Raw genomic sequence first — 55,071 nt, forward strand, 5'->3', positions numbered from 1 at the left:
TTTTTCTCTGGGGTTTTCACCACGTTCGGGCGCTCCTCAGTGATGCTCTCGGCGGGTTTGTCATCGCGCAGGCCATGGAACACCGCATGGCGCACAGAGCCGTCCTTGGTCATCTCGGCGAAGGCCACTTCCGCCAATAGCGTGGGTTTGAGCCAGTGCACACCCTTGGCCTCGAAACCGGTCGGCGGATTGACCACCGACGGCTTCTTCGCCAGCAACGGTTTCAGCTGCGCGTAGATGCGCTTGAGGGTCGTCTCGTTGAACCCGGTGCCGACCTTGCCGGCGTAACGCAACTTGCCGCTGTCACGGTCATGCAAGCCGAGCAGCAACGCGCCAAACGCATTGCGCGAACCTTTCGGATCGGTGTAGCCGACCACCACGAATTCCTGTCGGTGTTTGCACTTGAGCTTGATCCAGTCGCTGCTGCGCCGGGACACATAAGGCGAACCCAGTCGCTTGCCGATCAGCCCTTCCATCTGCATCTGGCAAGCACTGGTGAGCAAGGCGTCCGGCGCTTCGCCAAACGAATCCGAGAAGCGCAGCAACGGGTCATGATTGGCATTGAGCACGGTCGCCAGTGCGACCCTGCGCTCTTCGACTGGCACCTCGCGCAAGTCCACGCCGTTGAGGTAAGGCAGGTCGAACAGGTAGTAAAGGATGTTGGCGCTGGCACCGGCGTCGAAGGCATTTTGCAGCGCCTGAAAGTCCGGCACGCCCTGCTCGTTGGCTACCACCATTTCACCGTCGAGCCAGGCCGATTCGAGCCCCAGCGCCGCCAAGGCTTCGGCTTGCCGGGGCAATTTGTGGGTCCAGTCGTGGCCGTTGCGGGTGAACAGTCTGACTTCGTCGTGATCGATCCGGGCCATGATCCGGTAGCCGTCGAATTTGATCTCATAACTCCACTGCCCGTCCGGCGCCTTCTCCACCAGCGTTGCCAATTCGGGTTTGAGCTGGTCTGGCAGTGGGGCTTTATGGGCGCCGGTGAGTGGCGTGGCTTTTTCTTTGGGCACGGCCTTGCGCGCGGGCTGCTTGACGGGTTTGGGTTTGGCCGTCGACTTCGGTTTTTTGGCGACGATGGTCCGGTCACTCAACACACTGTCGGGCTCAGCCGCGACCACGTCGTAATCGCTCTCGGGTTTGGCCGCGCTGTCCTGGTGCTTGATCAGAAACCATTGCTCCTGCTTGCCTGGCATGTGCGTGCGCACCAGGTTCCACAGGCCGCCCAGCTTCTCGCCTTGCAGCTCGAACTTGAGCTTGCCCTTGGCGTAGGCCTTGGCCGGATCCTCTTGTGGAATCCACACGCCACGGTCCCAGACAATCACGTCGCCGGCGCCGTAATGCCCTTCGGGAATGCTGCCCTCGAACGTGGCGTAGTCCAGCGGATGGTCCTCGACGTGGACCGCCAGGCGCTTGACCTTGGGGTCGAGCGACGGGCCTTTGGGCACCGCCCAGCTTTTCAGGGCGCCATCGAGTTCCAGGCGAAAGTCGTAATGCAGGTGTGAGGCATCGTGCTTCTGAATGCAGAACTGCAGCGCGTGGTCTTTCCCGGCTTTTTTACCTTGGCGCTTGTTTGCAGCGGGTTCAGAGGTCGCCGAAAAATCGCGCATGCGGTTGTAGTCGTCGAGATTCCTGTTCATGGCGCACCCGCTGCTGACTCAACAATCCCTCCGATACCGGGGCCGGCTCGTGTAACGGTGAGCGCAACCACCGCAATCCTTTCCACCCGTTGATAGCCAGGGGTCAGCAACTCTTCGCCAAAGACGTCGGGATCGAGTTCGCGGTAGGTCCAGCTGAACATCGGCGACTCAAGGTGCGGCTTCAGCGCTTGCAGGAACGGATCGTGGCCATCGATCATCGCCACCCCGGTGTACAGCACCAGCGAACCACCGGGTGCCAGTCGATTCAAGGCTTGCTCGACGATACGCAGCGACAGTTGCTCACCGAACGCCCCGCCACCATGTCGGTATGCCCGCTCGGCCGGGTCGGCCATGTAGGGCGGGTTGGCGACGATCAGGTCGAACTGTCCGTCAACGTCCTGCAGCACGTCGCTGGTCTCAACGCTGACATTGGCCACTTCCGCGAGCGCAGCATTGATCGTGGTCAGGCGCAGCGCCGCCGGGTTGATGTCCACGGCCAGCACTTCGGCCTCACGGCGCGCGCGGGCAATCACAATCGCGCCGACCCCGGCACCACAACCAATGTCGACGGCGCGCCGGATCGGGGCGAAATTCTGTTGCAGATGGGCATGGATCAATTGCGCAAAGCGGTAGGTGTCCGGCCCGAAGAACACCGCGTCCGCCGCATCGGTGGGAAACGCGGAATGCACAAACAGCAGGTCATCCAGGCTCGACCAGCGCACCCGGCTTTTCAGGTGGCCATTGCCTTCCTCGAGCACGCCAGCCCGTTGCAATTGCAGCTGCTCATCCGCCGACAACAGCCCGGGCTCGAACGGCCGCGACCAACCGAACACGTCGCGCAGGGTCTGGGCCTGTCGCCCGAAGGCGCGGTCGAGGACGCGCTGGTGCGTCAGCGGTGTCGGCGTGATGAATCGATAACCGTCGGCCTGCAAGCGGCGCCCCAGTTGCAGTAACGCCAGGTCGGCAGCGCTCAGGTGTTCTTCCTGATTCATGTAAGGCTCCTTAGCGAAGGCTGGACTTGAGCTCGATGAAGCGACGTGTGGCCAGCAGGCCGGCGGGATCGGCATGCCGCCGTGCCGACAGCCACGGGATCAGCACCTGCATTTGTTCGCCGGCGGGAAGTCCCTCTAGCGCGGATTGCAGGCTCTGGACATCCGGATCGCTGGCCGGCAACTCAGGTTCGATGTCGTCGTGTTGGCTGCGGCGATAGGCCGGCGGCGGGCACTCGGGTGTCCAGTCGCCGGCAATCCAGTCGTGCAACAGCTGTTTTTCATAGGGGCTGAACACCCCGAACATGGCCGCGCCGTCACCCTCGATCAACTGCCAGAAACGGCTGGCTTGCGGGTCCTGGTGACGCTTGATCCAGCCTTTGTTTTCCAGGGCAGTGAGGAAACCGGGCAACTGCTCGGGTGCCGATAACCATTGGTTGACGGTCTTGCCTTCAAACCGGCAGTAGTCGGAATGCATGTGCTGGCCGAACGGTCGTTTGCGCTCCAGCATGCTCAGCACTTCGCGGTAGAGGTCGAACGACTCGATGATCGCCCGACTGCCCTGCCCCAGATCATTCAGCCGGTAGCCCAGCGCAACCCGCCGCAGAAACTCCTCGCGATCAGCTTCCAGCGGCATCAGTTGCGATACTGCCTGCACGGCTTTGTGTGCGTGGCCGGTGCTGGCGTTGTCGATGGTCACGTGCAGCGTGAAGTAATACGGATCGATACCCAGTTCGGTCAGTTCATAGGCGCTGATCAACAGATGCAGCGGCAATTGTTCATAGCCCAGGTTATAGCCGATTACCTCGGGCAGGCATTCGTCAGCGCACTCACCTAACGCCAGCTGAATCGCGCCTTGCAGATAATGCTCGTCGGCGATGACGCCGCTGTCCTGCAAGCCCAATTCGGCCAACAGCCGGCGATAAATCACCACATGATTCTGCGCCGGGTTGCCGTCGCCCAGTTCTTCCAGATACGTACAGATCAGCCCGTCGAAACGCGGATCGCGCCAGTGTTGCAGCAAGCCGGAGAGCCAGGCGCCGTCGACCAGTTTGGTCGGGGCAACCGCTTGCAGGAAAAACAGGGCGTGGGCCTTGTTGCTGAAGAACTGCCGCCCGCCGCCTGCCTTGCGGGCCTTGAGGTAGTCGGCGTACTGGCGAGCCACTTCGGCAAAGTGCTGTTCGACGAAGTCTTGCAGGGCCGCGAGGTCTTGGGGCATCGCCTGCGGCAGGTTCTGCGCCTGCTGGAGTTGTGCGTGCAGAAATGTCTGCGCAAGCGGCTGCGCATCTTCGCTCAGCAGCAACTGCTCGTAAGTTTGTTTCAGGCTGCCAGCGGCAGTCATTGCCTGCTCATGGGCAGGCCGGGAGTGGAGTCGTGTCAGGGCAGTCATGGGCGCATCTCTCGGTCTATGGCCAGTGGCAGGACGTTCAAGCAACACGTCTCTACATCAGCAGAGCGACGACGCTGGAGAAAAATTCAATCGGCGTTGAAATTGCCCGGACAGACGGGCCTGTGGCGCAGCTCCGATGGTTTTTTGCGGCGGTGGATCGGTTACGGGTGCCGGAGGACTTGCCGCGGATATTGGAGATTGCCGAAGCGTATGGCGTCAGGTTTTTGGTTGAGTCAGATTCGCGAGCAGGCTCGCTCCCACATTGGATCTTGGGTACACCGAAGATCAACTGTGGGAGCGAGCCTGCTCGCGAAAGCAATCTAATGAACAACACAGCTTTTGTGTCAGGCAGCACCACCCTTGGCCTGCTGCTCCAGATGCACCTGCAACTCAGGATCTATCTTCAACGCCCCAGCCAATTCATCCAGATAGTTACGCTCAGCCTCCCCCTGATCATTCACCAGCATCACACTCGCCAGATACATCTCCGCCGCAATCGCTGGATCGGTTGCCGACACTGCCACATCGTAGGCATCCAGCGGCCGGGCCACCTCTTCGTCCAACCATTGCTGTAGGTCCGGGTCATCAGTGTGTTTGCCGATTTCCGCGCTGATCATCCCCTTCTCGGCCTCGTCAATCCGGCCATCGGCCTTCGCCGCCGCAATCAATGCGCGCAGCACCGCATGGCTGTGATCCTCGACTTCCGGGCCGGACAACAGATCGACCGTGCGCGGCGCCTGTTGCGGGGCCGAGGCCTGACTGCGCTGCCAGGCCTGATACGCCTGAAAAGCCATCATCCCCAGCGACGCCAGGGCAGCATAGTTGGTGCCGCCACCGGAGCGCGTCTGGGTCGAGCCACCCATCGGTGAACCGCCGCCGAGCAAACCACCGAGCAATCCGCCCAACCCGCCACCGCCACTGCTGGAACCCGCGCCGCCCCCCATCAGACCGCCCAGCAGTCCACCCAGTCCGCCGAGCGGGTCTTGCGACGACGCACCACCGCCGCCCTGTTGCGTCATCGAGCCCTGGCCGGCCCGCAGTAACTGTTCGAGCAAATCGCTGGTGTTCATGACGACGTCCTCATCAAACGAAAGTGACCCAGTCAGGCAACGATAGTCCTCGCCCGCAAATGCGCCACCACCGTTGGGCTGACGTCAAACCTGCTCGCCCCATTGAAAACCACGGTTTTTTCCGGGGTATTGGCTAAGATTTACTGATGGTGAACCTTATGCCCGAATTTCCGGTCGATACCTGCACCCGACCCGGTTTGCCGACACCCCCACTTGAAGGGGTGATAACAGGCTTGCTTCACTTTTTGGAGAACGCCCCCGTGATTTCGACCTTACACATTGCCAGGCTCAAAGCATGGGGCGCCCATGGTTTTACCGCCACTGGTGTGGTGACCGCCTTCCTCGCCACCCTGGCACTGCTGGAAAACCAGCCGACCCACTGCCTGCTGTGGCTGGGCGTCGCGCTGATCGTCGACGGGCTGGATGGCGCACTGGCGCGAAAGGTCAATGTGCAGTCGGTGCTGCCCAGTTTCGATGGCTCGATCCTGGACCTGGTGATCGACTACCTGACCTATGTGTTTATCCCGGCGCTGTTCATCTATCGCTACATCCCGCTGCCGGACTACACGCTTCTGCTGACCGTGTCGCTGATCTTGGTGTCGTCGCTGTTTTGCTTCTGCAACGTCAACATGAAAAGCAAAGACAATTACTTCCAGGGCTTCCCGGCCGCGTGGAACGTAGTTGCGCTGTGCCTGTACATCATCGCCCCATCACCCTGGATCACCTTGCTCACCGTCATCGGCCTGGCCTTGTTGACCGTGACCCGGATGAAGTTCCTGCACCCGTTTCGCGTGCGCAAGTTCATGCCGATCAACATCGCGGTGACCGCCATCTGGCTGCTGTGCAGTTTGTCGCTGGTGATCAATCATCCGGTCATCAACCCGATGGTGATGGGGCTGTGGTTGCTGATGTCGGCGTATTTTTTGGGGATTTGCATCTGGCGCACGGCACTGGAGTGGTTTGACGGCTCGCGTCACTCGTAACCCGCCATGGCCATTCATATCGTTCGCCTCGGCTCACCGCGCACGCCCGATGAAGGCCTGCGCCTGGGCACGGTCCGCCGCCCGCCCCGTGGCGTACCGAAGGCCGAGTTTGCCAGTTGTGATTTTTATGATGTGTGGCAGCCCGAGGTGCCAGCCTCGTGTAGACCCGACAAACACCCAAATCCCCTGTGGGAGCGAGCCTGCTCGCGAAAGCGGTGTATCAGACACCATCATGGTTGACTGACACGCCCTCTTCGCGAGCAGGCTCGCTCCCACATTTGGATCTGCGCCATATCAGCGCCTTGTGATGACTACTTCGAGGTATTCACTCGGCACCACCAGCGACTTCTCTCCCGCCCGGTTCATCCGGTTCAGCAGTTCGGTCAGGTCCTGTTCGAACGCTTTGGCACCCTCGGGCGGCAGCGCGGCGAAGGCTTTGTGGACCGGCCCGTACCAGTTGCGGAAGATGTCGATGAAGTGCGCCGCCGAGCGATAGCGGAAGTTAAAGGTGCGGCGCGTCACCTGGACCTGGAAGTTGCGTTCGTCGAAGTGTGAATGCAACCAGGCTTCCGTGCCCCAATTGGACGGCGGCTGTGCCCCCGCCGGTGGTGGCATGTACCGGCCCAGGGTCTTGAATACCTGCCCGACAAAGCCTTCCGGCGTCCAGTTGGCCAGGCCGATCCGCCCACCGGGGCGGCAGACTCGCGCCAGTTCGGCGGCCGCTTTGGGCTGGTCGGGCGTGAACATCACGCCGAAGGTCGACAGCACGGCATCGAAGCTGGCGTCCTCGAACGGCAACGCCTCAGCGTCGGCCACCTGGAAGGTCACTTCCAGTCGTTCTGCCCTGGCCCGGTCTTCGCCACGTTCCAGCAAGGCGGCCACGTAGTCAGTCGAGGTCACGTTACAACCCCGGCGTGCGGCGGCGAGTGTCGCGTTGCCGTTGCCGGCGGCCACGTCCAGCACCCGCTCGTCACAGAGCAGGTCGCAGGCTTCGGCAAGCTGCTCGCCGACAATCTGCAACGTGGTGCCGATAATGGCGTAGTCGCCGCTGGCCCAAGAGGCCATCTGGCGGTTTTTCAGGGCAGTGAGATCAATCGGTGTACTCATGAAGTCTGCTCCGTACGGATAGCAACCGACCGCGGCCTATTCCGCCGTGGTGGGATCGATAATGCTCGCCACTTGGGAAATACGACTGGCCGGGAAACCACTACGGGTCGCGTGTTCTTTGATGAGCGCTTCGCTGGGTGAAATGTACACGCAGTAAAGTTTGTCACCGGTGACGTAACTCTGAAGCCACTGCACCTCTGGCAATTCGCGCAATACGTTGCAAGACTTCAGGGCGGCGGCTTTCAAATCCCGTTCTGACAGTGTTCCAGCGCCGGGGATCTCGCGTTCTATGACGAACTTAGGCATGGCAACCTCTCATTCTTGTTATTGATGACAGGGTCGGTGGTGGCCCTGTGAGCCAACTATCACCCCGGCGCACGCCGGCGTCCTGCCCGATCGTCGGCCAACCTTGTCCGATCGTCCGGAGGTTGGCCGCCCGGCGACGACAGGCTCACAATCAATGCGATCCCTACACCGGAAAACCTCCATGGACGCCCTGTCCCAAACCTTGCGGGTCGTACGCCTGGTCGGCGCGATTTTCATCAACGCGCGGTTTACCGCGCCCTGGTGCTACCAGTCGCCCAGCGCCGACACGGCGGCGCCGTTTCTGGAACCCGGCGCTGAACGCGTGGTGATTTTCCATCTGATCACCGAGGGCGAGTGTTACGTCGAACTCGGGGATGATCCTCCGCTGCTGCTGACGGCGGGCGATGTGGTGGTGTTTCCGCAAGGTGATGCCCATCGCATGACTTCCAGACCGGGACTCCCGCCCGCCAAAGGTGCGCGGCTGGACGTGGTGCTGGCGCGGCGTCCCCGGCAATTGAGCTATGGCGGAGGCGGTGCGGTCACGCGGTTGGTGTGCGGTTATCTGGCGTGCGATACGCGGTTGGCCGGCATGTTGCTGACCGGGCTGTCGGCCGTGGTCCGTGTCAATGTGCGCGGCTCGAACGCTGGCATGTGGCTGGAGTCTTCGGTGCGTTATGCCCTGGCGGAAGCCCGCTCACCGAGGCCCGGTGGCGAAGGCGTGCTGGCGAAACTGGCCGAGGTGTTGTTCATCGAAGTGCTGCGCCTGCACATGAACGAACAGGGCGAAGGGCGGACCGGCTGGCTGGCCGGGGTCGGCGACCGGATTGTCGGTGCTGCGTTGAACGCACTGCACAACCAACCCTGTCACGCCTGGACCCTGGATGAGCTGGCACGTACGGCCGGTGCCTCACGATCGGTGTTGGCCGAACGCTTTCAACAATTGGTGGGAAGTTCGCCGATGCAGTACCTGACGCAATGGCGGATGTTGTTGGCGGCCAACCTGTTGCGCAGCAGTAACAGCTCATTGATGCGCATCGCCGAAGAGGTGGGTTACCAGACTGATACCGCATTCAGTCGAGCCTTCCGTCGCGAGTTCGGTGCACCGCCGGCCGCGTGGCGGCGCAGTCAGGTGAAAAAGCCAATGGCCCACGGCGCGGAGCCTGTGGGCCATTGATTTGATCGCTTACGCTGCCGGGGCTTTCGCCTCTTCCAGCAGTTGCTGGATCATCTTCTCCTGCGTCTCGTAGCTGCCTTCGCCGAAGTGGGTGTAACGCACTTGGCCCTTGGCGTCGATCAGGTAGTGAGCGGGCCAGTACTGGTTATCGAAGTTGCGCCAGATCGTATAGTTGTTGTCGATGGCCACCGGGTAGGTGATGCCGAGCTTTTTCACCTGATCCTTGACGTTGTCGATGATGCGTTCGAAACCGTATTCCGGGGTGTGCACACCGATCACTACCAGACCGTCCTTCTCGTACTTCTTCGCCCAGTCCTTCACATACGGCAGCGTGTGTTGGCAGTTGATGCAGTCAAAGGTCCAGAAATCCACCAGCACCACTTTGCCTTTCAGCGACTCGTTGGTCAGGGCCGGCGAGTTGATCCATTCGACGGCGCCGTTCAGCGACGGCATGACGCCCTGGGCGTTGTCCATCGTATCGGCCTTCACCTTGCTGACGAAGTAATCGACGACTTTCGGCACGTTTTCCAGCACGCCTTTCTCGAGGCTGCTGACACCTTCAGACGAGGTACCGGCCAGCAGGGTTTTGTCAGCACCGGTGGAAATCACCGCCGCAGCCGCCAGCACCGCAACACCTGCACCCTTGCGCAGCCAACCGGTGACCGGAATCGACGCTTTCAAGCGATTGACCAAGCCGCGACCGGCGAAGATCAAAGTCCCCAGGGACAGCGCGCTGCCCAGGCCGTACGCCAGCAGCAACAGGCTGGTCTGCGCATTGGCGCCTTGCAGCATGGCGCCGGTGAGAATCACACCGAGGATCGGCCCGGCGCACGGCGCCCAGAGCAGACCGGTGGCGACACCGATCATCACCGAACTCAACGGGCCGGACATTTTGCGGGTGTCCGGATCAAGGCGATTGCCCAGTGCCACGAACGGACGGGCCATCCAGTCACCGACCCGGGCCGAAATCAGCGACAGGGCAAACAGCACCATCACGAACAGCGCGACATGGCGACCGGTGTTGTTGGCTTGCACCACCCACTCACTGCTGACCACGGCCAGGCTGGAGATCAGGGCGAACGTCAGGACCATGCCGCCGAGGGTCAGCAGGATGGAGGAACGGGTACGTTTGACCCCGGCGAACAGGAACGGAACGACCGGCAGGATGCAGGGACTGAGGACGGTCAATATGCCGCCCAGGAAAGCGATGAGAAACATGGGATCACCTTGAAATAAATGAAGGGCGACAAATCACACAATCCCTGTAGGAGTGAGCCTGCTCGCGATTAGGCCGGTACATTCAACATTGATGTCGACTGACACTCAGCTATCGCGAGCAGGCTCACTCCTACAAGGGGGCGGTGGGGTTATCAGGCAGTCTGGTTATCCAGTTGCTGCCCCTGGGGAGTCCGGCTTCCGCCGTTCTCTGCAACCATCTGCCCCTGCGGCGTACGGCTATAACCATCCTCGGCCAGCAATGCGTTGGAATCCTTGTGCGCCACCGGCGTCAGCTGAAAGCAGGTGGCACTGCCACAACTGTTCTGTTCAACAGCGGCATTGGCATGGGCGGCGGCGCCGGCGACGGAGAAGGCAATGGCGGTCAGGTAGCGGCTTACGTTGTTCATGAGGGTCTTCCTGTTTCAAAGGGGTGGGCAATGGGTGAGCGCAGCAATCAGTTGTCCGAATTGCAGTTGTCAGCCACTTTGCGGTAGTCCAGGACCTGGGTTTTGTTCTGCGAATCCAGGTAAGTCAGTTGCGCATCGACCACGCCGCAGACCGGGGTTGCGTCCTGTTTCAGCGACACGACCTTCTTGATGTCCAGATGGGTGCCGTAGGTGTAGGTTTTCGGTGTAACGTCTGCTTCGGCACGGGCCGACAAGGTGCAGATGTTCAGGGCAGCAAACAGGCAAGCGGCGTAGATGGCTTTGGTGTTCATGGCGGTTTCCTCAAGGCTTCAATGGGTAGGTCGTTCAATTGAGCCGAGGCGGTCTGGTTTGCCTCGATGGAACCTATTAGAAGCCCGCGAGGTATCTGGTCTGTGTCGAGAACAGACGCGTATAAATCGGTACGTATCAAAGCCGCCCCCTGATACACAGCGATACAAAACCCCTGAAAAACCGTGTTTTTGCGTCTGCGTGTATCCGCCGCCAAGCCAGATACACTGCAATACAAAGGGCGGCGGGCAAGCGGGCCAAGGCTCGATAGACTGCGTGGCATCCCCCACTTACAGAGGCAAGGCCCCCATGGAACACGTCGATCACATTCTCATCGTCGACGATGACCGCGAGATCCGGGAACTGGTAGGCAATTACCTGAAGAAGAACGGCCTGCGCACCACCGTCGTCGCCGACGGCCGCCAAATGCGCGCCTTCCTTGAAACCACGCCGGTGGACCTGATCGTGCTCGACATCATGATGCCCGGCGACGACGGCCTGATGCTCTGCCGCGAATTGCGCGCCGGTAAACATAAGGCCACGCCGGTGTTGATGCTCACCGCACGCAACGACGAAACCGACCGCATCATTGGCCTGGAAATGGGCGCCGATGATTACCTGGTCAAACCGTTCGCCGCCCGCGAGCTGCTCGCCCGCATCAACGCCGTGCTGCGCCGCACGCGCATGTTGCCGCCGAACCTGGTGGTGACCGAAAGCGGCCGGCTGCTGGCCTTCGGTCGCTGGCGCCTGGACACTTCGGCCCGGCACCTGCTGGACGAGGACGGCACCATGGTGGCGCTCAGCGGCGCCGAATATCGTTTGCTGCGGGTCTTCCTCGATCACCCGCAGCGGGTGCTCAATCGCGATCAATTGCTGAACCTGACCCAGGGCCGCGACGCCGACCTGTTCGACCGTTCCATCGACTTGCTGGTCAGCCGCTTGCGTCAGCGTTTGCTCGACGACGCCCGCGAACCGGCTTACATCAAAACCGTGCGCAGTGAAGGCTATGTGTTTTCCCTGGCAGTGGAAGTTATCGGTGCGCCCTCATGAACCTTGCGATTCGCTGGCCCCGCACCCTCGCCTCGCGGCTGTCACTGATCTTCCTTGTCGGCTTGATCCTGGCCCAGGCGCTGTCCTTCGGCGCGCAGTATTACGAGCGTTACGAAACCGCGAAAAACACCATGCTCGGCAACCTCGAGACCGACGTCTCGACCTCCATCGCCATCCTCGACCGCTTGCCGGCCACGGAACGGGCGAGCTGGCTGCAGCAACTGGAACGGCGCAACTACCGCTACTTGCTGGATGAAGGTTCGCCGGGCACGGCCATGCGCGACACGCCGATTGCCGTGACGTCGATCAAGGACGCTATCGGCAAGGACTACCCGATGACCGTGACCGACATTCCCGGCCCGATCAAACACTTCCAGGTCCACCTGAAACTGGCGGATGGCAGCCCGGTGACCATCGACGTGCGTCCATCGATGGTGCCGTTGTCGCCATGGCTGCCGTTCGTGTTGCTCGGTCAATTGGCGTTGCTGATCGCCTGCACCTGGCTGGCCGTGCGCATCGCCATCCGCCCGCTGACACGCCTTGCCCAAGCCGTGGAAACCCTCGACCCGAATGCCCACGCGGTGCACCTGGACGAAAAAGGCCCGACCGAAGTCGCCCACGCGGCCAAGGCGTTCAATGCCATGCAGGCGCGCATTGCCGCGTACCTCAAGGAACGCATGCAACTGTTGGCGGCGATTTCCCACGACCTGCAAACCCCGATCACCCGCATGAAACTGCGCGCCGAATTCATGGACGACTCGGTCGAAAAAGACAAACTGTGGAACGACCTAGGCGAGATGGAACACCTGGTACGCGAAGGCGTGGCGTACGCGCGCAGCATTCACGGCTCCACCGAAGAAAGCCGGCGCACCGACATGGACTCATTCCTCGACAGTCTGGTGTTCGACTATCAGGACATGGGCAAAGACGTGCAACTGGGCGGCAAAAGTGAAGCCGTCATCAACACTCGACCCCATGCGTTGCGGCGGGTGTTGGTGAACCTGACCGACAATGCCTTAAAGTTCGCGGGCGCAGCCGAACTCAAGGTGGAAAGCAAAAACGGCAGCCTGTCGGTGAAAGTCATGGACCGGGGGCCGGGCATTGCCGAGGAAGAGCTGGCACAGGTAATGGAGCCGTTCTACCGGGTGGAAAACTCGCGCAACCGCAGTACCGGCGGCACCGGACTTGGGCTGGCGATTGCCCAGCAACTGGCGTTGGCCATCGGCGGGTCGTTGGTCTTGAGTAATCGTGAAGGCGGTGGTTTGTGTGCTGAGTTGAAGTTGCCGATTCGACCTGCCAGTCAGTAAACAGACGCAGGGGCGCAGGAAAGCCTCTATATTGTGGGGCGCTGCCGGGCGATTTGCCCTTGCGGCGCATCATCATGAATAGGGATATCGGTAAATGGATGACAACAGAAGGCCCATCAAGACACGGTCGGCGGGCTGGGCAAAACGCATCACCGACCGCTTGGTGAAACGCGACATTTCCCCCAACCAGATCTCCGTCGCCAGCATCGCTTTCGCGCTCGCCGGGGCGGCGGCCCTGAATATCGATAACGGCCTCGTCGGCTCGATCCTCTGCGCCATCGGCATTCAGCTGCGCCTGCTGTGCAACCTGTTCGACGGCATGGTGGCCATTGAGGGCGGCAAGAAGTCCGACATCGGCAGCCTCTACAACGAATTCCCCGACCGCATTGCCGACAGCCTGCTGATCATCGGGCTCGGCTATGCCATCGGGCACATCGACCTCGGCTGGTTTGCCGCATTGGCCGCGGCGCTGACGGCGTATGTTCGCGTGTTTGGCGGTTCGCTGGGCCTCAAGCAGACCTTCATCGGCCCCATGGCCAAGCAGCACCGAATGGCGGTGATGACCGCCGGGCTGCTGCTGAATGCGTTCGAAGCCACGATGTATGGCACGCACTACGCACTGTTGATCGCGCTGGTGATCATCGCCGCCGGGGCCGCTGCGACCTGTGTCACGCGAACCCTGGCCATCTCGCGTCAGCTCAAGGGGAATCTCCATGTGGATCAGTAATGCGCTGATTTCAGTGCTGCGTTTCCTGATCGGTGTCACCGCCCGCTGGGAAAGCCCGCCGGACCTGACCCGCCAGCGCATCTACTTTGCCAATCACACCAGCCACATGGACACGCTGGCAATCATCGCCGCCCTGCCCCCCGAAGCCCGGGTCAACGTGAAACCGGTGGCCGCCGCCGACTACTGGGGAAAGAACCGCTTTCTGCGCTACATCTCGCAGAAAGGCCTGAATGCCGTGCTGATCGACCGCAACCCGACGCCGGGTGCCAATGTGCTTGAGCCGATTTTCGATGTGGTGCGCGCCGGCCATTCGATCATCATCTTTCCGGAAGGCACGCGCTCCAGCCAGGCCTTGCCCGGGGAATTCAAATCCGGCCTGTACCGATTGGCCGAGGCGTTCCCCGAGGTTGATCTGGTGCCCATCTACCTGGAAAACCTGCACCGCTCCATGCCCAAGGGCAAACACGTGCCGCTGCCCATCATCTGCACCATCCGTATCGGCAACCCGATGCCACGGATTGCCGATGAGGAAAAACAGGTGTTTCTGCAACGGGCGCGTGACGCCATCGTGAGGTTGTCGGCATGACGCTCGAACAAAAGTTTTTGTGGTTCTTTGGCGCCATCGCCTGCTTGCTGGCGGTGGCTTCGATCATTGGCCGCGTGCTGGCCAAACGGGCGACAACCGAGGGCTCGATCTCGACCATCGAAAACCTCAATCAGCGCGTGAATGCCTGGTGGGGGATGGTGATCATCTTCTTCGTCTCCTACCTGCTGGGCGGGAATGCGACGGTCATTCTGTTCGGCTTCATTTCGCTGTTCGCCCTCCGGGAATTCATCACCCTGACGCCCACCCGCCCCGGCGACCATAACGCGCTATTCTCGGCATTTTTCATCCTGATCCCGCTGCAATACGTGCTGATCGGCACGCACTGGTATTCGCTGTTCACCCTGTTGATTCCGGTGTACGCCTTCCTGCTGCTGCCGGCGATAGCGGTGCTGAGCCAGGACACCGACAGCTTTCTGGAGCGCGCGGCCAAGATTCAATGGGGGGTGATGATTTGCATCTATTGCATCAGCCACGCCCCGGCCCTGTTGTTGCTGGACCTGCAAGGGTTCACCGGGCAGAACGCGTTGTTGCTGTTCTATCTGGTGTTTGTCGTTCAGTTGAGTGACGTGTTGCAGTACGTGTTCGGCAAGCTCTTTGGCAAACACAAAGTCGCGCCGCTGGTGAGCCCGTCGAAAACCGTTGAAGGTTTGGTGGGTGGCGGCTTGTCGGCCACGCTGATTGGCGGGTGCATGTTCTGGATGACGCCGTTCAATTTCTGGCAGTCGCTGCTGATGTCGCTGGTGATTGTGGTGATGGGGTTTCTCGGTGGGCTGGTCATGTCAGCGATCAAGCGCAGCCTGAGCGCCAAGGATTGGGGCACCATGATCAAAGGGCATGGCGGCATGCTCGACCGGATGGATTCAATCTGCTTTGCGGCACCGATTTTCTTTCACCTGACGCGGTATTTTTTCTCCGCTTGAACCACGCAGCTGATCTGGAGTGGACAAACTACTGTGGGAGCGAGCCTGCTCGCGAAGGCGCAGTATCAGTCGATAATTATGTTGGCTGACGCACCACCTTCGCGAGCAAGCTCGCTCCCACAGGGTTAATGCGGTGCTTGGGTAATGGTGGTCAGCCCACCACCCCTTCCCCGTGCATCTGGCGCAACAACGCCGCGCCGCTCTGCATGAACTCCGCAGAACCGCTCGCCCCCGCCTCGACCGCCAAACCTTCCAGCTGCGCCTGTCCATCCAGCTCGGGAAACGCCTCGATCCGCTGCAACAACCGCCACGCCAACGGGCTCAGTTCGGAAAACTTCACACTCCAGTCTTCCGCCCGGCGCACCAATAACAACGTCGGCTGAGCCGGTGCTGCCTTGGGTTGGAAATCCGGCCCGACCAACTGCACCGGCCAGCCATACGCCAACGGCCATGCCAGTGGCGAAACCTGCAACGGCCGCTGCAGGATCAACGCCGCATCGCTGCGCGTCAACGGCTCGGCATCGGACTGCTGCAGCGCCATCTCGACCCATTCGTAATGCGCCAGCTCCACCATGAACGGCGGCCATGTGCCCTCGCTCAACGCCTGCGGTTCAGCTGCGAGAAACTCGATATATTCCTTGGCGATCTCGCCGAATTTCGGCGTCTGCGCGCGGTAATCCCGCAGGAAAATCCGCACCAGCGTGCGCCACTGCTCATCACCGAGAATCTTGATCAGCACCGGGAACGTCCCGCTGAGCAACGTCGACAGGTTGGCGAAAATCAGGTCGCGATACACCTGGGCTCGCGCCGCATTCATTTCACCGGGGGGCGCGCAGTGATCGGGATCGCGCAGGTAGCGACCCAAGGTGGTTTGCTGTTCAAACAGGCTCGGCTTATCCACGGTTCATTCCCTCGGTTTGCAAGCGGCGAATGGTCTGCAATTCGGCCACCAGTTCAGAAAACGCCGGGAAGTTGAAATCCCGCTCCAGCAGCGTCGGTTGCGCGCCGAATCGGGCATACGCCTGCGCCAGCAACGACCAGACCACCGGTTTCACCGAGGCGCCGTGGGTGTCGATTTTCAAGGTATCGGACTCATCGAAGTGCCCGGCCACGTGCATGCCCACCACCCGGCCGGAATCGACATTGGCCAAAAAGGTCAGCGGATCGAAACCGTGGTTGATCGAATTGACGTACACGTTGTTGACGTCGAGCAGCAGGTCGCAATCGGCCTCGCGCAACACCGCGTTGGTGAAGGTCACCTCGTCCATGTCCTGCTGTGGCGCGGCGTAATAGGACACGTTTTCCACCGCCAGACGCCGCCCGAGAATGTCCTGGGCCTGACGGATACGCGCCGCCACGTGGTGCACCGCTTCTTCGGTGAACGGCAGCGGCAACAGGTCGTAGAGATGGCCGTCATCGCTGCAATAGCTCAAATGCTCGCTGTACAACGGCACCTGGTGCTGGTCGAGGAACACCCGCACTTCTTGCAAAAATCCCACGTCCAGTGGCGCCGGTCCGCCGAGGGACAACGACAAGCCGTGACAGGACAAAGGGAATCGTTCGGCCAGGGTGCGCAATGCGTGGCCATGGGCACCGCCGATGCCGATCCAGTTTTCCGGCGCGACTTCCAGAAAGTCGAAATCGCCGGTACGGGCGGCCAGAAGGTCTTTCATTAAACCGCGACGCAGGCCGAGCCCGACGCTGGCCTTGGTGGGTGTGGAAGAGGTCTGCATGGTGTCGATCTCAATGATTGCCATAACGGAATCACAGTTAATCGAAGCGCTGTATCGGGGCTGTGTTCGGTTGTGGCAGAAAATCCGGGTGGATGTATCAGCAGCGGGTCTGTACACACTTCGGTACAGACCCGTGGGTGGGCGTTACGCCAGGTCGTATTTCTCGCGCACCAGATGGCCGATGCCTATGCGGTCCAGCACGGTCATCGGGCACAGGAAGGTCACGCGCACGGTGCCGGGCAAGCGGCTGATGTCGATGGAGCCGGTGATGGTCGCGCGGTTGAGCACCTCGTCATACGGCAGGCCGGTGACCGAGGCCGCGCGCTTCAGGCCGTTTTCCACGGCGACGTTGAGGTTTTCGCCGCTGCCTATAAAGGTGATCGGGCCGCTCTGCTCGATGTCATGCTGACCCCAGCGTTCGCCCAATTCGCGGACTTTCTGCCGTTGTTCGGCCGTCATCGGACGGGCCATGGGCGGCAGGTCGTCCAGGTTTTGCAGGAGGATCGGGCCTTCCAGCGTCAGGTGCTTGATCACTTGGACCTGCACTTCGGTTTCCCCGGAGCAATCGGTGGCGTGCCCGGCGATTTCGCCGTTGCCCTGCTGGGCATGCATGTCGCCCATGTACACCCCGGCGCCGGGCACTTTCACCGGACAGATCAGCACACAGCCTTCGCGGATCGAGTTGGTGTCCATGTGGCCGTCGGTTTTCGCCGCGTGCAGTTCTTCGCGGGTCATGCCGAAACGGTGCGGTGCGTTGATCAGGTATTGGCCGAAATCGGCGCAGTTGTGCGAGTCCGGCAAGTCACGGGACGGCGTGGTGCCGATGTTGCCGAGGAACGGGCGCATGTGCGCGGCCACACCGGGGATGTCGGCGCGGGCCAGCGACAGGATCGAATGCTGGGCGGCAAAATCCGGCAGTGCCGACATCTCGGAGGCGTTGCCGGCCAGTCGGTTGGCGACATCCTGATTGACGGTCAGGCTGACCTGATTTTGCGCATCAAACACGATCACGTAACCGTGGCTGAAACGAAACGCGCTGACTTCGGCGCCGCAGTTGTTGCAACGAATCGAGTCTTCACCGATGCCTTCGACGTGGCTGGCCGGGTGATCAGTGCCGCACTTGGAGCAGAATTTGGAGACGAACGGGTCGCCGTTGTAGCGCCCCTCGACAAAACTCATGACCCCGGACGACGTCGCCAGCGAGGTCACGCGCATGCTTTTGATTTTGATCGCCACCGCATCACCGACTTCGGCGCCGGCAATGGCCACCGGTTGCGTGACTTCGTGGCCACCTTCGAACGCCGGCGTGATCATCGGCCCCCAGCAGCCCGGCGGCGTGCCGGTGATCAGCGTGCCACCGTCGGCCAGCGGCCCGAGCATGGGCTGGCTTGGGCCGATGATGCCTTGGGTGTAATGGTCGACGCGCAGGCGATTGACGGGGTTGGTTTCAGACACAAGCTTAGTCATCAGGGGGTTCCCTTCACGGAGTGAGAATGCCTGCGCGGAACCGGTGTTCGGGCGCTGGATGGCTTGTACAGTTCATCGCAGGTTTGTATCCGGGCTGTGTTCGGCAATGGCCGGCGGTGGCTGAAACTGTATCGGGTGCGGGTTTAGATACAGTGCGATACACACCGCCATTCCCCCGAGAAAACAAAAATCCCCTTGTGGGAGCGAGCCTGCTCGCGAAGGCGGCGTCTCAATCGACATTTATGCTGACTGACACACAGCCTTCGCGAGCAGGCTCGCTCCCACAGGGGATTTGTGTTCCCACAGGACGGGCTATGTCAGGCCGGGAAAAGGGCTTTCGTCGCGCCAGGCCGCAGCGTGCGGGCCACGAACTAAACTTAGTGCACCCAGGACGTGCATGGCCGTCCTGTTCATTCCCACGACCACCGCCCAGAGCCGAACGCCTCGAAAACAAGCCCTCTGGACCGTGATCCTGCCAAAGGAGCACACGTGATGGACGAGGCCAGACTCAATGATTTCATGGGCAAACTGGTAAACGACATGGGCGGCGCGGCGATGCTCGCCAATGTCATCCTCGGCGAGGAGCTCGGCCTGTACCGGGCCATGGCCGACAGTCAGCCGATCAGCCCCGAAACGCTCGCCGAAAAAACCGCCTGCAACCCCCGCCTGGTGCGCGAATGGCTCAGCGCCCACGCGGCGTCGGGTTACATGGAACACCGCGACGGCCAGTTCCGCCTGCCCGAAGAACAAGCCCTGGCCCTGGCCATCGAAGACTCGCCGGTCTACATAGCCGGTGGTATCGGCGTGGTCGCGTCGTTTTTCCATGACAAAGACAAACTGGTCAAAGCCATGCGCGGCGACGGCGCCCTGCCTTGGGGCGATCACCATCCGTGCATGTTCAGCGGCACCGAACGGTTTTTCCGGCCCGGTTACAAAGCGCATCTGATCGCCGAGTGGTTGCCGGCCCTGGATGGCGTGGTGGCGAAACTGGAGGCTGGCGCGAAAGTCGCGGACATCGGCTGCGGGCATGGCGCGTCGACGGTGATCATGGCCCAGGCGTTCCCGGACTCACGGTTTGTCGGGTTCGACTATCACGCGCCCTCCGTCACCGTCGCCACCCAGCGGGCCGAAGAAGGCGGCGTGTCCGGGCGGGCACGGTTCTTCCAGGGCACCGCCAAGAGCTACCCCGGCGACGACTATGACCTGGTCTGCTACTTCGACTGCCTGCACGACATGGGCGACCCGGTGGGCGCGGCCAAACATGCCTATGAATCGTTGAAACCGGATGGCACGGTGTTGCTGGTCGAGCCGTTTGCCAATGACTCGCTCGACGACAACATCACCCCGGTGGGACGGTTGTTCTACGCGGCTTCGACGTTCATCTGCACGCCGAACTCGCTGTCCCAGGAAGTCGGCCTCGGGCTCGGCGCCCAGGCCGGTGAAGCGCGGTTGCGCAAGGTGTTCACCGAGGCGGGATTCAAGTCGTTCCGGCGCGCCACGGAAACACCGTTCAACCTGATTCTGGAAGCACGTAAATAAGCCTTAATCATCACCCGGGCAGACGCGCTGTCCGGGTGATCGGTCTGCTACGCTGCACACACTCAAGGTCTTCCCCGGAGTGTTGAACATGCTCGACAGCCTCCTGCGCGAACAACTCGAGCGGCTTCGGCAACTCATGGCTGAACAGCCGTTTGTGGTGCTGACCGGCGCCGGCATCAGTACCCCGTCAGGCATTCCGGACTACCGCGATAACCAGGGCGTGCGCCGGGGCCGACAGCCGATGATGTACCAGGAATTTCTCTCCGCCCCGCAATCGCGTCGACGTTATTGGGCACGGGCCATGCTCGGCTGGCCGCGGGTGCGTCTGGCGCAGCCGAATGTCGCGCACGAGGCGCTGGCCAGTTTGCAAAGCAGGCAGCAGATCAGCGGCCTGATCACCCAGAACGTCGACACCCTGCACGATCAGGCCGGCAGTCACGATGTGATCGAACTGCACGGCAGCTTGCACCGGGTGCTGTGCCTGGATTGCGGGATACGCAGCGAGCGGGATGTCATTCAGCGATTGATGGAAGCGCAGAACCCGTACCTGGCCGGGGTCGACGCGGTACAGGCGCCGGATGGCGACACCTTGCTGGACGCGGCATTCGAAGCGCGGTTTCAGGTGCCACAGTGCCCGCATTGCAAGGGCGAGCGGATGAAGCCGGACGTGGTGTTTTTTGGCGAGAACGTGGCGCAGGCCACGGCGGCCAAGGCAATGGCAACGGTGGAAAAGGCTGCGGGGTTGCTGGTGGTCGGGTCTTCGTTGATGGCGTATTCCGCGTTTCGCCTGTGCCGGGCAGTGGCGGATCAAGGGAAGCCGTTGATTGCGATGAATCTGGGGAAGACTCGGGCGGACGACATTCTGGACCTGAAGATTGAAGGCTCGTGCGAACAGCTTTTGCCGCTGTTGGCCCAGCGCCTGAACAGTTAACAACTGAAGAAACCTAATCCCCTTGTGGGAGCGAGCCTGCTCGCGAATGCGGATACACATTCACCATCGATGTCGACTGATCCACCGCCTTCGCGAGCAGGCTCGCTCCCACATTAGATTTGTGTGGGTTATCAGGCCGGTGATCAGTGCGTGGCGATGGGTTGGCCGAGTTCTTCCTTGAGGATATCGAACAACGCCTGCGCCGCCGCCGACAGTTCACCGCCAGGCTGGGTCAAGACGCCGATGGCCCGCTCCACCACCGGATCGCGCAGGGTGATGCACCGCGCACCGAGCTCTTGCATCTGCCCCGCGCACAGCGCCGGCACCGCGCTCACACCCAACCCGCTGGCAACCATCCGCCCGACCGTCGCCAATTGATGACTTTCAAACTCCACCGGCAATTTCATCCCCCGCGCCTGTAGGTGTTCCTCCAGCATCACCCGTACCGTCGACGGTCGCTGCAAGGTGATGAACGGCTCCTTGAGCAGCATCTGCCAATCGATATCATCATGCTCGGTCAGCGGTGAATCCTTCGGCACAATGGCCACGAACCGGTCCATGTACAGCGGCGTAAACGCCAACGACGAACTCTGCGTCGGCTCAAACGCCACGCCCAGCTCAACCTGGCGGTCGCGGACCATTTCCAGCACCTGCTCGTTGATCACGTCATTCACCGTGACGTTGACCTTGGGATAGCGCGCACGGAAGGTCTTGAGGATCGGCGGCAGCAGGTTGCCGGCAAACGACGGCATCGCCGCCAGCGTCACGCGACCGCGCTGCAGGGTGAAGCGCTGGCGCAGTTCGTCCTCGGCATTGTCCCAATCGGCGATCAACCGACGGGCCAGCGGCACCAGCGATTCGCCCTCGGCGGTCAGCGCCACGTTGCGCGTGTTGCGGGTGAACAAGCGCCCGCCCAGGCCCTCCTCCAGCGCCTTGATGGTCAGGCTCAATGCCGATTGCGACAGATGCAGGCGTTCGCAGGCCACGGCAAAACTCAGGCTCTGGGCCACTGCCAGGAAGGCGCGGATCTGCTTGACTGTCATGGCCGGTGGCTCCAACGTAATACGGGTGATCGATTGGTGAGTTTTATCTATCAATCCACCTTAAAAATCAACTTAACAAATGAATACAACAGCGAGACACTCCCTCCCATTCGGCTAGCCAGCCGCCCACAAAGAATAAAAGAGGTGCATATGGCAGGTTTCGACAAGCGCGTGAGTTCCTACGAGGAAGCTCTGGCAGGTCTGGAAGACGGCATGACCGTGATCGCTGGTGGCTTCGGCCTGTGCGGGATCCCGGAAAACCTGATCAACGAGATCAAACGCAAAGGCACCCGCGACCTGACCGTGGTTTCCAACAACTGCGGCGTCGACGGTTTCGGCCTCGGTGTGCTGCTGACCGACCGCCAGATCAGCAAAGTGGTGGCCTCCTATGTCGGCGAAAACAAGCTGTTTGAAGAACAACTGCTCAAGGGCGAAATCGAAGTCGTCCTGACCCCGCAAGGCACCCTCGCTGAAAAAATGCGCGCTGGCGGCGCCGGCATCCCGGCATTCTTCACCGCGACTGGCGTTGGCACTCCGGTCGCCGACGGCAAGGAAGTCCGCGAATTCCATGGCCGCAAGTACCTGATGGAAGAATCCATTACCGGTGACTTCGCCATCGTCAAAGGCTGGAAAGCCGACCATTTCGGTAACGTGATCTATCGCCACACCGCCCAGAATTTCAACCCGCTGGCCGCCACCGCCGGCAAGATCACCGTGGTCGAAGTCGAAGAAATCGTCGAACCCGGCGAGCTGGACCCGGCGCAGATCCATACCCCTGGCATCTACGTCGACCGGATCATCTGCGGCACGTTCGAGAAGCGCATCGAACAGCGCACCATCCGTAAGTGATCCCCTGCCCCCGGACCGAATGAAGGAATAACAACAATGGCACTTTCCCGCGAACAAATGGCTCAACGCGTCGCCCGCGAAATGCAGGACGGCTTCTACGTCAACCTGGGCATCGGCATCCCGACCCTGGTCGCCAACTACATCCCTGAAGGCATGGAAGTCATGCTGCAGTCGGAAAACGGCCTGCTGGGCATGGGTCCTTTTCCTACCGAAGAAACCATTGATGCCGACATGATCAACGCCGGCAAACAAACGGTGACCGCACGCACCGGCGCATCGATTTTCTCCTCAGCCGAGTCCTTCGCGATGATCCGCGGCGGCCACGTCGACCTGACCGTGCTGGGCGCCTTTGAAGTTGACGTGCAAGGCAACATCGCCTCGTGGATGATTCCCGGCAAACTGGTCAAGGGCATGGGCGGCGCGATGGACCTGGTGGCTGGCGCAGACAACATCATCGTTATCATGACCCACGCGTCCAAGGACGGTGAGTCCAAGTTGCTGGGCCAATGCAGCCTGCCGCTGACCGGCGCCGGTTGCATCAAGCGCGTATTGACCGATCTGGCTTACCTGGAAATCGAAAACGGCGCGTTCATTCTCAAGGAACGTGCACCGGGCGTCAGCGTCGAGGAAATCGTCGCCAAGACTGCGGGTAAACTGATTGTTCCCGATCACGTTCCAGAAATGCAGTTCGCTGACCAGTGAGGAATCCTTCCATGCAAGACGTCGTCATTGTCGCCGCCACCCGCACTGCCATTGGCAGTTTCCAGGGCTCTCTGGCCGGCGTTTCCGCGGTTGACCTCGGCGCGGCGGTGATCCGTCAGCTGCTGGCGCAAACCGGGCTGAACCCGGCCGAGGTCGATGAAGTGATCATGGGCCAGGTCCTGACCGCCGGTGCCGGGCAAAACCCTGCGCGCCAGTCCGCGATCAAGGCCGGCCTGCCGTTCACCGTGCCGGCCATGACCCTGAACAAGGTCTGCGGTTCGGGCCTCAAGGCCCTGCACCTGGCCACCCAGGCCATTCGCTGCGGTGATGCCGACGTGATCATTGCCGGCGGCCAGGAAAACATGAGCCTGTCCAACTACGTGATGCCGGGTGCTCGCACCGGTTTGCGCATGGGCCACGCGCAAATCGTCGACACCATGATCAGCGACGGCCTGTGGGATGCGTTCAACGATTACCACATGGGCATCACCGCCGAGAACCTCGCCGAGAAGTACAGCCTGACCCGCGAGCAACAGGACGCCTTCGCGGCGGCCTCCCAGCAAAAAGCCACGGCGGCCATCGAAGCCGGGCGTTTTGTCGATGAGATCACGCCGATCCTGATTCCTCAGCGCAAGGGCGATCCGCTGTCCTTCGCCACCGATGAACAACCGCGCGCCGGCACCACCGCTGAAGCGCTGGGCAAGCTGAAACCGGCGTTCAAGAAGGACGGTTCGGTGACCGCAGGCAACGCGTCATCGCTGAACGACGGCGCCGCTGCCGTGATCCTGATGAGCGCCGACAAAGCCAAGGCCCTCGGCCTGCCAGTGCTGGCGACTATCGCTGCTTACGCCAACGCCGGCGTAGACCCGGCGATCATGGGCATCGGCCCGGTGTCGGCCACGCGCCGTTGCCTGAGCAAGGCCGGTTGGTCCATTGATCAACTCGACCTGATCGAAGCCAACGAAGCCTTCGCCGCGCAATCACTGGCGGTGGCCAAGGACCTGGAATGGGACTTGAACAAGGTCAACGTCAACGGCGGCGCCATCGCCCTGGGTCACCCGATCGGTGCATCGGGCTGCCGCGTGCTCGTGACCTTGCTGCATGAAATGATCAAGCGCGACGCCAAGAAAGGCCTCGCCACCCTGTGTATCGGCGGTGGTCAGGGCGTGGCATTGGCGATCGAACGAGCGTAAAGCGTTCATCAGACTGCGCGGGGACCCACGAAGATCCGCTGCAGCCTGGCAACACCCCCGGTGCTTCTGTGGCGAGGGGGCTTGCCCCCGTTGGGTTGCGCAGCAACCCCCAAAATGTCGGTATTGGTCGAAAATTTTGGGGGAGCGCTTCGCACTCCAACGGGGGCAAGCCCCCTCACCACAAAAAAACACTCTGGCCACAGCTAGTCAGTGCCTACATGAACTGACTGGCATCAGATGCACCGGGTTCTATTACCTGCCGTCAGGCAAATTTCACCAGATTCAGCGTCGGCAGCGGGCCACCCGGAAACTGCGTCAATCGTGCGCCAACACTCAATCCCCCCAGATCGATCCCGAAGAATCCCAACTGATCGATCAGCGCCGCCACTTGGGCTTTCGCCTGAGTGTCATCCCCCGAGAAAAACAGCACTCTACGACCGCCCTCCGCCGCCGGGTCGCTCTCCAGCAGACGCGCCTGAAGGTGATTGAACGCCTTGACCAACCGCGCACCGGGCACCCATTCAGCGAACACTTCGCTGGACATCCGGCCGTTCAGATCTACTGCCTTGAACAACGGCGCTTCAATCGAGTTGTTCGCATCAATGACAATCCGCCCGCCGAAATCCGGCAGACCACCCAACGCTGCCGGCAATTTCGACCAATTCACCGCGACCAGCACAATTGCCTGCGCGGCCGCTTCTTCACGGGTGCCGGCACGCGCCGTCGGCCCGAGTTCTTCTACCAGCGAAGTCAAGGTGTGTGGTCCACGGCTGTTGGCGATAACCAGTTCAATGCCTTGACGCGAAAGGGCTCTGGCAAAGGCTGCGCCGATCGCACCGGCGCCGATGATTCCAATAGTGTTCATGAATATTCACTCCGAAGGGTTGTCGTTGGAGTGAATACTGCGCTTGCCATTAGCATTTGATTAGACGGTAATGCCTTGAATGATTTTCAAGCTTTGCTATCAGGTAAACGCCATGGAAACCCTCGCCAACCTTGAGTCCTTTGTGCGTAGCGCGGAAACCCGCAGCTTTTCCGCAGCGGCGCGTTTGTTGGCCCTGACACCCGCCGCTGTCAGCCGAAACGTCGCGATGCTTGAACGAAACCTCGGAGTACGGCTGCTCCAGCGCTCGACCCGCAAGCTCTCGCTGACCGAGGCCGGCGAGGGGTTTCTGGCGAGCATCGGCGGCAATCTGGAGGCGTTGCAGGCGGCGATCAACGCGGTATCCAGTGATCGAGGCGAGCCCGCTGGCGTGCTCAAAGTCAGTCTCGCGCCGACCTTTGGTATCGGTCATATCCTGCCGCTGCTGCCGGCCTTCCTTGAACGTTATCCATTGATCAAACCGGAATGGCACTTCGAAAACCGTCCCGTGGATTTGATTGCCGAAGGCTACGACGTGGCCATCGGCGGCGGCTTCGAACTAACGCCAGGCATGGTATCGCGCACACTGGCAGCGGCAGATGTGGTGGCGGTGGCTTCTCCCGCGTATCTGGCGGGACGAGCGTTTCCGGATGATCCGACGCAGTTGTCCCGATTCAACGGCATCGTGATGCGCGGCAGCCGCACCGGGCGGATCAGGCAGTGGATCATGCAGGATCGCGCGGGTCATGAAGCACCGGCCAGTCTGAGCGAAACCATCGTGCTCAATGACCCGGCGGCCATGCGCGAAGCGGCGTTGCTCGGTTTGGGTGTGACGCTGTTGGTGTTGCCGGACGTGAGTACCTACCTCCAGCGTGGCGAATTGGTGCGTTTACTGCCGGACTGGCATGCTGATGCCGGGCCGATTTCGCTGTACTACCCGAGCCGGACGCTGATGCCAGCCAAGACCCGGGTGTTTATTGATTTTGTGGTTGAGGCGTTCCAGCGATAGACCGTGTCATCGTTCTTCGCGAGCAGGCTCGCTCCCACAGTTGATCTTCGGTGAGCACAAAATCCCTGTGGGAGCGAGCCTGCTCGCGATGAGGCCAGCCCGGTCACCCCAGAAACTGGAAGATCAACCAAGAATTCGCCCCACTGATCACCACAAACAATCCCCACGCCAGCACCCGAGTCGGCCAGCGATTGACGAACGTCCCCATCAACTGGCGATCGTTGGTCATGCGAATCAACGGGTACAACGCAAACGGCAACTGCAAGCTCAACACCACCTGACTCAACACCAGCAACTTGCCAATCGCACTGTCGCCCATCAGCCAGACCCCGATGAACGCCGGAATCAGCGCCAGCCCGCGGGTGATCAAGAGCCGTTGCCAGCATGGAATCCGCAGGTTCAGGAACCCCTCCATGATCACCTGCCCGGCGATGGTCCCGGTAAAGGTCGAACTCTGCCCCGACGCCAGCAACGCCACGCCGAACAACACGCTGGCCAACGCCCCGCCCACCAGCGGATCCAGCAAGTGATAGGCATCCTGGATATCCACCACATCGGTATGCCCGGTCTTGTGGAACGCAGCCGCCGCGAGAATCAGGATCGCCGCGTTCACCAACAGCGCCAACGCCAGCGAGCCGATGGTGTCGATGCGCGCCAGGTTCACCGCGTCCTGCTTGCTGGCCAGGTCCTTGCCGATCATTCGGGTCTGCACGATCGAGGTGTGCAGGTACAGGTTATGCGGCATCACTGTGGCGCCGAGAATGCCGATGGCCAGATACAGCGGTGCGGCGTCGCCAATCGCCGAAAGTGACGGTGTAAAGCCGCGCGCCACGTCCGGCCAGTAAGGTTTGATCAGCAGCAACTCGACGAAAAAACACACGCCGATGGTGCTCACCAGCACCAGCATGATCGCTTCAAGACGACGGAAACCACGGTTTTGCAGGGCCAGCACCAGCAGCGTATCGAATGCGGTCAAGGCGATGCCGAACGTCAGCGAACACCCGAGCAACAGATGGAATGCCAAGGCACAACCGAGCACTTCGGCGAGGTCGGTGGCGATGATCGAGATTTCCGCCAGTACCCACTGCGTGCGTGCCGTGCGCGTGCTGTAGCGCTCGCGGGACAACTGCGCCAGGTCGCGCCCGGTGGCGATGCCCAGCCGCGAACACAAGCACTGCACCACCATCCCCGCCAGACTCGCCAGCAACACCACAAACAACAGGCTGTAACCAAAGCGCGAACCGGCCTCGATGGCGGTCGCCCAGTTGCCCGGGTCCATGTAGCCGATGGACACCAGTAAACCCGGCCCGGCAAAGCTCAGCACCCGTTTAAAGAATGAAGCGCGCGGATCAACGGGAACGGTGCCGGCCACTTCTGGCGGGCAGAACGGCGCAGTGGCGACTTTGGGTAAACTGAATTTCACGCACACATCCAGAAACAGGTGAGAGGAGGCAGCTTAGACGTTTCACCCGGCACACCCAAGGGCCAGCAGCTTTGTATACAAAATCCGCCAATCCATAGAGCAATTCAGCGCGCACGATGCTAACGTTGCCGCCTCTCTCAGGAAGGAGACGCGTTCGTGCTGATGCTCAAACTGCTGGTGATTCCAGGATTTCTGTTGCTGATTTCCCTGGCCGGTAAACGCTGGGGGCCGAGCGTGGCCGGTTGGCTGTCCGGGTTGCCGGTGGTGGTCGGGCCGATTCTGTTCTTCCTCGCCATCGAGCAAGGCGAAGTGTTTGCCGCCCAATCGGCGACGGCCGCGTTGTCGGCGATGTTCGCGATGATTGCCTTCTGCGTGACCTATGCCCAGGTTGCCCAGCGCGCCGGTTGGCCGTTGGCGCTGCTGGTGTCGCTGTCCGTCTGGGCCTTGGCAGCCGTCATTCTGTCGCTGATTCCACCGTCCCTGGTGTTTTCGGTCATCGCCGCGGCGACTGCGCTGCTCGCCGCGCCCTACCTGTTTCCCAAAGTGCAGCCGCTGGTGTCCGGCCCGGCGCCGAAGTCCGATAAATTGCTGCTGCGCATGATGGCCGGCGCTCTGCTCACCCTGGCGGTCACGCTACTGGCGAGCACCGTCGGCGAACGCTGGAGCGGCTTGCTCGCGGTGTTCCCGGTGTTGGGCAGCGTGATGGCGGTGTTCTCCCAGCAAACTCGCGGCCCGGCGTTTACCGCCGCGTTGCTGCGCGCCACGGCTACAGGCATGTATTCGTTCGCGGCGTTTTGCCTGGTATTGGCCTTGGCATTGCCGTACATCGGGCTGAGCGCGTTTGCCCTCGGCGTCGCGGTGTCCGTGGCGATGCTCGGGGTCACCCGGCAATTGCTGGCACGCCCGGTCAAGCCGACGACCGAGTCTGGACGATCCGCGATCAACCGCTAAGCTCCTTCACAGCTGCGGGCCAGGATGTCGCCCGCTCACCGCGCTGAAGGACCAGACATGAATGACGCCACGCTCCCTGTGCGCTCTGCCCGCTCAGCCACCGCCGTGGGCGTTGTCGCCATATTCCTCTGGTCCTGCCTCGCGCTGCTGACCACCCTCACCCAAGGTATTCCGCCCTTTGAGCTGATGACGCTCGGTTTCGGCGTGGCCTTCGCGGCGAGCGTGGTGATTCTGGGGCGACGCGGCATCGCCGGCTTCAGCAGCTGGCGACAACCCTGGGCCGTGTGGGCGACCGGGTTCAGCGGGATATTCGTCTATCACGCGCTGTATTTTTTCGCCCTCAAAGCCGCCCCGGCAGCCGAGGCCAGCCTGATCAACTACCTCTGGCCACTGTTGCTGGTGTTGTTGTCGGCGTTCTCGGCCGGGGAAAAGCTGCACAAGCGACAGATGCTCGGCGCGCTGCTGGGGCTCGCCGGCACAGCGTTCATCATGCAGCAACACGCACCGGCGGCGGGTGCGGCGATGCCAGTGGCCGGATATCTCGCAGCGTTTGGCTGTGCGCTGATCTGGGCGGTTTATTCAGTGTTCAATCGACGTTTCAGCGAAGTGCCCAGCAACACCATCGGCGGTGTCTGCGGGCTGGTGGCCATCGGCGGGCTGATCTGCCATCTGCTGTTTGAAACCACGGTCTGGCCGGATGCCGGTCAATGGGCCGCCATCCTCTGCCTGGGCCTGGGACCGGTGGGCCTGGCGTTTTTGGCCTGGGACCACGCCACCAAGCACGGCAGTCTGGCGACGTTGGGGGCGCTGTCCTATCTGGCGCCGCTGATTTCCACGCTGCTGTTGATCACCGTGGGCGACAGTCAGGCCGGTCCGATCCTTATCGTGCCCGCGCTGTTGATCATCGGTGGCGCGGTGATTGCCACCACGCGAACCTCCGAGAAGGCCATCGCAACACGTTCGATAACGTCGAACGAGTAAAGCAATAACCTCGCACGTCAATCGAACGGGTTTCCCGCAACATCAACCTCAGTTCCAACCCACCCGACTGAGGCCTACACCATGAAATTCTTTTTCCACCCTTCGCCAAACCCGATGAAAGTTGCCCTGCTGCTTGAAGAGCTGCAAACGCCTTACGAGTTGATTGGCGTCGACACCTTCAAGGGCGAGCAACACCTGCCAGCCTTTTTGGCGATCAACCCGAATGCCAAGGTTCCAGCACTCGTCGACGGTGATGCCACCGTGTTCGACTCCCAGGCGATCCTGCTGCACCTGGCGCAAAAACATCAGCGTTTCCTGCCGACCACCGCTGCCGGTAATGCCGAACTGCTGTCGTGGCTGATGTTCATCGCCACCGGCCTGTCGCCGTTCTCGGGCCAAGCCGTGCACTTCCTGCACCACGCGCCGGAAGACCTGGCTTACGCGAAAAACCGTTACCTGAAAGAAGTGGAACGTCACTACCGCGTACTCGACCAGCGTCTGGCCGACCATCAATATCTGGCCGGCGACACCTACAGCATCGCCGACATGGCACTCTGGGGCTGGGCCAACTACGCGCCGTACATCCTCGGTGAGAACGGCCTGGCGGCGTACCCGAACGTCAAGCGCCTGTTCGACGAAATCAGCGCCCGCCCGGCCGCACAACGTGCCCACGGCTTGAAAGAGAAACTGGTGCTCAAGGCCGAGTTCGACGAAGAAACCCGTCGCAACCTGTTCCCGCAAAACCAGGCCTGACGGTCAAATCCAACTCCAAACCACAGCCATGCTGGAATGCTTCACAACGTCCATGGGATGATCGCCCTCAAAGCGCGATCATCCCTGGAGTTTTTTGCATGTCACTGTTGAGTAAAAAAGCCGTTGTCCTGTTGCTGACGGCGGTTGCCAGTCTGGGCGCGTTGAATGCACAGGCCGCCAAGGCCACGGCCACCGCGCCTTCGTCCTCGCAGAAAGTCTCGATGCTGGGCGGCAAGTTCACCTTCTCCCTGCCCAAGGGCTTTACCGCCAACACGCTGCCGGCCAGCCCGTCGGGCGCCAGCGGCACCATGTACACCAACGAGACCACCAAGACCGTGGTGATCGCCGCGGAAAACAACCTGCCGGCCGACGTTACCGTCAAAGACAACGACGGCGCGTTTCTCGACGGTACGGCCGCCGATTTCGAAGCCGCACAACGCAAGGCCCTGCCGGATTTCAACAAACTCAGCGAAAAAAGCCTGACGCAGAAAGCGTCAGGCCTGGGGCTGCGTCAAGTGGACAGCACCGCCACCCAGGGTGGCGGCATGACCCTCAACACCACGCTGATGGCGGCGTCGGGTAATCGCATGGCGGTGGTTCAGGTGATTTCCCGTCCGGGAGACATGGCTGCCCACGAAACGCTGATCAAACAAATCGTCAGCGGCAAGTAAGCCTCAAGGGTTGAGGTGCTGCAGCCAGGCGTTCAAATCGACAATCTCGGCCTCACTGATGTTGTGGCCGAGTCCTTCGTAGCCATGAAACTCAGGCTTGAGGGACAGGCTCTTCAACAGGGTGTCAGCATCTGTACCGTCCTTGTACGGCAGGCGGTTGTCCTCTTTGCCATGACCGATGAAGATCGCCAGCTTCTGGCGACTTTCATCCGGTTTGAGCGCGGATTTGAGCACCGGTAGAATCCGCCCGCTCAACGCCGCAATCCCGCCGACCGCCTCGGGGTGACGCAACGCCACTTCGTAAGACATGATCGCGCCCTGGCTAAACCCCACCAGGAACACCTTGTCCGGTTCGGTGTGATATTTCTTCGCCGCTTGGGCGATGAAATCCAGCAGCACCTGGCCGCTGGTCTTCAAGTCGCCAGTCTTGCCGTTATAGGCGCCCTCGCCCTTCTTGGTAAACCACTGGTAGCTGCCCTCTTCCAGGGTCATCGGCGCCCGCACCGACAGGTAGGTGTAAGTCTCGGGCAGATCATCCTTGATACCGAACAGGTCCTGCTCGTTGCTGCCGTAACCGTGGAGAAAAATCACCAGTGGCTGGTGTTGCGACTCAGGGTTGGCTTGTTCCAGGTACTTGAGGGGCAGATCGGTTTGCAGCGGGGTTTGAGCGTGGACCGCGGCGGATGCCAGCAGCGTCAGCATGGCGAGAAATTTCAACATTGGCCTTCCTTTACAGAAACAGGATTCGGGGGTGAGCCTAGCACTGTGGAACCTGCCGGGGGATTTTGGGTGTTGCTGATGCCGCCTTCGCGAGCAGGCTCGCTCCCACAGTAGAAATGCATTCCTTTGTGGGAGCGAGCCTGCTCGCGAAGAGGTCCTTGATGACAGTGAAGAGCCTCAGTCGTTGATCAACTTCCCAACCCGAATCGGCTCACGCCCCGCCACTTTCGCCTGCCACGTCCCCGGCTGCGTATACCGCCCGCGATCAATCGCAAACAACACGCCGCTGGTCCCGGCGCGCACGGTGGTCGCCCGGTCATTCAACGGGTCGACCACTTCAAACAGTGCATCGCCACGCTCCACCCACTCACCGGCATCGCGCAGGAAACTCACCACCCCGTGATGCGGCGCGAACAGGTACTCGGTGCCTTCGAACGGCATGCCTTCACAACATTCGCCCGGCGCCGCCGGCCAGGTGCCGTTGATAAAACCCTGTTCGGCCAGGAAGCCGAGGATGGCCTCGCAGTTGGCCTGCGCCTGATCCACCCGCGTGTCGCCCATGCTCCCCAACTCCAGCGTCGTCGCCAGGTTGGCCGGGGGAATAGCCGCCTCGGGAAATGCCCGCGCCAGACGCAACCACGGCGAAGAACAGGACTCATCGAACGAGCTGCCGCCGGAGTCTTCACACAACAACGCGACGCCCGCCTTCAGCCGCGCCGCCAGGGATTGCCACTGCGGCCAGTGCTGCGGCAAGGCATAAATATGAATCGCCGCGTCGAAATCGCAATGCAGATCGAGGGTGATGTCGGCATCGCACGCATGGCGCAACAGCAAACGGTGCATGGCTTCCAGTTGCGAGGCCGGTGCCGGCAAGCCATCGAGCACCTGGCCCATGGTCTGGCGAATCAGCGCGATGTTGGCCTGTGCATCGTCGCCCAATTGGTCCCCGATCAACGCGGCCACTGGTGCGCTGAGCTCGACAAACGAGCGGTTGAAATTCTTGCCGCTGCCCAATTCGAAGCGGCCCATGTGGCTGCCCTGCAGGTGCTGATCGAGGCCGATCGGGTTGGCCACCGGCACCAGTTCAATCACGCCTTGCAGTTGACCTTGGGTTTCGAGTTCGGCCAGGCGTTTCTTCAACTCCCACGCGGTGCGCATGCCCGGCAGTTCGTCCGCATGCAGGCTGGCCTGGATGTAGACCTTGCGCGTGCCCGCGCCGTAGCGAAATACGCTGAGGGTACGTTCGGTGCCCAGGTGGCTCCAGGGCAGTGAATGGTCGATGCGTTGCATGGATAAACTCCTGAAATCTGAACGGTGAAATATCTCCCACAGGGTTCTCTGTTGCTAGGGAATGCACAAAAAAAATGGCAACCGCGTCAACGGTTGCCACTTTTTTGAACGGCGTGATTACTCGCCGTAAACGTCAAACTTGAAGTACTTGTCCTGCACTTGCTTGTACTTGCCGTTGGCGCGGATCTCTGTGATCGCCGCGTTGAACTGCTCGGCCAGGGCGGTATCGCCTTTGCGCACGGCAATGCCGGCGCCGCCACCGAAGTACTTCGGATCGTTGTATTCAGGGCCAACGAAGGCGAACCCTTTACCTTCTTTGGTTTTCAAGAAGCCGTCGTCGAGGTTGACCGAGTCGGCCAGCAGCGCGTCAACGCGACCGGCGACCATGTCCAGGTTGGCTTCCTGCTGGGAACCGTAGCGAACCAGTTCGATTCCGGCCGGCACCAGCACTTCAGTGGCGAAGCGGTCGTGGGTACTGGCGCGCAGCACACCGACTTTCTTGCCTTTGAGATCGGTCAGCGGGTCCTTGACGTCGGTGCCTTCCTTCATCACGAAGCGCGCCGGCGTGTGGTAGTACTTGATGGTGAAATCGACGTTCTTCTTGCGGTCGTCAGTGATGGTCATGGACGACAGGATCGCGTCGATTTTCTTCACTTTCAGTGCCGGGATCAGACCGTCGAATTCCTGCTCGACCCACGTGCATTTGACTTTCATCTGCTCGCACAGCGCATCGCCGATGTCCACGTCGAAACCGGTCAGTTTGCCGTCGGGGGTTTTCATCGAGAATGGCGGGTAACCGGCTTCAATACCGATGCGGATCGGCTTGGCGTCTTCGGCCACAGCGGTCAGGGACAACATCGACAGTGCCAGGGCACCGAACATCACTAGCTTTTTCATTTATAACTCCCGTGTGCGGAGGCTTTTATTGGCAGCTTACGATTGGCTTTCGGCCGGTGAAAACCGAAGTGGCCGGCAGTCTAGAGTGGCTTCAAATGGGCAAATTGTGTTTAAGCGACAAATACTTACAGAAAAGTGGCTCACGTGATGGAGTCTCTTGAAGTGTGCGCCACGGCGGTGCACAGACTGTAGGACAAGTCCTTTTATCAGGCAAAACCTACACACAAATACGACAGGGAATCCTGATGCCAACATTGAACCTGATCCAGCACCACCCCGCCGAAGGGCCGGGTGCGATTGCTGACTGGGCCACGTCCCGAGGCCTGACGATAAACGTTTTTCGCGCCGACCTCGGCCAATTGCCGCCCGTGAGCGCGACACCGGTGATTGTGTTGGGTGGGCCTTATGAATCCAACGCCGGACCGGCCTGGCTGGAAGCCGAACGGCAGTGGCTTGCGGGCAGTCTGGATCAGGGCGCTCCGGTTTTTGCGATTTGCCTCGGGGCGCAGTTGCTGGCGTTGAGTCTGGGCGGACAGGTGCGGCGGATGGCTCAAACCGAAACCGGCTGGACTGAGGTGACGTTCGCCGATGGCCAGCGGTTGAAGGTGCTGGAGTGGCACGAAGACGCGATCGACCTGCCGCCGGGAGCGCAACTGCTCGCCAGCAGTGTGCAATGCGCACAGCAGATGTATCAGGTGGGGTCGACGCGGGTGGGGTTACAGTTCCATCCGGAGTGGAATGCCGAGTCGGTGGCGATGCTCAATGAGCACTTTGGTGAGGAATCGCCGTTGCCTCGGGGTGAACAGGACAGCCCCGCCTACACCGCCGTTTATGACTGGTTGCAGGCGACGCTGGATGGGTGGTGGGCGGCGTCCTCAACCCTTCGCTGAACGTCAGGATTCAAAGTGGTTCGAGGGGCTTTTTGTGGCGAGGGAGCTTGCTCCCGCTGGGGTGCGAAGCGGCCCCAAAACCGGTAACCGCAGTGCATCAGGCATACCGCGTTCTTTTTGATTACGACTGCTTCGCAGCCGAGCGGGAGCAAGCTCCCTCGCCACAGGTGTTCGGTGTTATTCCAATTTCAGCATTCGCAGCCAATGACGGCGCTCGCCGGACGCTGCACCACCACACTCAACTCAAACCCTTCATCCAGCCACCCCGTCACCCCGCCGATCATTTCCTTGACCGGGTAACCCAGCGCCGCGAGTTTCACGGCGGCCTTGTTGGCGCCATTGCAATGCGGGCCCGCGCAATACACCACGAATAAACTGCTTTTCGGGTAAGCCGCCAGGCCTTCAGCAGTCAGCAATCGCCCCGCAATGTTGATCGCGCCCGGCACATGGCCGCGCTCGAACGCCAGCGGACCACGCACGTCCACCAGCACAAAATCCACCTCGCCGGCCTGTTGGCTGCCGTGGACGTCGGAACAATCGGTCTCGAAGGTCAGACGGTTACTGAAATGCATCAGGGCAATGGCCGAAGGGGCGGCGGGAATTTCGCGAACCAGGCTGGTCATGGGCTGTACTCCGTAGTGTGTGGGTGTGAGAAGACTTTATCCGCCCGCCACTTGCCGCTACAGTGGCGCACAAGACACTCACCGGGAACTTTCCGCCAAATGCAGCCTAACCCTGGATTGGTCGCGATTCTGGCCTACGACGGCCTCTGTACTTTCGAATTCGGCATCGCCGTGGAGATCTTCGGCCTTGCGCGGCCGGAGTTCGACTTCCCGTGGTACGAACACCGGATTGTCGCCGTTGACCAGGGCCCGATGCGCGCCATGGGCGGCATTCAGGTGCTGGCCGATGGCGGCATGGAGCTGCTCGAAGACGCCCGGACCATCATTATTCCTGGCTGGCGCGACCGTAATGCGCCGGTGCCCGAACACCTGCTCGACGCCTTGCGCAAAGCCCATGCCCGAGGCGCACGATTGCTGTCGATTTGCTCCGGGGTGTTTGTGCTGGCGGCGACCGGTTTGCTCGACGGTCACAGCGCTACCACCCATTGGCGCTACACCAGTGAGCTGGCTGAACGTTTTCCGCACATTCTGGTGGACCCGCAGGTGTTGTATGTCGACTCCGGGCAATTGATTACCTCGGCCGGCAGCGCGGCGGGCATCGATGCCTGCCTGCACCTGGTGGCGCGGGATTTCGGCACGCAGGTGGCGAACTCGGTGGCGCGACGGCTGGTGATGTCGCCGCAACGCACCGGCGGCCAGGCGCAGTTTATTCCAACGCCGGTCAGCCCGACGCCACGCAGTGACGTGTCACGCGTCATGCAATGGGCGCGGGAGCGCTTGCACCAACCGCTGGAGGTTCGTGAACTGGCGAGTGAAGCGGCGATGAGTGAACGGACGTTTTTGCGCCGGTTTACCGAAGCCACCGGGATGCCGCCCAAAGCGTGGTTGCAGCATGAGCGATTGGCCCGGGCCCGAGAGTTGCTGGAGAGCACCGGGTACAACACCGATCAGATTGCCGAGCAGTGCGGGTATCGCTCGGTGGAGAGTTTTCGGGTGGCATTTCGGGGAGTGGTGGGTGTGCCGCCGTCGGTGTATCGGGAGCGGTTTGGGCGTGGGGTCATCGCTACTTTTTGAGCAGTATTTGAAGGCCCCTTCGCGAGCAGGCTCGCTCCCACACTGGATCTACGGTGCACCACCATCCACTGTGGGAGCGAGCCTGCTCGCGAAGGCATCAGCCCAAACACCACTGATCTCAACGCTTACGCAGCAAGTAGGTATCCATAATCCACCCATTCGCCAGCCGAGCAGCCTTGCGCACCCGCTCAATCTCATCCGCCACCTCTTGAAGCTTGCCGCTGATCAAAATCTCATCCGGCGTCCCCAAGTACGCCCCCCAGTAAATCTCGGTATCCGGATCGGCCACCTGACGGTAGGCATCCTGCGCATCCAGCATCACCACCACACTGTCCGCCTCACTCACCTGCCCCGCCGCCAACCGGCGCCCGGTGGTAATTTCAATCGAGCGACCAATGCGATTGAGCGGCACTTTATGGCGCGCCGCCAATGCCTGGACGCTGGTGATGCCGGGGATCACCTCAAACTCGAACACACAGCGACCCGTCGCCAGGATCGCCTGCAAAATGCGGATCGTGCTGTCGTACAACGCCGGGTCACCCCACACCAGGAAACCGGCGCACTGCTCGTCAGTCATTTCCTCGTTGATCAGCCGTTCGAAGGTCAATTGCTTGGCAAGATTGAGGTCTTCGACACTTGTCGTGTAGTCCACTTCACCGCGCTCACGCTCAGGGCTGTGGGCCTCGACGAAGCGATAGTCGTGATCGGTGATGTAGCGTTCGCAGATGTCGCGGCGCAGGTCGATCAGCGAGTCTTTGTCCTGGCCCTTGTCCATCAGAAAAAAAATATCAACGAGATTCAGCGCCTTCACGGCCTGCATCGTGATGTAGTCGGGATTGCCGGCCCCGATGCCGATGACCAACAGTTTTCTCATCACAGCACTCCTTGCGCATCAGTGCCGAGCAAGCGCAGGCGCCAGCGGCCGGTGAACCGCAACTCAATGGCTGACAACGGTTCAACGTCGATCTGGTTGAACGCCGCACCTTGTAATACGTGGGTCAGCGCAGCGCGTATGACAAACGGATGGGTGATCGCAACGACGTGCCCCGGTGTTGCCTCGAGGGTGTGCAGCCACTGCGCCACGCGCTGCCCCAGTTGCGCCACTGACTCACCGCCATGCGGGGCCGAGGTCGGGTCATCGAGCCAGGCCTGGAGCGCCTCGGGTTCTGACGTTTGCAGGTCATCAATGCGCACGCCCTGCCATTGTCCGAAGTCGCAATCGCTCAATGCGGCGACCACTTCAACCTCATCGCCAAACAATGTGGCCGTTTGCCGGGTGCGCAATTCCGGACCGCAGAGCAAACGCGGCGTCCCTTTGAACACGTGACGACGCGAACCCTTCGCCGATTGCCAATCCATTTCCAACAGTTCGTTCGTAGGAAAACGCGCCAATTTCTGTGCGACGGTTCGCGCGTGACAGATCAAGGTCAAACGGGTTGCTTGCACGGATGAACACCCTGTCGATGAAACGGATAACGGCGACGCGCCGACGGTATGTGCCTGATTGTGCCGCAAGAAGCCCGGTTCAGGGCGTTTCGTTTCAACCAGCCCACACCGCTTGCCCGCCTGATGAGGCAGTGTAATTCGGCAATCTCCGACATGGATTCTGGCGATTGCCTACAAGCGCTGTCGAATTCCATGTAGCTCCTTTAGCACGCGGTTTACGCCCTGTTTTCGGGCTCAAAAAAGGCGTGGAAAAATTCACTAGACTTGTAGGCTCGGCTACATAAATACTGCTTTCGCAATTTGAAATGAAACCGACACCGCCATCCAGCAGGAGCCCGGATGCCCACCTTCAGAGACCTGATCACCGACGCCGGCCTGGAGCTGACGTCGTCGGAACGCAAGGTCACACGCGCCTTGCTGGCCCCGTACCGGCGTAACGAGCTCGTCCCTCCCTTGCAACCACGTACCCACCTGCAACATGTCCATCTGCGCTGGCCCCGCCTGATTACGCGCCCTCCCTGCGCCATAGCCTTGGGACTGGTCTACTTCTTTTTGTTCAACAAAACCGGCCCCCGTACGGTGCTGTCCGAGCCGGGCAACGGCTGAAAATAATAAGGGCGGCGTCTGACAAAAAATCAGGCGATCGCTGCTTTAACGCGTGGAAACCGACAGTGATAGTCAGGTTCGGAACACATCGCCGAACCCTTTGATACAGGAGTACATCCATGCTGGTCTTACGCCCAGTCGAGTTAACCGACCTGCCCCAGTTGCAACAACTGGCGCGCGACAGTCTGGTGGGCGTCACGTCGTTGCCGGACGACACCGAACGCCTGCGCCTGAGGATTATCGAATCCTGCGCCTCATTCGAAAAAGACGTCGAGGCACAGGGCCCGGAAAATTACTTCTTCGTGCTGGAGGACCTGACGGTCGAGCGCCTGGTGGGGTGTTCGGAGCTTCTGGCCACCGCCGGGTTCAACGAGCCGTTCTACAGTTTGCGCAACCGTAATTTCACCAGCGCTTCCCGGGAACTGAACATCGAGCATGGCGTGCCGGCGCTGTCGTTGTGCCAGGACCTCAACGGGCACACCTTGCTGCGCGGCTTTCACATTGATAGCCCGCTGGTACGCACGGCATTTTCGGAGCTGCTGTCACGGGCACGGCTGTTGTTCATCGCCGCTCATCCACAGCGCTTTGCCGACGCGGTGATCACCGAAATCGTCGGCTACAGCAGCGATGAGGGGCAATCGCCGTTCTGGGATGCGGTGGGCAAACACTTTTTCGACCTGCCGTATACCGAGGCTGAACGGCTGTGTGGTCTGGAAACCCGGACCTTCCTCGCCGAACTGATGCCTCAGTACCCGATTTACGTGCCGATGCTGCCCCAGGCGGCACAGGACTGCATTGGCCGGATTCACCCGGATGGCCAGGAGGCGTTCGATATTCTTGAGCGCGAAGGCTTTGAAACCAACAGCTACATCGACCTGTTCGACGGTGGCCCGACCCTGTATGCGCGCACCTCGAAGGTGCTCTCCATCGCCCAAAGCCAGACAGGCACGGTGCAACTTCGCTCATCCATCGATGCACGCGGTCGCTACCTGGTGAGCAACGATGCGCTCGAAGGCTATCGCGCGATCGTCGTCGAACTGGATGTTGTCACCGGGCAACCGGTGGGGTTGAGCGCCGAGATGTGCCAGGCCCTGAACGTGACCGATGGCAGCCCGATCCGGCTGATCGCCTTGTGAGCATCACCCGGCCCCGTGCCCAACGACAGCGCCCGAACTGGCGCGAAGAAGGAGCTGCATCATGATTGTCCGCCCGGTTCGCGTCACCGACCTGCCCGCCTTGATGGATCTGGTGCAACAGGCCGGCCCCGGGTTCACCACCCTGCCGGCCAACGAGGATCGCCTGGCACACCGGGTGCGCTGGGCCCAGCGGACATTCGCCGAACAGGTCGAACGTGCAGATGCCGATTACCTGTTTGTGCTGGAAGATGACGATCAGCAAGTGGTCGGCGTCAGTGCAATGGCCGGCGCCGTGGGCCTGCGTGAACCCTGGTACAACTATCGGGTGGGGCTGACGGTCAGCGCTTCGCCGGACCTTGGGATTGCGCGGCAGATTCCGACCTTGTTCCTGAACAACGAAATGACCGGCCAATCGGAGCTGTGCTCGCTGTTCCTGCGCCACGATCAACGCCAGGGTACGAACGGCCGGTTGTTGTCGCTGGGACGGTTGCTGTTCGTTGCCGAGTTCCCGCAATTGTTCGGCGACAAGCTCATCGCCGAACTGCGTGGCAGCGCCGACGAGCACGGCTGTTCACCGTTCTGGGACAGCCTGGGCCGGCACTTTTTCAAAATGGAATTCAGCCACGCCGACCACCTGTCGGGGCTGGGCAACAAATCGTTCATTGCCGAACTGATGCCGCGCCAACCGCTCTACACCTGCCTGCTGACTGAGCAGGCCCAGGCGGTGATCGGCAAAGCTCACCCGAACACCGAACCGGCGATGAAAATCCTCAATGCCGAGGGTTTTGCCCACCAGGGCTATATCGACATCTTCGACGCCGGGCCGGTAATTGAAGCGCCGGTGGCGAAAATCCGCACCGTGCGCGATAGCCAGGCGCTGGTACTGACGATTGGTACACCCGACGAACAGGCCCCGGTGTGGCTGATCCACAACCGCCGACTGGAGAACTGCCGCATCACCGTCGCCAAGGCGCGCATGGTCGGCAACAGCCTGGTAGTCGACCGCCTCACCGCCAAACGCCTGCAACTGCAACCCGGCAACTCCGTGCGGGCGGTGCCTTTGTTGAAGCAACAGCAGCAGGCGGTGGCTGCCTGATCGCCCGACACCTGTGGCGAGCCCCCTCGCCACAGGGCACATCGTCCGGCCAGTACAAATTCGTCATCATCTTCCCCTCGTCCGCGTGATAGCCTTTTGTTCCTTCGGCGTTGACACTTTTGCTCAAGCCCTTCCATTCCAATTGCAGTGGTGGAACTCGTATGTCCAGGCTTTCCCATCAAGATTTGCGCCGTAACTTTCGCGAACTGTTCGCTTCCAACACCTGCTACCACACGGCCTCGGTCTTCGACCCGATGTCGGCCCGCATTGCCGCTGACCTGGGTTTTGAAGTGGGGATTCTGGGCGGCTCCGTCGCATCGTTGCAGGTGCTGGGCGCCCCCGACTTTGCGTTGATCACCCTCAGCGAGTTTGCCGAACAGGCCACCCGCATTGGCCGTGTGGCGCAATTACCGGTCATCGCCGACGCCGACCATGGCTACGGCAACGCGCTCAACGTGATGCGCACCATCGTCGAACTCGAACGCGCCGGCATCGCTGCGCTGACCATCGAAGACACCTTGCTGCCGGCACAATTCGGCCGTAAATCCACCGACCTGATCGGGGTCGCGGAAGGCGTCGGCAAGATCCGCGCCGCGCTGGAAGCCCGGGTCGATTCGGAAATGGCGATCATTGCCCGCACCAATGCCGGCATCCTGCCTATCCAGGAAATCATCAGCCGCACCCAGCAATACCAAGCCGCCGGGGCGGACGGTATCTGCATGGTGGGCGTGCAAGACTTTGATCAACTGGAAAAAATCGCCGAACACCTGAGCGTGCCGCTGATGCTGGTCACCTACGGCAACCCGGCGCTGCGCGACGACAAACGCCTGGCCGAACTGGGCGTGCGCGTGACCATTGATGGGCATGGCGCTTACTTCGCGGCGATCAAGGCGACGTACGACAGCTTGCGCGAGCAACGGCAGATCTTTACCCAGGCGTCAGACTTGAGCGCTACGGAGCTGACGCATACGTACACGCAGCCTGAGGATTACATTCGTTGGGCGGAAGAGTTTATGCGTGTGAAGGAGTGATGGTTTAACCCGTTTAGCTGGATTGCCTGTTATGGCCCCTTCGCGAGCAAGCCCGCTCCCACATTTAATATCCAGTGAACACAGCATCTGTGCATGACAGCGATTCAATGTGGGAGCGGGCGTGCTCGCGAAGGGGCCGGTTGCAACACCGCTAAATTGCAGCCTTGAACCCTTCCTCCCGCTGCAACGCCCGCGCCCGGATCACATCCAGAATCGCGCACCCTTCCCGCATCAGCAGATGCACGGCCCCGGTCACACGCGTCAGATCACAGTCTGAAATACCTTTGAGGCCAAGGCTGGACAAGGTGTCCGCCAGATCACGAACCACGGTAAAGCGATGCGCCGCGCAGGCTGCGAGGTCGCTGAGTTCTTTGTGGGTATTGATGAAGAGCACCGGATCTTCGGCGTCGTAGGTGTCGATGGGGAGATAACGGGGCATAACTTGGTCGTGCATTGTTGTAACTCCTGTAATTTGAGCAACCACCGTTTCGCGGCCAAACGAAGGTGGCAGCCGTACGCGGGTTGGCCGACCGGGTACAGGAACCGGCACACCCGAAGGTGTCCCACGCACAGCCGCCATAACACGATGTGTCAGGCGTTTATCGCCTGAAAGGTGTTTGGTAGCTGGACGTTCCTGTATCCGACCGACCAAGGTCGTTCGCGGTAATTTCCGCGAGCCCGAACTATAGGGGTCGATACCGAAACGCGGCAACAGGGTACGTTGTAGGAAACGTCTTGGAAAGTTGTGCGCCACATGATGATCGTTGCCCGACGATGGGCGGAGCGCTATTTCACCGACACCCAAAAACCCTTGTGGCGAGGGAGCTTGCTCCCGCTGGGCCGCGAAGCGGCCCCAAAGAATGGGCCTGCTGCGCAGTCCAGCGGGAGCAAGCTCCCTCGCCACAGGGGGGAAACGGTGCGGCTTACTGCTTGGTCAACTCCATAATCATCCGCGACAACAAGTAGATCCTCGGCGCCACGCTTTCTACCTCTGCGTACTCTTCAGGCGTATGGATATTGCCGCCGACAATCCCGAACCCATCCAGCGTCGGCGTGCCCACACCGGCCGAGAGACTGGCATCCGCCGCCCCGCCGCTGCCTTCCTCGGTCAACTTGCGGCCAATTTCGCCGTAAATTCCCTGCGCCATGGCCATCAACCGATCGGACTCCGCCGTCTGCGGCATCGGCGGTAACCCGCGCTGAAGGGTGGTGTTGACTTCGGTATCCGCAATCAACTTGTCCTTGGAAACCCGCGCCAGGTCCTTCTCGATCCGGTCGAATTCTTCCGGCACCGCGGCCCGCACGTCAGCCTTGGCCGTGGCCTGGTCCGGGATCACGTTGGTGCGGTCGCCCGCCTTGAGCACGGTGAAATTGATGGTGGTTTTCTTCTCTTCATCGCCCAGCTTGCCGAGTTGCAGAATCTGATGCGCGACTTCCATGGCCGCGTTGCGTCCCAGTTCCGGCGCGACACCGGCGTGAGCGGCTTTGCCTTTGACTTCCACCACCGCCGTGGCGCTGCCTTTGCGCCACACCACCAAACCATCCGCCGGACGACCCGGTTCGAGGTTGAGGGTCACGTCGTGGGCCTTGGCGGTTTTCTTGATCAGATCAGTAGCGACGTCGGAGCCGGTTTCTTCACTGGCGTCGAGCAGGAACGTGATCTGCGCGTAGTCCTTGAAGTTGAGGTTCTTCAGCACTTTCAGCGCATAGATCCCGGCGACGATGCCGCCCTTGTCATCCATCACGCCCGGCCCATAGGCGCGGCCGTCCTTGATGTGGAACGGACGCTCGGCAGCCGAGCCTTCCTTGAACACGGTGTCCATGTGCGCCATCAGCAGGATTTTCGCCTTGCCGGTGCCTTTCAGCGTCGCGATCACGTGGCTGCTTTTATCGGGTGTATTGGGCACCAACTCGATGGTGGCACCGAGCTTTTTCAGCTCGTCGATGGCGATATCACGCACTTGCGTCAGGCCGGGCTCATAGCCGGAACCGGAGTCGATGTTGACCAGCCGTTCCAGCAGCTTCAGGGCTTCACCCTTATATTGCTCGGAATCGGCGAGGACTTGTTTGTGCGGTTCGGCGAAGGCTGCAGGAGCGAAGGCGCCGAGGGCGATGGTCAGACTGGAGACCAGCAGGGAGCGAGGGAGATTGAGCGTCATGAATCGGTCCTTGTTTCGTGTCGGAGTCAAAAACACCCTACCTGACAACGACCCAAGGCTCTAGACCGAATGCGACACACACGAACCCGTGGCCGAAGATTACTGGGGGGATTGCTCTCACATTGGATCTGGGTGAACACACAGATCCATGCACCCGCGATCAACTGTGGGAGCGAGCCTGCTCGCGAAAGGGCCGTCACATTCAAGATGTATATCGCCTGATACACCGCTTTCGCGAGCAGGCTCGCTCCCACAGGGGGATTGGTCGTGAAGGGTCAGACGGGGTCGAGCAGTTCGCGATACGGCTTGTCATTGGTGCGGCAGATCACACGATTACGGCCCGTGGTCTTGGCTTCATACAACGCCTGATCCGCATCGTTGAGCCATAAAGTCGCATCGGTATGCGCCGTACTGAAAGCCGCCAAACCAATACTCAAACTGACTTTCAACGCCGGGTTCTGCTCGTAACCCAACGTGGCAAAGCGGTCGCGCAGGGCTTCCATCGTCGCGGCGGCGCTGTTCAGCGGCATGTCCGGCAGGATCACGCAGAACTCGTCGCCGCCATAACGCCCGGCGACATCGGCGACGCGCAGGTTCTGCTTGAGCATTTTGCTCAACTGGCGCAACACGATGTCTCCGGCGACGTGGCCGTAGGTGTCATTGATTGCTTTGAAATGGTCGATGTCGATCAGCGCAATCGCCCCGCCCTGCTGCAGGCGTTGGCAGCGCTGGAACTCGACTTCAAGTTGATCCTTCCAGGCGCCATGGTTCAGCAGGCCGGTCAGGCTGTCGGTACGGCTCAGGGCCAGCAACTCGCGCTTTTGCAGACCCAGGGTGGTGGCCTGACGGAAACAGATCCAGCCCAGCGCCATGGGATACAGGATCAGCAGGGGCATGCAGGCGAACATCTGCAACGGCGTTGTCGAAGGAATGAAAGCCGGGATAAACGCCAGCCACCCCACCCCCATCCCGAGGATCTGCGCGACGGTGCCCACCAACAGGAATCGCATGCCGCCGATGGCGACATTGTTCATCGCCATCATCGACAGCGTTGCAACGCTGGGCAGTGGATTGAATTGCATGGCCGCCACCCAGAAACCGCCGAGAAAGGCGTCGACCAGGATGTTGCGGTGCTCGGCGTGAAACGGCACCTTGGCCCGACGCGCCCACTGATAGGCAACGTGCGGCCACAACACGCCGTTGAACAGCATCAGCCCCCACACCCACGGAGCAGGGTCGAGTGGATACATCGCCGCGCTCACACACAACAATCCCAAGGCCAGGCCCAGGGTTCGCGATGTATAAAGTCTCCTGGCTAATGAAAGTCCTTTCCCCGCTTTTGCCATAGGGCCTCTGCGCCACTGAACGGAACCTGATAACACCGGGCTTGCAGGTGCGTTTGAAGTCTATCAGGGCGACGTTAAATAGCCATCACCGGTGAGCGGTCTGAATACCGGGGTATTGCCACGAGGCGAGTCCTCAATGTTTGGCTATACATGAAGGGAGGGTTCAATCAATAACTCTAAAAAAGGAGACCCATGCAGACTTTTCAGGTGTTGATCATTGGCAGCGGTTTTGGCGGTCAGTGCGCGGCGATCAATTTGCTCAAGGCCGGCATCGACGATTTTCGCTTGCTGGAGCGGCGGGACTTTTTTGGCGGCACCTGGTGCCAGAACACCTACCCCGGCGCTGCAGTGGATGTGCCCTCGCCCCTTTATTCGCTGTCCTTTGCGCCCTATCGCTGGACGCAAATGTTCGCCGAACAGGCGGAGCTGCACCGCTACACCCAGCACGTGGTGGAACACTTCGGCCTGCGCGACAAGGTCGAACTGCAAGCCAATGTCGAAGGCATCGAATGGGATGACACCAACAAACGCTGGGCCGTGCACACCGGCAGCAAAGGCACGTTTTACGCGCAGTTTCTGATTAACGCGACAGGGCCGTTGAGCCAACCGGTCGTCCCGCACTTTGAAGGCGTGGAACGCTTTCAGGGCAAGACCTTTCACACCAACAACTGGGACCATTCCTACGATTACCGGCAAAAACGCGTGGCCGTCGTCGGCAGCGGTGCCAGCGCCGCGCAGGTCATTCCCGCGATTGCCCCTGATGTCGCGCAGCTGCATGTGTTCCAGCGCACGCCGCACTGGGTATTGCCGAGGGCTGACCGCGCGTTTGGCCCTTTCCAGCGATGGCTGCTGGGCCTGAAACCGGCCTACAAACTGCTGCGCTGGATGATCTACTGGCAGTTCGAAACCCGGGTAATTGCCTTCAAATACTCGAAACCGGCGATCCGCCTGGTTCAGCAGCAGGCCCTGCGCTTCCTCAAGCGCCAGGTGCCGGACCCCGAATTACGCCGAAAACTGACACCGGACTTCACCATCGGCTGCAAACGCGTGCTGGTCTCCAGCACCTACTACCCGGCGCTGAGCCGCCCGAACGTGACGTTGCACAGTCGCGAACAGGGCATCGCTTGCATTGATGAAACCGGCATCGTCACTCAGGACGGCCAGCACATCGACCTCGACCTGATCGTCTGGTCCACCGGTTACGACGCCACCGACGGGGTGATTTCCTACCCCGTCACCGGCAAACACGGCACCCGGCTCAAAGATGTCTGGGCGCAGTACCCGCGGGCCTACCTCGGCACCAGCCTGCCGGACTTCCCGAACCTGTTTATCGTCACCGGGCCCAACACCGGCATTGGCCACACCTCGGCGCTGTTTATCATCGAATCGCAGATGAATTACATCCTCGACTGCATCCGTACGTTAAAAGCGCAGGGTTTACGCAGCATTGAAGTACGCCCCGAAGCGGAACGTACCTACACTGAAATGATCCACAGGGAAATGGAGCGCACCGTTTGGAAGTCTGGAGGCTGTCACAGCTGGTATCAAAGCAAGAGCGGTCATGTGATCGCCATGTTTCCGGGGTTTAGTTTCAGCTATCACCGATTGACCCGGGCCTTGAAACCCGCTGACCACATCTTGTCCTGATCACGTTTAAGGAAGTCATCCGATGCTTCTATTGGTCGTCATTATCGCGGTTATCGTGGCCTGGAGCTGGTTGAGCTACCCGACCATCGGTTATTGGCTGTACGACTGGAACATGGCGATCGAGGCCAAGCTGTATCGGCTGCACAAGATCGTCGTGCCGATCAACGAAATGACCGTCTCTACCTGGCAAGGCGGGCCCTATGAGGCGTCCAGCAGTGTGCTGATGCTGCACGGCTACAGCGCCGACAAAAACCTGTGGCTGCGCTTCGCCCGGCACTTTGTCGGCACGCATCGGGTAATCATTCCAGACATTGCCGGCCATGGCGAAACCGGCTTCAAGGCCGGTGGGGGCTATGACATTCCTTTGCAGGCCAAGCGGATGATCCAGCTGCTCGACGTCTGCGGGGTCGAGAAGGTGCATGTGATCGGCAACTCGATGGGCGGCTACATCGCGGCGTGGCTGGCGGCCACCTACCCCGACCGGATCGCCTCTGTGGCGCTGATTGACCCGGCCGGGGTCACCGCGCCGGAGGCCAGTGATCTGGAGCGGCACCTGGCCAAGGGGCACAACCCTTTTCTGATTCACTCGCGCGAAGAGTTTCGGCGCTTCTACGCCATGACCATGGCCGAACCGCCATGGGTGCCCGGCGTGGTGCTGGACGCCGTCGCCCAGCGCTACGAGCAAAGCCGTGATGAACTGGAAGAAATCTTCAACGACTTCCGCGCCAGCCCGCCAATGGAACCCAAACTGGCCGACATCAAATGCCCGGCGCTGTTGCTGTGGGGGCACAAGGACCGTTTGATCGACGTCAGCAGCGTGGCCGTATGGAGCAAAGGCATCGTCGATCTGCGGGTGCATATCTGGGACCACATCGGGCACATGCCGATGGTCGAACAGCCGGCCAATACCGCCCGACTGTATCGCGAATTCCTGGGATCGCTGCGCACCGAAAGCCGCTCGCACCTGTAACCACCGGGGATGCAGTCCTGGGGAGAATGAAGTTCGTAAGATTCTTCGTTTGTCGGCGCCGCTGAAGGCTGCGATCTTTTCGCACATCCTTTACGTCACCGCGCCGGGAATTTCCTTCATGAGCCAGTCACCCTTCGTCAGCCCTGACCTGATCCGCCAGCGCTTCTCCAAAGCGATGTCCGACATGTACCGCGAAGAAGTGCCGCTGTACGGCGCACTCATGGAGTTGGTGGAGCAGACCAACCAATACGTACTGGACAACGACCCGCAGATCGCCCGTCAGTTGAACAGCACTGGCGAAATCGAACGGCTGGACCTGGAGCGTCACGGTGCAATCCGCGTCGGCACTGCCGCAGAACTGGCCACCCTCGCCCGTTTGTTCGCCGTGATGGGCATGCAACCGGTGGGTTATTACGATCTGACCCCGGCCGGTGTGCCGGTGCATTCCACGGCGTTTCGCGCGGTGCATGAAGACGCCTTGCAGGTCAGCCCTTTCCGCGTATTCACCTCGCTGCTGCGCCTGGAACTGATCGAAGACCTGGGACTGCGCGCCTTCGCCCAGTCGGTGCTGGACAAGCGCCAGATCTTTACCCCGACAGCGCTGACCCTGATCGAACGTGCGGAAACCGAGGGCGGCCTGACCGAACAAGAAGCGCAGCAGTTCGTCGAACAGGCGCTGGAAACCTTCCGCTGGCACCACAGCGCCACCGTCACCGCCGAGCAATACCAGAAACTCAGCAATCAGCATCGCCTGATCGCCGACGTCGTGGCCTTCAAAGGCCCGCACATCAACCACCTGACCCCGCGCACGCTGGACATCGACATCGTCCAGGCGCAGATGCCCGCCCACGGCATCACCCCTAAAGCGGTCGTCGAAGGCCCACCCCGTCGGCAGTGCCCGATCCTGTTGCGCCAGACCAGTTTCAAGGCGCTGGATGAGCCGGTTGCGTTCACCGATCAAGCGCAAACCCGTGGCAGTCACAGCGCGCGCTTCGGCGAAATCGAGCAACGTGGCGCCGCGCTGACACCCAAGGGACGGGCGTTGTACGACCGTTTGCTCAACGCCGCTCGGGACGAGTTGAAAGACTTCCCCAATGAAGGCAATGCCGCACGCTACAACGCGCTGATGACGCAGCACTTTGGCGAATTCCCTGACACGTACGAAGGCATGCGCCGACAGGAACTGGCGTACTTTCGCTACTTCGTGACGGAAAAAGGCCTGGCGGCGAAGGAGCTGGAATCGTTGTCGCTGGAGGATTTGCTTGACGGCGGGTATCTGCGGGTCGAACCGCTGGTGTATGAGGATTTTCTGCCGGTGAGTGCGGCGGGGATTTTCCAGTCGAACCTGGGGGACGCGGCGCAAACCCACTATGGCGTGCATTCGAATCAGCAAGCGTTTGAACAGGCGCTGGGACGACAGACGATTGATGAGCTGGGGTTGTATGCCGAGACGCAGCGGCGCTCGGTTGAAGAGTGCTATGCCACGTTGGGGCATGCGATCTGAGAGACACCCCCATGTAGCAGCTGGCGCGCCTGCGCCAGCTGCTACAGGTTTAGCGGAGCTTCGCCAACAATGCTTCGGCGCCGGCCTGCGATGACGCCGGGTTCTGACCAGTGATCAGCAACCCGTCCTCAACCACATAGCTCGCCCAGTCATCACCCTTGGAATAAATCCCGCCCTTCTCCTTCAGCATGTCTTCCACCAGAAACGGCACGACCTTTGTCAGTTGCACCGCTTCTTCCTCCGAGTTGGTAAACCCGGTCACGCGCTTGCCTTTTACCAACGGCTGGCCATCCGCGCCTTTGACGTGACGCAACACACCCGGCGCATGACAGACCGCTGCGACCGGTTTGCCGGCCTTGATAAACGCCTCGATCAGCGCAATCGAATAACTGTCTTCGGCCAAATCCCACAGCGGACCATGACCACCGGGATAAAACACGGCGTCGTAATCTTCCGGTCTAACCGTGTTCAACACCGCCGTAGACGCCAGCGCCGACTGGGCTGCGGAATCTTTGCGGAAACGATGGGTGGCTTCGGTTTGAAAGTCAGGCTCATCGCTTTTCGGGTCCAGCGGCGGTTGGCCACCCTTGGGCGAAGCCAGGGTCAGTTGTGCACCGGCGTCCTTGAAGGCGAAATACGGAGCGGCGAATTCTTCCAGCCAGAAGCCGGTTTTCTTGCCGGTATCACCCAATTGATCGTGGGACGTTAAAACCATCAGGATTTTCATGTCGTTCTCACTCCGTTTCAGGGTTGTTCGGACGCTCGACGGCGCTGTGTTTATGGACCCTGCGGCCGGTCCATTCGTTGCACCGGATGTCAGGTGCCGTTGACGGGTGGCGCAAGGCCGTTATGCGCAAGAAGTTGCGCACTCATCCTTCAGAAATGTCCTGCCTTGCTGCTGATCGCCCGGCCTGCCAGGCCTTCCAGCCGAGTGCGCAAGAAGTTGCGCAGTGGTGTGCAAGTTCTTGCGCACATTCCTCTGGGCTTCGGGATGAAAATCTTTTTCTTCGTTATAAAACAGGCTCAACCCACTGATTTATATAACGTTAACCGTTTGTGGCACGGACCTTGATAACAGTCAGGCACCCACCGGGCGATACACGCCTCCCGGGCACCCTCAATTTTCAGCAAGGAGCACACCCATGGCTACACCAGCGTACATGTCCGTCACTGGCGAAAAACAAGGTCTGATCACCGCCGGCGCGTTCACCGCCGATTCGGTTGGCAACACCTACCAGGAAGGCCACGAAGACCAGGTCATGGTTCAGGCTTTCAGCCATGACGTGATCATCCCGCGTGACCCGCAATCCGGCCAGCCAACTGGTCAGCGCGTTCACAAGCCAGTGGTTATCACCAAGGTCTACGACAAAGCCTCGCCACTGCTGCAAGCCGCTCTGACTTCCGGCGAGCGCATGAGCGAAATCGTTATCCAGTGGTACCGCACTTCGGCTCAAGGTACCCAAGAGCACTACTACACCACCAAACTGGAAGACGCCATCATCGTCGCCATCAACAACAAAATGCACAACTGCCAGGACCCGTCGAACTCGCACTTCACGCACCTGGAAGAAGTGCAGTTCACCTACCGCAAAATCACCTGGACCCACGAAGTATCCGGTACTTCGGGTTCCGATGACTGGCGTCAGCCGGTCGCCTAAATCAGGCCGACCGTCTCAAGCATCGGCCAGCTCTGCTGGTCGATGTTGTTTTCGCCCTTCCAGAATTTTTGCGTCTGCCGAGGCCTTTTCGGCCATTGGCGCACGCCGCAGCACTGCACGAGGAACAAGGGATGTTCGCGCCGGCCAATCAGACTCACTTTGCCCTGACCATTGAAGGTCTATCCAGCGATTTGCAGGTGCTGTCCTTGCAAGGTCGGGAGGCGATCAGCCAACCGTTCGTGTTTGAGGTGGAGCTGGTCAGTGAACAGCCGTCCCTGGACCTCGAAACCCTGCTGCACAAACCGGCCTTCCTGCAGCTCTCGCCGGACGGCAGCGGCATTCACGGCCAGATCTACCGCGCCGCCCAGGGTGATTCCGGCAAACGCCTGACCCGCTACGCGGTGACCCTGCGTCCGCAACTGTCCTACCTCGCGCACCGCATCAACCAACGCATCTTCCAGAACCTCAGCGTGCCGAAAATCATCGGCAAGGTCCTCGAAGAGCACGGTATCCAGAGCAACGCCTACGAATTCAAAGTCGGGGCGATTTATCCTGAGCGCATCTACTGCGTTCAATACGATGAATCGGACCTGCAGTTCATCCAGCGCCTGTGCGAGGAAGAAGGTATCCATTACCACTTCCAGCACAGCGCCACGGCCCACAAACTGGTGTTCGGCGATGACCAGACGGTGTTCCCGAAACTCGCACCCGTGGCCTACCAGCAAGACTCCGGCATGGTCGCCAACGACCCGGTGATCAAGCGCTTCGACCTGCGCCTGGAAACCCGCACCAGCCGCACCACCCGCCGCGACTACGACTTCGAAAAACCGCGCATCACCCTCGAAAGCGAAAACCGTGGCGACGCCCTGCCCGACCTCGAAGACTACGACTACCCCGGTCGCTTCCTCGACCGCGAACGCGGCAAGCACCTGGCCAAACGCGCCCTCGAACGTCACCGCAGCGACTTCCAGCTCGCCGAAGGCAAAAGCGATCAGCCGATACTGGTCAGCGGTCATTTCCTGGCCCTGACCCAACACCCGAAAGCCAAATGGAACGACCTGTGGCTGCTCACCGAAATCCTCCACGAAGGCAAACAGCCGCAAGTGCTGGAAGAATCGGTCACCAGCCACACGACCAACCTTAAGGGCGATTTCCACCAGGGATACCGCAACCGCTTCCAGGCCACCCCGTGGGACGTGCCGAATCGCCCGCCACTGCAGCATCCCAAGCCACGAATCCTCGGCAGCCAAAGCGCCGTGGTCACCGGCCCGAAAGGTGAAGAGATCCACTGCGACGAATACGGTCGCGTCAAAGTGCAATTCCACTGGGACCGCGAAGGCCAGGCCGATGACAAGACCAGTTGCTGGCTGCGCGTCTCTTCCGCCTGGGCCGGCGCCCACTACGGCGGCATCGCCATCCCGCGCATCGGCATGGAAGTGCTCGTCACCTTCCTCGAAGGCGACCCCGACCAACCGCTGATCAGCGGCTGCCTGTACCACAAGGAAAACGTCGTCCCGTATCCGCTCCCGGCGAACAAGACCCGCAGCACCTTCAAGACCCTGAGCTCCCCCGGTGGCGGCGGTTTCAACGAACTGCGCATCGAAGACAAAAAGGGCCAGGAACAAATCTTCCTGCACGCCCAGCGCGACTGGGACGAAAACGTCGAGCACGACCAGAAAATCCGCGTCGGCAACGAACGCCACGACACCGTCGAGCAAAACAGCTACAGCGAATTCAAAGCCGAAGAACACCACACGGTGTACGCCGACCGCAAAGTCGAAGCACGCGCCAATGACCACCTGACCGTCGGCGCAAACCAGCACATCAAGATTGGCACCGGGCAATTCATCGAAGCCGGCCAGGAAATCCACCTGAGCAGCGGCATGAAAGTCGTGCTCGAAGCCGGGAGCGAACTGACGCTCAAGGGTGGCGGCAGCTTCATCAAGATCGATGCCAGCGGCGTGACCCTGAGCGGGCCGGTGATCAACATGAACTCCGGGGGGAGTCCAGGCAGCGGGACCGGGGCTGCGCCGTTGATGCCGGGTGTGTTGAAACAGGCTGATGCTGACAAGGCGGGTGCGGTGCTGACTCCGGCTCAGGTCAACACGCTCAAACGTAATGCGCCGTTTTGTGAAGAGTGTGAAAAATGCAAGGCAGGTGTTTGTGCGAGCTGATCTTTTGACTCCTCAGGCGTGGTTGGCTGAACGACCGTTGCAGACCAATGAACGTCTTTATTTGATCGTCAGCGCCGCCAGCGACGCCGATGCGCTCAAGACGCTTTATCAGAATGAACCGACAACCCAGGCCACCCCAATCTGGGGCGGAACTCCCTACGCGGGCTGGCAACAGGTCATGCCCTACCTCGTCGAGCTGAAACCCAACTCCGGTTTTCTACCGTGGATTGCCGAAACGGACGCTCAGGACTGGGGTTGGCTGGCGGTTTCAACCAGCACACCCGAGGTGGTGTTCGAACACCTTCGCAGCCTGACCCAAGTGCGCATGCCCGATGGGACTGAGGTGTTTTTTCGGTTCTGGGATGGGCGGCATATCTACCCGATTCTGGAAGGGTTAGGCGATGCGGCGGGTGAAGTGCTGCCGGTGTTTGAGCGGTATCTGATTAATGGGAAGCGGCTGGAGGTTGGGCCGAGGGCGGTGCCGAAGGCGAAGGATTGGCCTTGGTGGGAAGTGCCGAAGGGGTTGCTGGATGGCCTGGCCAAGAAGAATCCGTCAACGCTGGTCGGCAACCTGATGCAGTGGCTGGAGACGGAACGACCAGACATCTACACCGCTTATCCCGAGAGCAACCTGAAGCTGAAAATCGCACGTTTCGTGCGCCGGCCCGATGCTCCGAAAAACCTGAATGAAGCACTGTTAAACCACCTGATTCTGGAGCAAGGCTGATGGATCGCGTTGCCTTTATTGATGACCAACTGGCCACCTTCAAGGACAGTCTGAAGCTTTATCGTGAACTGACCGAAAGCAATTTCGCCCAGTGGGTGGATAAAGGTCCTCAGTTCTTTGACAGACCAGCCTTATTTGGAATGAACAGGACCGTTAAGCTCGGTAGTGCAAGCGCGACAGTCAGCACCGGCGATAACGAGTTTTCGTCTACTGTCGCGGAGTGTCCGGCAAACCGCTTGCTATTGATCGAAAGCAAATTCGTATCACTTCATGACGTTCCGGTTGGCAATATCACTGTCGAAGTAACCCCGGTAGACGGTGGTGAGGCCGTTCCTGTCTTGCTGAATGACGAAGGTAAAGGCGTTTACAAAGGGACACCGGGGAAAAAATATTACGTTCGCGTCCAGAGCAAGGTTACAAAAGAACAGGTCACCGCACTTTTCGACTCCTACGACGGTTTGACCCAGCAACTGCAAACATGGCTGGAAGCTGAGTGGAGAAACTATAGGCCGCTATGGCCCACCCAGACCTTATCGACAACTTACCTTGCGCAGCTCAATGGCTCTGCCATTGGTACATGGGAAGCCATCAAAGGCGCGTTTGATGGCTTGAAACGCATATTCGAGATTCTGAAGGACCCTCAAAAATATGCAGAAGAGCTGGGTCAAAGTGCCACTGACCTGATCAAACTCGCGAAAGAAACACCGGCGGCCATGGAAAGGCTCATGCTGCTGGCGAGTGATCAGGCGGCCTTATTTTTACTGCTGAA

At 60.6% G+C, this 55,071-nt stretch carries 55 protein-coding genes and 2 pseudogenes (2 of these 57 running past the window's edge); 32 read left to right on the forward strand and 25 right to left on the reverse strand.

Translation table 11 applies throughout. The features are described 5' to 3' along the window. The 3 genes in view from ligD to ACWKV5_RS01650 are tightly spaced (at most 10 nt apart) and all read right to left on the reverse strand, a layout consistent with a single transcriptional unit that may run on beyond the window. Window positions 1–1,637, reverse strand: partial view of a DNA ligase D gene (gene ligD / locus ACWKV5_RS01640; RefSeq protein WP_483839875.1) — the 5' portion only. It extends 943 nt beyond the left edge of the window; 1,637 of the gene's 2,580 nt are visible here — the first part of the coding sequence; the start codon lies at window positions 1,635–1,637; the stop codon falls past the left edge of the window. Next, window positions 1,634–2,629 carry a methyltransferase gene (locus ACWKV5_RS01645; RefSeq protein WP_483839876.1) on the reverse strand — a complete coding sequence of 332 codons (996 nt, stop codon included), beginning with the start codon at window positions 2,627–2,629 and terminating at the stop codon, window positions 1,634–1,636. The genes ligD and ACWKV5_RS01645 overlap by 4 nt, the downstream gene beginning before the upstream one ends. A gap of 10 nt (window positions 2,630–2,639) precedes the next feature. Further along, on the reverse strand, window positions 2,640–4,016 hold the full coding sequence (locus ACWKV5_RS01650; protein ID WP_483839877.1) for an iron-containing redox enzyme family protein: 1,377 nt from the start codon (window positions 4,014–4,016) through the stop codon (window positions 2,640–2,642). A gap of 140 nt (window positions 4,017–4,156) precedes the next feature. Here ACWKV5_RS01650 and ACWKV5_RS01655 point away from each other — a divergent pair. Further along, window positions 4,157–4,246, forward strand: a pseudogene (locus ACWKV5_RS01655) (cupin domain-containing protein); the annotation flags it as partial. Between the two features lie 114 nt (window positions 4,247–4,360). Here ACWKV5_RS01655 and ACWKV5_RS01660 read toward each other — a convergent pair. Then, window positions 4,361–5,086: a tellurite resistance TerB family protein gene (locus ACWKV5_RS01660; protein ID WP_483839878.1), complete on the reverse strand. Its 726-nt coding sequence runs from the start codon at window positions 5,084–5,086 to the stop codon at window positions 4,361–4,363. 260 nt (window positions 5,087–5,346) lie between these two features. Between ACWKV5_RS01660 and pcsA the strand changes: the two genes are divergently transcribed. Then, window positions 5,347–6,069 carry a phosphatidylcholine synthase gene (pcsA, locus tag ACWKV5_RS01665; RefSeq protein WP_483839879.1) on the forward strand — a complete coding sequence of 241 codons (723 nt, stop codon included), beginning with the start codon at window positions 5,347–5,349 and terminating at the stop codon, window positions 6,067–6,069. Between the two features lie 6 nt (window positions 6,070–6,075). Next, window positions 6,076–6,213, forward strand: a pseudogene (locus ACWKV5_RS01670) (DUF488 family protein, N3 subclade); the annotation flags it as partial. Between the two features lie 150 nt (window positions 6,214–6,363). On the opposite strand, the gene ACWKV5_RS01675 reads toward ACWKV5_RS01670, so the two are convergent. Next, window positions 6,364–7,176 (reverse strand): class I SAM-dependent methyltransferase, encoded by an 813-nt coding sequence (locus ACWKV5_RS01675; RefSeq protein ID WP_483839880.1) that lies wholly within the window; start codon window positions 7,174–7,176, stop codon window positions 6,364–6,366. 36 nt (window positions 7,177–7,212) lie between these two features. Beyond that, a complete protein-coding gene (locus tag ACWKV5_RS01680; RefSeq protein WP_123436123.1) occupies window positions 7,213–7,482 on the reverse strand; it encodes a DUF4242 domain-containing protein in 270 nt (89 codons plus the stop codon). Between the two features lie 181 nt (window positions 7,483–7,663). Here ACWKV5_RS01680 and ACWKV5_RS01685 point away from each other — a divergent pair, with 181 nt between their 5' ends. Then, on the forward strand, window positions 7,664–8,656 hold the full coding sequence (locus tag ACWKV5_RS01685) for an AraC family transcriptional regulator (protein ID WP_483839881.1): 993 nt from the start codon (window positions 7,664–7,666) through the stop codon (window positions 8,654–8,656). A 9-nt stretch (window positions 8,657–8,665) separates the two neighbouring features. Here ACWKV5_RS01685 and ACWKV5_RS01690 read toward each other — a convergent pair whose 3' ends face one another. The 3 genes from ACWKV5_RS01690 to ACWKV5_RS01700 all read right to left on the reverse strand — a co-directional run bounded on the left by ACWKV5_RS01690 (window position 8,666) and on the right by ACWKV5_RS01700 (window position 10,592). Beyond that, a complete protein-coding gene (locus ACWKV5_RS01690) occupies window positions 8,666–9,874 on the reverse strand; it encodes a cytochrome c biogenesis protein DipZ (RefSeq protein WP_483839882.1) in 1,209 nt (402 codons plus the stop codon). Between the two features lie 152 nt (window positions 9,875–10,026). Next, window positions 10,027–10,281: a hypothetical protein gene (locus ACWKV5_RS01695; RefSeq protein ID WP_483839883.1), complete on the reverse strand. Its 255-nt coding sequence runs from the start codon at window positions 10,279–10,281 to the stop codon at window positions 10,027–10,029. Between the two features lie 47 nt (window positions 10,282–10,328). Beyond that, complete coding sequence (locus tag ACWKV5_RS01700; RefSeq protein WP_483839884.1) at window positions 10,329–10,592, reverse strand: DUF2790 domain-containing protein; 264 nt, start codon at window positions 10,590–10,592, stop codon at window positions 10,329–10,331. Window positions 10,593–10,899: 307 nt separating this feature from the next. Here ACWKV5_RS01700 and ACWKV5_RS01705 point away from each other — a divergent pair, with 307 nt between their 5' ends. The 5 genes from ACWKV5_RS01705 (at window position 10,900) to ACWKV5_RS01725 (ending at window position 15,201) form a co-directional block, all read left to right on the forward strand. Further along, the gene (locus ACWKV5_RS01705) at window positions 10,900–11,640 is read left to right on the forward strand and encodes a response regulator (protein ID WP_027925241.1); all 741 of its coding nucleotides are present in this window, start codon (window positions 10,900–10,902) and stop codon (window positions 11,638–11,640) included. After that, window positions 11,637–12,947 carry an ATP-binding protein gene (locus tag ACWKV5_RS01710; protein ID WP_483839885.1) on the forward strand — a complete coding sequence of 437 codons (1,311 nt, stop codon included), beginning with the start codon at window positions 11,637–11,639 and terminating at the stop codon, window positions 12,945–12,947. The genes ACWKV5_RS01705 and ACWKV5_RS01710 overlap by 4 nt, the downstream gene beginning before the upstream one ends. Window positions 12,948–13,041: 94 nt before the next feature. Beyond that, window positions 13,042–13,674: a CDP-alcohol phosphatidyltransferase family protein gene (locus ACWKV5_RS01715; protein ID WP_483839886.1), complete on the forward strand. Its 633-nt coding sequence runs from the start codon at window positions 13,042–13,044 to the stop codon at window positions 13,672–13,674. Next, window positions 13,661–14,260 (forward strand): lysophospholipid acyltransferase family protein, encoded by a 600-nt coding sequence (locus ACWKV5_RS01720; RefSeq protein ID WP_483839887.1) that lies wholly within the window; start codon window positions 13,661–13,663, stop codon window positions 14,258–14,260. Before ACWKV5_RS01715 ends, ACWKV5_RS01720 begins: the two co-directional genes overlap by 14 nt. Then, the gene (locus ACWKV5_RS01725; protein WP_483839888.1) at window positions 14,257–15,201 is read left to right on the forward strand and encodes a phosphatidate cytidylyltransferase; all 945 of its coding nucleotides are present in this window, start codon (window positions 14,257–14,259) and stop codon (window positions 15,199–15,201) included. The genes ACWKV5_RS01720 and ACWKV5_RS01725 overlap by 4 nt, the downstream gene beginning before the upstream one ends. Window positions 15,202–15,352: 151 nt before the next feature. Here the strand turns inward: ACWKV5_RS01725 and ACWKV5_RS01730 are convergent, their stop codons facing one another. From ACWKV5_RS01730 to ACWKV5_RS01740, 3 genes are all read right to left on the reverse strand, one after another. Beyond that, on the reverse strand, window positions 15,353–16,102 hold the full coding sequence (locus ACWKV5_RS01730; protein WP_483839889.1) for an HvfC family RiPP maturation protein: 750 nt from the start codon (window positions 16,100–16,102) through the stop codon (window positions 15,353–15,355). Continuing rightward, complete coding sequence (locus tag ACWKV5_RS01735) at window positions 16,095–16,934, reverse strand: HvfB family MNIO-type RiPP peptide maturase (protein ID WP_483840310.1); 840 nt, start codon at window positions 16,932–16,934, stop codon at window positions 16,095–16,097. The genes ACWKV5_RS01730 and ACWKV5_RS01735 overlap by 8 nt, the downstream gene beginning before the upstream one ends. A 144-nt stretch (window positions 16,935–17,078) precedes the next feature. Beyond that, complete coding sequence (locus ACWKV5_RS01740; protein WP_483839890.1) at window positions 17,079–18,401, reverse strand: acetamidase/formamidase family protein; 1,323 nt, start codon at window positions 18,399–18,401, stop codon at window positions 17,079–17,081. Between the two features lie 492 nt (window positions 18,402–18,893). Here ACWKV5_RS01740 and ACWKV5_RS01745 point away from each other — a divergent pair, with 492 nt between their 5' ends. Together ACWKV5_RS01745 and ACWKV5_RS01750 are read left to right on the forward strand one after the other, a co-directional pair. Further along, a complete protein-coding gene (locus ACWKV5_RS01745) occupies window positions 18,894–19,940 on the forward strand; it encodes a class I SAM-dependent methyltransferase (protein WP_483839891.1) in 1,047 nt (348 codons plus the stop codon). Window positions 19,941–20,028: 88 nt separating this feature from the next. After that, entirely contained in the window at window positions 20,029–20,871 is an 843-nt protein-coding gene (locus ACWKV5_RS01750; RefSeq protein WP_483839892.1) for an NAD-dependent protein deacetylase, read from the forward strand. Between the two features lie 143 nt (window positions 20,872–21,014). Here the strand turns inward: ACWKV5_RS01750 and ACWKV5_RS01755 are convergent, their stop codons facing one another. Beyond that, a complete protein-coding gene (locus ACWKV5_RS01755; protein ID WP_483839893.1) occupies window positions 21,015–21,914 on the reverse strand; it encodes a LysR substrate-binding domain-containing protein in 900 nt (299 codons plus the stop codon). A gap of 150 nt (window positions 21,915–22,064) precedes the next feature. Between ACWKV5_RS01755 and ACWKV5_RS01760 the strand changes: the two genes are divergently transcribed. The 3 genes from ACWKV5_RS01760 to ACWKV5_RS01770 are packed head-to-tail and all read left to right on the forward strand — an operon-like array spanning window position 22,065 to window position 24,658. Continuing rightward, window positions 22,065–22,763: a CoA transferase subunit A gene (locus ACWKV5_RS01760; protein ID WP_027925230.1), complete on the forward strand. Its 699-nt coding sequence runs from the start codon at window positions 22,065–22,067 to the stop codon at window positions 22,761–22,763. A gap of 36 nt (window positions 22,764–22,799) precedes the next feature. Further along, the gene (locus ACWKV5_RS01765; RefSeq protein ID WP_223512947.1) at window positions 22,800–23,465 is read left to right on the forward strand and encodes a CoA transferase subunit B; all 666 of its coding nucleotides are present in this window, start codon (window positions 22,800–22,802) and stop codon (window positions 23,463–23,465) included. Window positions 23,466–23,476: 11 nt separating this feature from the next. Further along, window positions 23,477–24,658 (forward strand): acetyl-CoA C-acetyltransferase, encoded by a 1,182-nt coding sequence (locus tag ACWKV5_RS01770; protein WP_483839894.1) that lies wholly within the window; start codon window positions 23,477–23,479, stop codon window positions 24,656–24,658. A gap of 262 nt (window positions 24,659–24,920) precedes the next feature. Here ACWKV5_RS01770 and ACWKV5_RS01775 read toward each other — a convergent pair whose 3' ends face one another. Next, the gene (locus tag ACWKV5_RS01775) at window positions 24,921–25,523 is read right to left on the reverse strand and encodes an NADPH-dependent F420 reductase (RefSeq protein ID WP_483839895.1); all 603 of its coding nucleotides are present in this window, start codon (window positions 25,521–25,523) and stop codon (window positions 24,921–24,923) included. A gap of 112 nt (window positions 25,524–25,635) precedes the next feature. Here ACWKV5_RS01775 and ACWKV5_RS01780 point away from each other — a divergent pair, with 112 nt between their 5' ends. After that, window positions 25,636–26,529 carry a LysR family transcriptional regulator gene (locus tag ACWKV5_RS01780; protein WP_483840311.1) on the forward strand — a complete coding sequence of 298 codons (894 nt, stop codon included), beginning with the start codon at window positions 25,636–25,638 and terminating at the stop codon, window positions 26,527–26,529. A gap of 103 nt (window positions 26,530–26,632) precedes the next feature. Here ACWKV5_RS01780 and ACWKV5_RS01785 read toward each other — a convergent pair whose 3' ends face one another. Further along, the gene (locus ACWKV5_RS01785) at window positions 26,633–27,952 is read right to left on the reverse strand and encodes an Nramp family divalent metal transporter (protein WP_483839896.1); all 1,320 of its coding nucleotides are present in this window, start codon (window positions 27,950–27,952) and stop codon (window positions 26,633–26,635) included. A 156-nt stretch (window positions 27,953–28,108) separates the two neighbouring features. Between ACWKV5_RS01785 and ACWKV5_RS01790 the strand changes: the two genes are divergently transcribed. From ACWKV5_RS01790 to ACWKV5_RS01805, 4 genes are all read left to right on the forward strand, one after another. Continuing rightward, window positions 28,109–28,903 (forward strand): hypothetical protein, encoded by a 795-nt coding sequence (locus ACWKV5_RS01790; protein WP_483839897.1) that lies wholly within the window; start codon window positions 28,109–28,111, stop codon window positions 28,901–28,903. Between the two features lie 57 nt (window positions 28,904–28,960). Beyond that, the gene (gene yddG, locus ACWKV5_RS01795; RefSeq protein WP_483839898.1) at window positions 28,961–29,884 is read left to right on the forward strand and encodes an aromatic amino acid exporter YddG; all 924 of its coding nucleotides are present in this window, start codon (window positions 28,961–28,963) and stop codon (window positions 29,882–29,884) included. An 81-nt stretch (window positions 29,885–29,965) separates the two neighbouring features. Next, window positions 29,966–30,637, forward strand: a complete 672-nt coding sequence (locus ACWKV5_RS01800) for a glutathione S-transferase family protein (RefSeq protein ID WP_483839899.1) — start codon at window positions 29,966–29,968, stop codon at window positions 30,635–30,637. 98 nt (window positions 30,638–30,735) lie between these two features. Then, window positions 30,736–31,308 (forward strand): DcrB/PsbP domain-containing protein, encoded by a 573-nt coding sequence (locus ACWKV5_RS01805; RefSeq protein WP_483839900.1) that lies wholly within the window; start codon window positions 30,736–30,738, stop codon window positions 31,306–31,308. Window positions 31,309–31,311: 3 nt separating this feature from the next. Here ACWKV5_RS01805 and ACWKV5_RS01810 read toward each other — a convergent pair whose 3' ends face one another. The 3 genes from ACWKV5_RS01810 to ACWKV5_RS01820 form a co-directional block, all read right to left on the reverse strand. Next, a complete protein-coding gene (locus ACWKV5_RS01810; RefSeq protein WP_483839901.1) occupies window positions 31,312–32,028 on the reverse strand; it encodes an alpha/beta hydrolase in 717 nt (238 codons plus the stop codon). A 177-nt stretch (window positions 32,029–32,205) separates the two neighbouring features. Then, window positions 32,206–33,318, reverse strand: a complete 1,113-nt coding sequence (locus ACWKV5_RS01815; RefSeq protein ID WP_483839902.1) for a succinylglutamate desuccinylase/aspartoacylase family protein — start codon at window positions 33,316–33,318, stop codon at window positions 32,206–32,208. A 117-nt stretch (window positions 33,319–33,435) separates the two neighbouring features. Beyond that, a complete protein-coding gene (locus tag ACWKV5_RS01820; protein ID WP_483839903.1) occupies window positions 33,436–34,215 on the reverse strand; it encodes an ABC transporter substrate-binding protein in 780 nt (259 codons plus the stop codon). A gap of 245 nt (window positions 34,216–34,460) precedes the next feature. Between ACWKV5_RS01820 and ACWKV5_RS01825 the strand changes: the two genes are divergently transcribed. Beyond that, window positions 34,461–35,105, forward strand: coding sequence for a type 1 glutamine amidotransferase (locus tag ACWKV5_RS01825; RefSeq protein WP_483839904.1), 645 nt, complete (start codon window positions 34,461–34,463; stop codon window positions 35,103–35,105). A gap of 188 nt (window positions 35,106–35,293) precedes the next feature. On the opposite strand, the gene ACWKV5_RS01830 is transcribed toward ACWKV5_RS01825, so the two are convergent. Next, complete coding sequence (locus ACWKV5_RS01830) at window positions 35,294–35,728, reverse strand: rhodanese-like domain-containing protein (RefSeq protein WP_483839905.1); 435 nt, start codon at window positions 35,726–35,728, stop codon at window positions 35,294–35,296. A gap of 99 nt (window positions 35,729–35,827) precedes the next feature. Here ACWKV5_RS01830 and ftrA point away from each other — a divergent pair, with 99 nt between their 5' ends. After that, on the forward strand, window positions 35,828–36,802 hold the full coding sequence (gene ftrA / locus ACWKV5_RS01835) for a transcriptional regulator FtrA (RefSeq protein ID WP_483839906.1): 975 nt from the start codon (window positions 35,828–35,830) through the stop codon (window positions 36,800–36,802). A gap of 118 nt (window positions 36,803–36,920) precedes the next feature. Here ftrA and cobF read toward each other — a convergent pair whose 3' ends face one another. Together cobF and ACWKV5_RS01845 are read right to left on the reverse strand one after the other, a co-directional pair. Continuing rightward, window positions 36,921–37,676 carry a precorrin-6A synthase (deacetylating) gene (cobF, locus tag ACWKV5_RS01840; protein WP_483839907.1) on the reverse strand — a complete coding sequence of 252 codons (756 nt, stop codon included), beginning with the start codon at window positions 37,674–37,676 and terminating at the stop codon, window positions 36,921–36,923. After that, entirely contained in the window at window positions 37,676–38,248 is a 573-nt protein-coding gene (locus tag ACWKV5_RS01845) for a histidine phosphatase family protein (RefSeq protein WP_483839908.1), read from the reverse strand. The genes cobF and ACWKV5_RS01845 overlap by 1 nt, the downstream gene beginning before the upstream one ends. A gap of 339 nt (window positions 38,249–38,587) precedes the next feature. Here ACWKV5_RS01845 and ACWKV5_RS01850 point away from each other — a divergent pair, with 339 nt between their 5' ends. The 4 genes from ACWKV5_RS01850 (at window position 38,588) to ACWKV5_RS01865 (ending at window position 42,117) form a co-directional block, all read left to right on the forward strand. Further along, window positions 38,588–38,854 (forward strand): hypothetical protein, encoded by a 267-nt coding sequence (locus ACWKV5_RS01850; RefSeq protein WP_483839909.1) that lies wholly within the window; start codon window positions 38,588–38,590, stop codon window positions 38,852–38,854. Window positions 38,855–38,973: 119 nt separating this feature from the next. After that, complete coding sequence (locus ACWKV5_RS01855) at window positions 38,974–39,990, forward strand: arginine N-succinyltransferase (RefSeq protein WP_483839910.1); 1,017 nt, start codon at window positions 38,974–38,976, stop codon at window positions 39,988–39,990. A gap of 61 nt (window positions 39,991–40,051) precedes the next feature. Beyond that, a complete protein-coding gene (gene astA, locus ACWKV5_RS01860) occupies window positions 40,052–41,086 on the forward strand; it encodes an arginine N-succinyltransferase (RefSeq protein ID WP_483839911.1) in 1,035 nt (344 codons plus the stop codon). A 161-nt stretch (window positions 41,087–41,247) separates the two neighbouring features. Beyond that, window positions 41,248–42,117 carry an isocitrate lyase/PEP mutase family protein gene (locus tag ACWKV5_RS01865; RefSeq protein WP_027925208.1) on the forward strand — a complete coding sequence of 290 codons (870 nt, stop codon included), beginning with the start codon at window positions 41,248–41,250 and terminating at the stop codon, window positions 42,115–42,117. Between the two features lie 151 nt (window positions 42,118–42,268). On the opposite strand, the gene ACWKV5_RS01870 is transcribed toward ACWKV5_RS01865, so the two are convergent. From ACWKV5_RS01870 to ACWKV5_RS01880, 3 genes are all read right to left on the reverse strand, one after another. Next, window positions 42,269–42,571, reverse strand: a complete 303-nt coding sequence (locus ACWKV5_RS01870; RefSeq protein WP_483839912.1) for a hypothetical protein — start codon at window positions 42,569–42,571, stop codon at window positions 42,269–42,271. A 469-nt stretch (window positions 42,572–43,040) separates the two neighbouring features. Beyond that, window positions 43,041–44,276, reverse strand: a complete 1,236-nt coding sequence (locus ACWKV5_RS01875) for a M20/M25/M40 family metallo-hydrolase (RefSeq protein WP_483839913.1) — start codon at window positions 44,274–44,276, stop codon at window positions 43,041–43,043. A 275-nt stretch (window positions 44,277–44,551) separates the two neighbouring features. Further along, complete coding sequence (locus ACWKV5_RS01880) at window positions 44,552–45,622, reverse strand: diguanylate cyclase (protein ID WP_483839914.1); 1,071 nt, start codon at window positions 45,620–45,622, stop codon at window positions 44,552–44,554. Window positions 45,623–45,814: 192 nt separating this feature from the next. Between ACWKV5_RS01880 and ACWKV5_RS01885 the strand changes: the two genes are divergently transcribed. From ACWKV5_RS01885 to hglS, 3 genes are all read left to right on the forward strand, one after another. Beyond that, complete coding sequence (locus tag ACWKV5_RS01885) at window positions 45,815–47,269, forward strand: flavin-containing monooxygenase (RefSeq protein ID WP_483839915.1); 1,455 nt, start codon at window positions 45,815–45,817, stop codon at window positions 47,267–47,269. 22 nt (window positions 47,270–47,291) lie between these two features. Beyond that, window positions 47,292–48,239 (forward strand): alpha/beta fold hydrolase, encoded by a 948-nt coding sequence (locus tag ACWKV5_RS01890; protein ID WP_123434594.1) that lies wholly within the window; start codon window positions 47,292–47,294, stop codon window positions 48,237–48,239. Window positions 48,240–48,357: 118 nt separating this feature from the next. Next, window positions 48,358–49,743 carry a 2-oxoadipate dioxygenase/decarboxylase HglS gene (hglS, locus tag ACWKV5_RS01895; RefSeq protein ID WP_483839916.1) on the forward strand — a complete coding sequence of 462 codons (1,386 nt, stop codon included), beginning with the start codon at window positions 48,358–48,360 and terminating at the stop codon, window positions 49,741–49,743. 49 nt (window positions 49,744–49,792) lie between these two features. Here the strand turns inward: hglS and ACWKV5_RS01900 are convergent, their stop codons facing one another. Further along, window positions 49,793–50,470 carry a type 1 glutamine amidotransferase domain-containing protein gene (locus ACWKV5_RS01900; protein ID WP_483839917.1) on the reverse strand — a complete coding sequence of 226 codons (678 nt, stop codon included), beginning with the start codon at window positions 50,468–50,470 and terminating at the stop codon, window positions 49,793–49,795. Between the two features lie 415 nt (window positions 50,471–50,885). Between ACWKV5_RS01900 and ACWKV5_RS01905 the strand changes: the two genes are divergently transcribed. From ACWKV5_RS01905 to ACWKV5_RS01920, 4 genes are all read left to right on the forward strand, one after another. Further along, entirely contained in the window at window positions 50,886–51,401 is a 516-nt protein-coding gene (locus ACWKV5_RS01905) for an Hcp family type VI secretion system effector (protein ID WP_054051032.1), read from the forward strand. A gap of 131 nt (window positions 51,402–51,532) precedes the next feature. After that, complete coding sequence (locus ACWKV5_RS01910; RefSeq protein WP_483839918.1) at window positions 51,533–53,575, forward strand: type VI secretion system Vgr family protein; 2,043 nt, start codon at window positions 51,533–51,535, stop codon at window positions 53,573–53,575. Next, complete coding sequence (locus ACWKV5_RS01915) at window positions 53,520–54,302, forward strand: DUF4123 domain-containing protein (protein WP_483839919.1); 783 nt, start codon at window positions 53,520–53,522, stop codon at window positions 54,300–54,302. The genes ACWKV5_RS01910 and ACWKV5_RS01915 overlap by 56 nt, the downstream gene beginning before the upstream one ends. Next, window positions 54,302–55,071: the start of an RHS repeat-associated core domain-containing protein gene (locus tag ACWKV5_RS01920; protein WP_483839920.1), read on the forward strand. Its footprint extends 3,931 nt past the window's final position; only the first 770 of its 4,701 coding nucleotides appear in the window; its start codon is at window positions 54,302–54,304; its stop codon lies off the right edge, out of view. The genes ACWKV5_RS01915 and ACWKV5_RS01920 overlap by 1 nt, the downstream gene beginning before the upstream one ends.

It is taken from the genome of Pseudomonas oplopanacis (assembly GCF_057128725.1).

What these genes read in the sequence shown, in the direction of transcription:
- ACWKV5_RS01645 (WP_483839876.1), bottom strand. Translation starts at nt 2,629, where the DNA reads ATGAATCAGGAAGAACACCTGAGCGCTGCCGACCTGGCGTTACTGCAA.
- ACWKV5_RS01650 (WP_483839877.1), bottom strand. Translation starts at nt 4,016, where the DNA reads ATGACTGCCCTGACACGACTCCACTCCCGGCCTGCCCATGAGCAGGCA.
- ACWKV5_RS01660 (WP_483839878.1), bottom strand. Translation starts at nt 5,086, where the DNA reads ATGAACACCAGCGATTTGCTCGAACAGTTACTGCGGGCCGGCCAGGGC.
- ACWKV5_RS01675 (WP_483839880.1), bottom strand. Translation starts at nt 7,176, where the DNA reads ATGAGTACACCGATTGATCTCACTGCCCTGAAAAACCGCCAGATGGCC.
- ACWKV5_RS01680 (WP_123436123.1), bottom strand. Translation starts at nt 7,482, where the DNA reads ATGCCTAAGTTCGTCATAGAACGCGAGATCCCCGGCGCTGGAACACTG.
- ACWKV5_RS01685 (WP_483839881.1), top strand. Translation starts at nt 7,664, where the DNA reads ATGGACGCCCTGTCCCAAACCTTGCGGGTCGTACGCCTGGTCGGCGCG.
- ACWKV5_RS01690 (WP_483839882.1), bottom strand. Translation starts at nt 9,874, where the DNA reads ATGTTTCTCATCGCTTTCCTGGGCGGCATATTGACCGTCCTCAGTCCC.
- ACWKV5_RS01695 (WP_483839883.1), bottom strand. Translation starts at nt 10,281, where the DNA reads ATGAACAACGTAAGCCGCTACCTGACCGCCATTGCCTTCTCCGTCGCC.
- ACWKV5_RS01700 (WP_483839884.1), bottom strand. Translation starts at nt 10,592, where the DNA reads ATGAACACCAAAGCCATCTACGCCGCTTGCCTGTTTGCTGCCCTGAAC.
- ACWKV5_RS01705 (WP_027925241.1), top strand. Translation starts at nt 10,900, where the DNA reads ATGGAACACGTCGATCACATTCTCATCGTCGACGATGACCGCGAGATC.
- ACWKV5_RS01710 (WP_483839885.1), top strand. Translation starts at nt 11,637, where the DNA reads ATGAACCTTGCGATTCGCTGGCCCCGCACCCTCGCCTCGCGGCTGTCA.
- ACWKV5_RS01715 (WP_483839886.1), top strand. Translation starts at nt 13,042, where the DNA reads ATGGATGACAACAGAAGGCCCATCAAGACACGGTCGGCGGGCTGGGCA.
- ACWKV5_RS01720 (WP_483839887.1), top strand. Translation starts at nt 13,661, where the DNA reads ATGTGGATCAGTAATGCGCTGATTTCAGTGCTGCGTTTCCTGATCGGT.
- ACWKV5_RS01725 (WP_483839888.1), top strand. Translation starts at nt 14,257, where the DNA reads ATGACGCTCGAACAAAAGTTTTTGTGGTTCTTTGGCGCCATCGCCTGC.
- ACWKV5_RS01735 (WP_483840310.1), bottom strand. Translation starts at nt 16,934, where the DNA reads ATGCAGACCTCTTCCACACCCACCAAGGCCAGCGTCGGGCTCGGCCTG.
- ACWKV5_RS01740 (WP_483839890.1), bottom strand. Translation starts at nt 18,401, where the DNA reads ATGACTAAGCTTGTGTCTGAAACCAACCCCGTCAATCGCCTGCGCGTC.
- ACWKV5_RS01745 (WP_483839891.1), top strand. Translation starts at nt 18,894, where the DNA reads ATGGACGAGGCCAGACTCAATGATTTCATGGGCAAACTGGTAAACGAC.
- ACWKV5_RS01750 (WP_483839892.1), top strand. Translation starts at nt 20,029, where the DNA reads ATGCTCGACAGCCTCCTGCGCGAACAACTCGAGCGGCTTCGGCAACTC.
- ACWKV5_RS01755 (WP_483839893.1), bottom strand. Translation starts at nt 21,914, where the DNA reads ATGACAGTCAAGCAGATCCGCGCCTTCCTGGCAGTGGCCCAGAGCCTG.
- ACWKV5_RS01760 (WP_027925230.1), top strand. Translation starts at nt 22,065, where the DNA reads ATGGCAGGTTTCGACAAGCGCGTGAGTTCCTACGAGGAAGCTCTGGCA.
- ACWKV5_RS01765 (WP_223512947.1), top strand. Translation starts at nt 22,800, where the DNA reads ATGGCACTTTCCCGCGAACAAATGGCTCAACGCGTCGCCCGCGAAATG.
- ACWKV5_RS01770 (WP_483839894.1), top strand. Translation starts at nt 23,477, where the DNA reads ATGCAAGACGTCGTCATTGTCGCCGCCACCCGCACTGCCATTGGCAGT.
- ACWKV5_RS01775 (WP_483839895.1), bottom strand. Translation starts at nt 25,523, where the DNA reads ATGAACACTATTGGAATCATCGGCGCCGGTGCGATCGGCGCAGCCTTT.
- ACWKV5_RS01780 (WP_483840311.1), top strand. Translation starts at nt 25,636, where the DNA reads ATGGAAACCCTCGCCAACCTTGAGTCCTTTGTGCGTAGCGCGGAAACC.
- yddG (WP_483839898.1), top strand. Translation starts at nt 28,961, where the DNA reads ATGAATGACGCCACGCTCCCTGTGCGCTCTGCCCGCTCAGCCACCGCC.
- ACWKV5_RS01800 (WP_483839899.1), top strand. Translation starts at nt 29,966, where the DNA reads ATGAAATTCTTTTTCCACCCTTCGCCAAACCCGATGAAAGTTGCCCTG.
- ACWKV5_RS01805 (WP_483839900.1), top strand. Translation starts at nt 30,736, where the DNA reads ATGTCACTGTTGAGTAAAAAAGCCGTTGTCCTGTTGCTGACGGCGGTT.
- ACWKV5_RS01810 (WP_483839901.1), bottom strand. Translation starts at nt 32,028, where the DNA reads ATGTTGAAATTTCTCGCCATGCTGACGCTGCTGGCATCCGCCGCGGTC.
- ACWKV5_RS01815 (WP_483839902.1), bottom strand. Translation starts at nt 33,318, where the DNA reads ATGCAACGCATCGACCATTCACTGCCCTGGAGCCACCTGGGCACCGAA.
- ACWKV5_RS01820 (WP_483839903.1), bottom strand. Translation starts at nt 34,215, where the DNA reads ATGAAAAAGCTAGTGATGTTCGGTGCCCTGGCACTGTCGATGTTGTCC.
- ACWKV5_RS01825 (WP_483839904.1), top strand. Translation starts at nt 34,461, where the DNA reads ATGCCAACATTGAACCTGATCCAGCACCACCCCGCCGAAGGGCCGGGT.
- ACWKV5_RS01830 (WP_483839905.1), bottom strand. Translation starts at nt 35,728, where the DNA reads ATGACCAGCCTGGTTCGCGAAATTCCCGCCGCCCCTTCGGCCATTGCC.
- ftrA (WP_483839906.1), top strand. Translation starts at nt 35,828, where the DNA reads ATGCAGCCTAACCCTGGATTGGTCGCGATTCTGGCCTACGACGGCCTC.
- cobF (WP_483839907.1), bottom strand. Translation starts at nt 37,676, where the DNA reads ATGAGAAAACTGTTGGTCATCGGCATCGGGGCCGGCAATCCCGACTAC.
- ACWKV5_RS01850 (WP_483839909.1), top strand. Translation starts at nt 38,588, where the DNA reads ATGCCCACCTTCAGAGACCTGATCACCGACGCCGGCCTGGAGCTGACG.
- ACWKV5_RS01855 (WP_483839910.1), top strand. Translation starts at nt 38,974, where the DNA reads ATGCTGGTCTTACGCCCAGTCGAGTTAACCGACCTGCCCCAGTTGCAA.
- astA (WP_483839911.1), top strand. Translation starts at nt 40,052, where the DNA reads ATGATTGTCCGCCCGGTTCGCGTCACCGACCTGCCCGCCTTGATGGAT.
- ACWKV5_RS01865 (WP_027925208.1), top strand. Translation starts at nt 41,248, where the DNA reads ATGTCCAGGCTTTCCCATCAAGATTTGCGCCGTAACTTTCGCGAACTG.
- ACWKV5_RS01870 (WP_483839912.1), bottom strand. Translation starts at nt 42,571, where the DNA reads ATGCACGACCAAGTTATGCCCCGTTATCTCCCCATCGACACCTACGAC.
- ACWKV5_RS01875 (WP_483839913.1), bottom strand. Translation starts at nt 44,276, where the DNA reads ATGACGCTCAATCTCCCTCGCTCCCTGCTGGTCTCCAGTCTGACCATC.
- ACWKV5_RS01880 (WP_483839914.1), bottom strand. Translation starts at nt 45,622, where the DNA reads ATGGCAAAAGCGGGGAAAGGACTTTCATTAGCCAGGAGACTTTATACA.
- ACWKV5_RS01885 (WP_483839915.1), top strand. Translation starts at nt 45,815, where the DNA reads ATGCAGACTTTTCAGGTGTTGATCATTGGCAGCGGTTTTGGCGGTCAG.
- ACWKV5_RS01890 (WP_123434594.1), top strand. Translation starts at nt 47,292, where the DNA reads ATGCTTCTATTGGTCGTCATTATCGCGGTTATCGTGGCCTGGAGCTGG.
- hglS (WP_483839916.1), top strand. Translation starts at nt 48,358, where the DNA reads ATGAGCCAGTCACCCTTCGTCAGCCCTGACCTGATCCGCCAGCGCTTC.
- ACWKV5_RS01900 (WP_483839917.1), bottom strand. Translation starts at nt 50,470, where the DNA reads ATGAAAATCCTGATGGTTTTAACGTCCCACGATCAATTGGGTGATACC.
- ACWKV5_RS01905 (WP_054051032.1), top strand. Translation starts at nt 50,886, where the DNA reads ATGGCTACACCAGCGTACATGTCCGTCACTGGCGAAAAACAAGGTCTG.
- ACWKV5_RS01910 (WP_483839918.1), top strand. Translation starts at nt 51,533, where the DNA reads ATGTTCGCGCCGGCCAATCAGACTCACTTTGCCCTGACCATTGAAGGT.
- ACWKV5_RS01915 (WP_483839919.1), top strand. Translation starts at nt 53,520, where the DNA reads ATGCGCCGTTTTGTGAAGAGTGTGAAAAATGCAAGGCAGGTGTTTGTG.